Origin of the sequence: Pseudomonas fluorescens (assembly GCF_018614655.1) — a bacterium.
Lineage (GTDB): Bacteria > Pseudomonadota > Gammaproteobacteria > Pseudomonadales > Pseudomonadaceae > Aquipseudomonas > Aquipseudomonas fluorescens_BX.
On record NZ_JAGGOG010000030.1, the window covers coordinates 1 to 51,707 of the forward strand.

Here is a 51,707-nt window from a genome sequence, read left to right on the forward strand (position 1 = left end):
ATTTCCCTGCAACCCTGCACCCCACCCTTTTTTGCGATGGCCATCTGCACTACCTATTGTCTGCGCCCCAATCGGCTAATCACCTCGCCCCTTATTCAGTTGGTTCAGGGTAAGAACTATGCGGGCAAGCGCAAGCAGGCCCGCCGCGAACGGTTCCTCGCCGAGATGGATCAGGTGGTGCCCTGGAGTGGCTTGCTGGGGCTGATCGAGCCGTTCTACCCAAAGGCCGGCGGCGGCCGTAGACCTTACCCGCTGGAAACGATGCTGCGTATTCATCTGTTGCACAACTGGTTCTCTTTGAGCGATCCAGTCATGGAAGAGGCGCTGTATGAAATCGCGCCCATGCGTCAGTTCGCACGCCTGACGCTGAGCGCGCCGATCCCCAAAGACACCTCGATGATGAACTTCCGACACCTGCTGGAAAAGCACCAGATGGCCCCAGCAATCCTCGCGGTCATCAACGGTTATTTGCAGGAAAAGGGTCTCTCGCTACGCCAGGGCACCATCGTCGATGCCACCATTATTCATGCTCCCAGCTCGACCAAGAACCGAGACGGTAAGCGTGATCGCGAGATGCATCAGACCAAAAAGGGCAGCCAGTTTTACTTTGGAGTGAAGGCGCATATTGGCGCCGATAGCGAGTCGGGCCTGGCGCATCATGTCCATGGCACCGCAGCCAGCATGGCCGATGTCACGCAGGTCGCCGAACTGTTACATGGCGAAGAAAATGCGGCGTACGCAGACGCCGGCTACACCGGTGTTGAGAAGCGCGAGGAGCATGAAAATCGTGAGGTGATCTGGCAGATCGACGCCCGGCGCAGCATCTATTCCAAGCTCAGAAACGCAGCCTGATCGACCAGGCCAAGCGCAAAATCGAATATCTCAAAACGCAGATGCGGGCCAAGGTTGAGCATCCATTGTTTCGGGTGATCAAGCGGCAGTTTGGTTACGTTAAAGTACGGTTTCGCGGACTGATGAAAAACACCGTTCAGTTGATGACGCTGTTCGCCCTGTCAAACCTGTGGATGGCTCGAAAACAGCTGATGGCTATGGGCGAATTGCACGCTTAACGTGGAGAACTGGGCGTAGAAGCCCGCCAAAACAGGCGGTATGGGGTGTTGCTCGGAAAAGACCGTAAAACGCAGTGACTTTTTCAACTCGGAGCATCCCTAGGCACGCAGGTGGTAGATTTCAAGAGTTTGCAGCCGCGTCCGCCTCACCATGAGTCATTTTCATAATATGGCGGCTATGCCGCGGTGTGTCTATGGTGGCTGGTTTAAAGCGTACCCAGCAACTGCCCCTCTACCGTAACCATGCCCGGTACGGCTTCCAGAGCCAGCAAAATGCGCTGCCTGCATGGCCCGACATTTCAGGGTGGGTATTCCGAGAGATCTCGTCTTACCATTTTTCTTCCTTCGGAATTATGACGCTCCGAAGCGGTCGCGGTGGGTCACAGTTTACGCTGATCGTCACGATTGCTCTATCGATTGTCAGGGCTCAAGGAGGTCGTTTAACACGGACTACCTCCAAGCAACTATGCAGCCATGATCAGCCAGAGCAGACTCCGAAATGAATGCCGCACTAAGCTAAAGGAACCCCCCGCCGATATCTACCACCCATTTGAGACTTGTATGGCTGAACGTCACCAGCCAGGAGTCATTTATGATACCGCCGCGTCAGTTGCCGGCTAGTTCAAGCTTTGGGCCCTCGCTTGTCTATTTGCCGACAGTCCAGGTTCTGTCGCCCCTCGCTCGCGGTTACGAAAAATGTCGTGAATTGGGCGACGGTGCAAGGGCTATGGTGCGCCTCGTCAAAGCATTGGTTGGTCTGACCAGGCAGCCATCGCTCAACGCTCCCCCAGGCAGCACTGAGGGTGAGGCCGCTCAAGCAGAGATGTCTGTACCCTTGTTAGCTCTGGCCAGCGACGCTGAGCAGAGCGGTGAGCGACTGATAGAAGAGGTCGCGTATCTGTTAAAACGTCATGCCCTGGGAGGCCCCCCGATCACGGGGTTTGAGGAAAATTCCTACGCTGACAAATTGGACATCTGGTATCAATCTTCCTCCTCATCGTATAATGCCCTGCATAAATTTGCAGCTCTAAGAATTGATACCTTACGAAAGCAACCCGTAATGTCTGCCTCTGAGCTGACTGAGGCTCTTATCGCTAGTACACGAGGGACGGCCGAGCAGAGCACCAATACTGCGATTACAGCCGATGCGCAAAATGCGTTGCGGTCCATGATAGCTCAGGTGTGGCGTCAGTCCATTCTCGCCACAATCGACTCGCGCACTGAGAGCCGCCTGGATGCCAACCAATTCCATTCGCTGCTACAGACACCTGTGCACAAGCTGGCTGAGTCTCTGACGCTGTTAGTGCCAGCCTCAGACCAAACTGGTAGCCCCGATGTTCGCGAGCGCGGTGTCCGTCAAGCCCGGGCCATTAACGTCGACAGCGGCGCCGCAAACCGGGTGCCCGCTGGTGCGACCGTTACGCCGGGGATGGCGCCGGCGTCGCCGGAGACCGCGGTGTTGCTGGCAAAGCTGAGCGTATGGCAGAGCGACCGGGTGGCTTTCCGGAATAACATCCCCTCCGCCTGGGTGTCGATTCAGGCGGGCTCCAGCCAGTGGTTTGAGGACCGCTTTCCGGATCTGACCAGAAAATTCGGTGAGGGGTGGCCGCGGCGGCTCGTGGTGCGCAGATGGGAGGAAAATAAGGACGGGCAACGGGTGAACTTGGAAACGGCTCTTATAACGGAGCTGCCCTGGCGTGCGGCGACAGGAAAGGCGACGGCGATGCCGTTTTCCAACCGTGAAAACCGGTGCGAGATCCTGCTGCTGGACGCCAGGGGCGGGGAGGCTGTGGCGCCACCGGAGTTAAACGGCTTTCAGGCCAAGTGGAGCATTGCACTCAAGCTTGAGATGCAGGCGAAGCAGACGTTAGTGGGCTGGTACGCGTGGCGTCAGGACGCATTCTGGGAGGCGCCGGTGGAAGGCGGGGCTACCTTCGCGAGCGTGGTGCGCCTGATGGCGGGCGGGTCTCTGCAGGACGAGGCCCTTCTGCGAGCCCGCGACGGCACGCTGAGCGCCGCGGGGCTGAAAACAGTGCAAGAGGTGCTCGCCCCGCCCAAACCGGGTGCTCTCCCCGGTGTCTGGCGGTTAGTAGACGGGGGGCGCCCAGTGCCCGGAGCCTTCATGTTGACACAACGGAACGACTTGGCGGGCCCCGGGGCGGTGGTGCTGTGGCGATCCGGTGCCGGGCTGTCGGAGTTCAGCAGCCTGGAAGAGATGAAGAGCTGGCTAAAGGCGCAGGACGTCACCATGGGCGCAATTACAACGCCGAGGGTGGAAGGGGACGTGCTCGACTGCTGGCTTAAGGATCTGCGCGACCACATGAAGACACGGTTCGCCCAAGCGCTGGCACAGGGGCCTGCGGGCGAGACCGTGACGGAGCTTCAGAGCCGCCTGGACGCGGCTGCCGACGCTGGGCCGTATCTGACCCTGACGCCAGCATTTGAGGCCCGTGGCGACCTGCTGACGCAGAAGTTACTGGATGACTGGTTGAACACCACGGGGCGTGAGGAGGCGCCTGGGCTGCGCCGCGACTGGCTGACGTTGGCGGCGGAGAAAGCCACGGTGCTCGCCCAGGAAAAGAACCTGATACAACCTGGACGGGTGGGCGCGCAGGACGTTCATGCATTCGCACGGGAGCGGTTGATTACGCTGGCAAAGGATAAGTACGGAAAGAACATTGACCCGGACAGGATAACGCTTGATATACCGGAGCTGACCGTGCCGCTGAACACACCGGGCGCCATCCGGCCCAGTCCCTTTGTGGGCGATAAAACCCGGCTGACCCACGATAGGCGCACGATGACGCAGTGGTCGGTGGATAACCTGACGCTCTCCCGACGCTTCAACGCGCACGTCACCGCCACGACCAACGCAGAACTGTCGCCGACGGGCACACAGGAGGGGGGGAGCGGGGATACTCTGACGCCGGCGCAAATAATTGCTCTTGTGCGGGAGGCGGACGTGGCGAAAGCCTACCAGGCGCACCTGCAGGCGCGTTGGCTGACGTCAGAGCAGGGCCAGGCGGCCCGTGCGGGGTTTACCCGAGTGATGGATGTGTCGATGAAAGAGGGGGTTCACCGTGCCGTGCTGAACGGGAGGCTACTGACACCGTACCGGGAGGGGAATGCGCTGTGGCACCGGGGGTTGGAGATGGTGCTGGCCGCGTTGACCTCGCGCACCGCGGAGGAGCGGCTGAAGGTCCGCGGTCGGGAGGTGATGGTGAGCCAGGTTTATGTGCTGGATAAGGCCGTGCCTGGGGCGCTGATGTTCGGCACAAAGCCCCCGGGCAGCGTGGTGATATACACGCCGGGCGCGCCGGACGGCATTGAGTTCAGAGAGGGGAAAAACGAGCGGGATCTGTTCATTAGACTGATGAGCGTGAAGGGGATGGGCGAGTACCTGGCGGCACGGGTGCATGTCGGCGGTCAGCCAGCGGCGACGACTCATCTAGCGGGCAAAGGTCGGCTGGCATCGTCGCTGTCGGTGAAGGAAATAGCCGGGGACTTTATGGACGCCACGTACGAGGCGTCGGTGCGCACGGTGGTGATGGACGTCAGCGCACACGCTGTGACGAACGCGAAGGCCGATTGGCAATCAGTCGAGAGCATCCTGCGGACTGCGGGGACCCAGATTTTAAGCATGGCGACGCCGTTCCTCGGGCCTCTGTCGATACCGGTAGCGCTGAGCAGGGCAGGTCTGCACTTTGCCTTGGCAGGCGTCGCGTTTCAGCAAGGGAGCACGCACGATGGGGTAAACGAGTTGCTTGAGGGCTTCGGCGCGCTGACGGAAGGGGCGCCCACCGCTGCGATCGTGCCCGTGCGTAGACCGGTGGGCAGGCCGACAGGGCAGGCCGCGCGCCGGCCGGCGGGCGACGATGTGAGTGGGGGGGCGCAGGTAGCTGCGAGAAGGCCCTCTGCGCACGCGGTGCGAAGGCCCGGGGGGGACGATGCGATACGGCCAGCGGCCGAGTTGCCTGGGCTAGGGCTGAGGGATGTAGACAGGGGCGTTCACATGCCAGGGCCGGGCGTGCTGGCCGTGCGGGAGTGGAGAGCGCTGAACGTACGCTCTGCGGAAGGGTTGGAGCGGACGCAGCACCGCGGGCTGTGGAAGGTGCCGGGTAAACAGGAATACTACCAGGAGATCGGGGGGGACTTTTACCGGGCGAGGCTGACCGGCCAGGGACGGGAGATTTACAGGGAGGGTGACGCGTCGCATGGGCGGAGGGTGTTGGAGCGGGCTGACGGGCTGCTGGACGTAGAGCCGGAGGGCAACCGGGGAAGCGGCGGGGGAGGCACTATTGGAAGGCTCACTTCACTAAGCAGGAAAGTTGATGTTGATATGGGATCTCTATTGTTCAGTGGGATATCCCGGAATAAACGCAATGATGAGTCGCCATTTTTAACGAAGCTAAACGGCAGAACCATTCCTGTTCTTTTTGATTTAGATAAAAACTCATGGGTAAGAGAGGATGACGGAACATATTTGCGGTTTGACAAGATTAGTTGTCTCATGGCGGGTGTGCCTACACCGCCTGTAGCAGCAACAGCTGAGCAGCGCACTCAGGCATTGAGGGATTTCAAAATAGCTAAGGTTCCGTCGATAAATACTTTGAAAAGCGTCGGTCAAGCACCGGGGGCAGCTGAAGTGCCGAAGAACTTTGAACAGATATGGATAGGCAGTGCCGAGAAATTGTTGGAGCAGCAGGCGAATGTATTTAATAATTCACGGCTTGCTCAACGGAATGGCTACACATTTAACATTAATGTATTGCTTGATGGCGATGATCTCGAGGTTTTGAATAATCTGCGAAGCAAGTTTAAAGAGGCCAATATTATTAATATGCGGGAAAGCGCAGAGTTCAAGAGTTTCACTAAAACAAAATACTATGAGGTTTTTGAAACGATTAGCAGTGGGCCTGATGCCAATCGTGCGTCGGCATGTGATATGTACCGGTTATGGCTGCTTGATCAGAAAGGTGGCTATTACCTTGATGTTGATGATAGGGTTGTCGATGGTTTTTTTAAAGAGAAGCATTGTGTTGCGAAAGGTAATATTATCCCTTCTTTAGTGGTGAGTAAAAAAGAGTTATCGTTGAGTTATGATATAAATAACAATTTTTTTGGAACTAGGCCTGAAAATGAAATGTTGCGCGAGGTTCTTGCAGAAGGATATAGAAAATGGGCAAAAAATCCTAGCATGTATAAACGTAGGCCGGTGATCTCAAAAGGTCAAAATATCACGCAAGCTGATTTTAATAGCCTGAATAAATACATGTCGAATATTGCAAGTACTTGGGGTCCTAAAACGCTTAGCGCTAAATTTTTCGCTAAAAATCAAGAATACGAATCATACAGAGAGTCAATTTCTTCTATGGATTCGTTAAAAGAGAATAAAGGTGTTTTTTCCAATCAATGGCGGGACTGGGCAGTGCAAGCCAGAAATGATTTATTCTCTGCCAGTAGAAAGATTGAAATGGGAAATAATCATTCTTGGCTGCATTCAAGGTGAGCGAAGGCGGTGTACGCTCAAGTCGCCGAAATTTTCGTCCGGCCTAAGAATGTGTCTATTAATATGGGTAGCGCTGCGAAAACGCTCGTTTGCGCAGCAATTTTACTATGCCTCTCTCAGCTCGAAGTTCTTCGATTGCAAACATCGTATTGCATCATTGAGCCAATTAGCAATAGGTTAGTGAGAGGACACATGCTGACCACCCGTACATCCTGATCCAGAAGTATTAAAATGACCACGCCCCACGGCATTTCCAGAAAATGTATGCCGAAATGAGGTGCTGTTCTGATTGACAGTCGGACGTTGGAAATCATAAGAGGTGGTATGCCGCGACGTGCGCTGGCACTTGTACTCGGGGGCAGGGACACCGATATGAATTGATTGAGGACTGGCAGATGTGCGAACGCAACCAAATACCCAAGAAAATTCAGCCGGTTCCTTAGGGATGCTTATAGGGATGCCTCCCGGAAATCAATAGGTAACGGTGTTGGCTTTTAGTCTTATATCTGGCCTTTTCGCCAACGCCTGCTGGCCCTGATGGAATCCGCTGACGAGGCTTGAAAATCGAGCTGAAGTCTATGCCTGTGGCTCATATTCCCTACCAGGTTTACCTCGTCACGGTCTGACCTATTTGCTATCACCTGTTTGCCGCCTGCGCTCCTTGTGGAGTCTATTGATGACTGTTTTCAATGCCCGCAGGGCATACCGTAAAGAGTTCGGCTCGATGTGGTGAGCCCTTGGCCAGTACGGCCAAAGCGTTCTGGCGAGCTTGTTGGCCAGTGCCGCTGCCGTCACGGTATAAGGCCGCCTAGCTGGCAAGCGCTGTACCCATTCGGATCTCTGGCCTCTATTGATGATTGAGCGTGTTCCCTGCATTAGCAATGTTCGCATGTAGGTGTCGCCGCGCTTGCTCAGCCCTAGCGTCGAATCCGTCGACCGGATCCCGCTTGGCGAGGAGCCAGCCCTGGCCAAGCCACAAACCGTCGATCTGACTGAAAGGTTTTCGCGTCACCCATTGAGGCAACCTACTGCGGGGATCTCAGCAATTTTCTGGCAGTCGGCACTTTCACCCAGGCACTGCTTCAATCGAAGTTCTATACTATTAATTTCTTCATCCAACTAGATAACCCGCGTCCACTGCTCGCGAAGGCTTTCTAGCAACCAGCGTGGCACCTGAGATTCGGCATCCGCGAAGGTATCTGGAATGGCTTTACTCAGTTGCACATAGCCTTCGGGCAGCACAATGCCAAACTCATAACCCCTCTCCCGCGCAGGCTGTTGCTCTGCATGATGCGAAATTTCAGAGTTGTGCGCGTGTACGATGCAGCGAGACCCTCGCTTGCTGGTCGGCTTGATGGTAACTGGCCAAGCAGCCTGGCTGCTGCACCGCTGTCCATATCGCCTGGCATCAGCCGCGTCAGTCTGTGTTTCTCAGCACCAACGGACGAATCGAGGGCGGAGCCAATAAGCGCACCTCATGACCAAAGCCTTGAAGTTGTCGGGCCCATCAATGAACCCCGCCACAGGCCTCAATCGCTATCAGGCATGTCTGCTGGACTGCGAAAAACGGTCAAACTTCGTCACGTCTGAATTTGATACGCTCGATTTTCCGGTTAGCGGAACAACGGTATGCAACTGAAACACTTTCTTGGCGATGTCCATGGAGCCCTGATCAGGACCAGTTTGAGCAGATTAGTGAGAAGAGGGTGAGAATTGCACCAAATTCGGGTTTGTGAAGTCCTACCGTCCGCCCGGTGGGGGCGGAGAGCACGAAAGCTTCCGTGATGGTCTGGGAGCGCAGGCGTTTAACAAAATTTCTAACTAAGATCCAGGCGAGGGTTTGCTTTGCTTTAAATATTGAACCGAGCCATAAAATTGTGTTTCATCTAATGGTGCGCACCGGACTTCGCTCTTGCGAGGTACGGAGGTTTTCAGTGAAGTATGGATTCAATCCACGGTTGAAAAAGGTATCCGCCAAGGGCAGATGATGAGCGTGGCTATTGAGCCAAAGGATATGCACAGCAAATTTGGTCGCCCAAAAATTATAGAGATTCCTTGGTGGCTTATGGAAGGGATGTGGTCTTATTCGCTCCATCAGCGTGAGATGCGTAAAACATACAGAGATAGAAATGTAAGTGCGCTGCTGCTTACGAATGAAGGGAGGCGCTACTCAAAATATTCCGTGGTCGATGTTATGAAAGTATATGAAAGGAAGAACCGGTTTTACGTTTGAGCTCAAATGCGTTGTCACACCTATGGGATGTAATATATTTTTATTTTGCGGAAAAGCAAGAGCTTTGAGGGGCGTTGTTATATGTTCGAGGTGGAGTGGGGTATTCGGATGTGTAAGCAACAATGATTTACCTGCATTTAATATATCAGCTTGAGGTTCAGTCAGTTCTTGCTTGTGAAGATGAACTTTGCATGATGTTCTCTCTGAATAAATGATTGCGTAACAAGGTACATGTTGGCCCATAAAAAACTATAAGGCTGAGCTGCAGTCGGTTGCGGAAAGTTCTGTGAGTATTGAGGAAGAAATGGTCGTTTGGCTTCCAAGAAACTCCAGGCATTCTCGGCAATTGATCATGCTCGATATCTAGGTTTCGGTTTCGATTCTTGGGTTATTCAATCCGTAGCCCTCTGGGCAAATCAGTACGTGTACAGCGTGATTCAAAGCACCAAGCACTTGAGGTTGAAAAAGAAAAGAACAGGATCCTCCGTGCTAAAACCGAACGGTTTTTAGCTGAGGTTGCGCGTTCGGCCACTATCAACCAATGTCTGTTGCTTGAAGTTATTCAATCGAAGGGCATAGCCAAAGGGAAGGTAGTGGCTTTCCCTAAGCCAGGAGGCTCTGTGTGACCTCCAATAGGGTGATTTGTGGCTACGGTATGACGTCCTGGCTACGACTCCTCAGGGCAGGCTCGGCAGTTAGCGATATCTGATGATTACTGAATTGGGAGGGAGCACTGGCGGTCAGCTCGATCGGCGCTGGCGGGCAAGATTCATCATGATCGGGCCTTTATTGACTGGCGACCCTGTTCTAGGAGCGCGCGGAGGATCTGGAAAGCAAAACCGGTAGCAGATTTATATTTCCCGTGACGTGGCACTTCGTTTTGGCCGATGTCTGCTGTTCGTGACGGGCAGCACTCGCACAGAAGCAGTCATTCAAAATTGCCTTAAGGCCGCTTATTCTGTGTCAGTGGTTTCCACTGATTTACGTTCTGATGGACACGATGGTGGCTCTGCCACGACCCACACGAAACGAACGCGAAACACGATCTGCATTAGCATAGTGTGGACAGAGTTTTCATTATGCGGATAATTTCGTGACTGGCTATGCGGTAGTACATGTATTTTCCCTCCCTGCGTGCCTTCACCAGGCCTTCGCCGCGCAGTATACCCAGCTGTTGCGAGAGAGTCGGCTGGCAAACTCCTATCAAGGTTTCCAACTCACCGACGTTCCATTCTCCCTGACTCAGTTGGCAAAGGATTAAAAACCTGTCCTCATTGGCCAATGTCTTTAGCAAAGAGCATGAGTTTGACATGCCGGTACGAAGTCGGGTGACTTGTCTTTTACTCAAAGTAAAATCCATGTCTTACAGTCCCTTGTATGATTGACAGTCTATGGGGGGTATTCTTTATAAACGCGAAAGCTTGGCTTATACCTAGCGTGGCAGGTATCAATTAGTGAGTACGCTAACAACGCAGCGCGAGAGCTGCTGTAAGATTTGTCCCAAAATCAGCGGCGTTTTTAGTCGTTCAACAAGCTGAGCTTTGTACTGGACTCCGACCGAGACGCGATTGGTTGGGTTTCCATCCCGACTGTCTACAGTGCTGGCGACGCCCAGGGCTTGAAGTCGACATGAACTAGGCTTGCCAAACAAGGACGGTTCCCTGCCAAACAACTCAGGCTGCAACATCGCCACGGCAGCTTTTACTGAAGCAAGATCTTTTTTTCCGAGAGTCAATGGAATTGATTGAAGAGCTCATTACCCACTGAACGAGCCCCATGAAAGACAGGACACCGTTTCCCCCTTACGATAAGGGATAGGCAAACGGTTGTGTTTATGACTAACAGCAACGATAAGAGTGGGGAGCTTTTGGGTCAGGAGCGGCGGCGCCGCTGGAAGCATAGGAGTTTCAATAATTCCTATGCTTCAAGGGGGAGGCCGAAAAAGGGTCAGCGCTTTTCCAGCACAGAGTGAGTGTCAGTTAAAGTGGCTTTCATGCACCTACAACGGCGAAAATAGGCCAAATGAGCACTTTGACCACGATTTTCCAGATTTTAGACGCAACTTCCTCACATCAAGCCCGCACGTACCTCAATTGCGCGATGCTCGGGGCATTGCTGACCAGTCCCTTTACCGTCAGCCCACTAATCGCCGCCGCGTAGACCATCCGCGAGCCACACAACACGCAACTGAACGGATCGACATTCAAAAACGCTTTGGCCATCTGCGCGAAATACAGTTTTGGCATCGGTGCCGGTGTGGCCATTTTCAGCGCTGCATAAACCTTCGGTAAGTACTGGCCGCAGACCCGATTAGCCAGAAAACCAAAATAGCGAATCATCCGAAAGTGCTTCTCCGGGATGTGCTGCACCACTCGGCGCAGCATGTCGGCCTGACTCAGCGTCTCTTCCTGATAGGTTTTGGTGCGGTGATCCAAGTAGGTGAAGCTCAATGTCGCACTGGAGGTGTAATGCGCCAATCGACTGCCCGAGATCGGCGGCTTTTTCAGGTAACGACCCAGGTAATTCACCGTCTTACGTCCGTTGGCGGTCTTTTTCGACTGGTAGATATGCCAGTGCTTACCGCCGGCATTGAGGATCAGGTTTCGCCAGTCACTTTCACCGGTGATGTGTGCCCATTCCAGTGGCAACGTGAGCTGGCCCCATAGGCTCAACAGATACTTGCGCACATTCCACATCCACCGTTGGCGCATGGCGTTTTGATGAAACGCCATGTTTTTCCATCCGCCGTGCTCATCCAGCCGGCCCGCAGTGGCCGAAAGATGTACGTGAGGATGCCAGTTGAGCCGTCGGCCATAGGTATGAATAGCGCCAAACAGCCCAATGTATAAACCACGCCGCTGCGCGGCGTGCAGCAGGTTGTCGGCAGCCAACCTGCACAACGCATCGAGTAAACCGCGGTTGTAAAAAAACAACGGCCACAGCGTGTCGGGTAGCGTGAACACCAGGTGGTACCAGGCGCAGTCAGGCAAGCGGTTATTTTGGATGGCGATCCACTGATCGGTGGCCTTTTTTCCACAGGAGGGACAGGCCCTGCAATGGCAGGTGTTGCACAGGTATTTGACGTGGTGACAGAGGTCATTGGCGCAGGTGTAGTGCTTCACGCCCAGGATCGAGGTGCTGCAGGCCAGCATTTTACTGACCGACTCCATTTCGATGGGCCTTAGATCGCCGGCCTCCAGTAGGTCAGCCCAGCACTGGTTGGCAGTGAAGAGATTTTTAAGCGGTCGGGGTTTGAAGGTTGACGGCATCTGACGCTACCGGAAGCTCTGCTGTATCAGCTGATGCTACCCGATTTTGGGCGCGACGATTTGCAGCCGCAGGCTGCCTCCTTGGACTTCAAATGCCCCATCGAAATGATGGGCCAAGTGATGCAAGAAGCCATCGCTATCCGGCATGATGCCCCGACCTCAATTCAATAACCGTGTTGCACTCAGCTCCAGCATCCGCCATGGTGTCCAACATGAATATATCAATATTTACTATGACTCCAACGATCACGGTCATCGACAACCGTGGCTTGACCGTGCGCGACATTGCGTATTACCGCTATCCCGGTGCTTCGGACATCACGGACGTGCGTATTACCCGTCACCGGTACAACGCTCGCGGCGTTTTGGCGCAAAGCGCGGACCCGCGCCTGCACGATGCCGAACTGGCAAACTTCAACTACCTCACCGACCTGACCGGAAACGTCCTGTGCACACAGGGAGCCGATAACGGCACCACCGTGGCACTGAACGACGCCGCAGGCCGGCCGTTTATGACCGTCAGTAACATCCTCGCTGTTGACGACGGTACGGAAGACCGGAGTCAGACGGTAGTCCGCACCTGACAGTATGAGGACGCCGGATTGCCTGGTCGCCCGGTGAGCGTGACTGAACAGCCCACCGGCGAAGCCGCCCGCATTACGGAGCGTTTTATGTATGCGGGCAATACTGATGCGGAGAAAACCCTGAATCTGGCCGGAGCGTGCGTCAGCCATTACGATACGGTGGGCCTGATGCAGACCAACAGCGTGGCGCTGACTGGCGTGCCGCTCTCCGTCACCCGCCGCCTGCTGAAGAATGCGGATAGTCCCGATGTCGTGGCTGACTGGCAGGGAGAAGATGTATCGGCCTGGAACGACCTGCTCGCCGGAGAGAGCGAGGGAGATACCACTCTGACTACCGCCGACGCCACCGGTGCGGGGCTGACCACCACTGATGCAAAGGGCAACCTGCAGCGGGTGGCATACGATGTGGCGGGCTTGCTGTCGGCCAGCTGGCTGACGCTGAAGGACGGTATGGAGCAGGTCATTGTCGCCTCCCTGACGTACTCCGCTGCCGGGCAGAAGCTGCGTGAAGAGCACGGCAACGGCGTGGTGACCACGTACACGTACGAGCCGGAAACGCAGCGCCTGACGGGGATTAAAACGAAGCGTCCGGCGGGACACGCATCAGATGCGAAGGTACTGCAGGACCTGCGATATGAGTACGACCCGGTGGGTAATGTGCTGAAAGTGAGCAACGATGCGGAAGAGACGCGCTTCTGGCGTAATCAGAAAGTGGTGCCGGAGAACACGTATGCCTACGACAGCCTGTACCAACTGATCAGCTCCACCGGACGTGAGATGGCAAACGCCGGTCAGCAAGGCAGTAGTTTACCGTCCGCCTCCGTTCCCCTTCCCACCGACAACTCCGCGTACACAAACTATACCCGCACTTACACCTACGACAGCGCTGGCAACCTGACACAAATCAGGCATAGCGCACCGGCGACAAACAACAGTTACACAACGGCCATCACCGTTAGCGACCGCAGCAACCGGGGCGTGCTGAGCACGCTGGCCGATAACGCTGCAGAGGTGGACGCGCTGTTCACGGCGGGCGGGCAGCAGCGACAGCTCCAGCCGGGGCAGAACCTGGTCTGGACCCCACGTAATGAACTGCTGAAGGTGACGCCGGTGGTACGTGAGGGAGATACGGATGACCGGGAGAGCTACCGGTATGACGGTGGCAGCCAGCGACTCCTGAAGGTGAGCGTGCAGAAAACACGCAGCAGTACGCAGACGCAGAGGGTGCTGTACCTGCCAGGACTGGAGCTGAGGAGCGCAAAGGCCGGAGATACAGAAACGGAAAGCCTGGAGGTCATTACCGTGGGCGAGGCGGGACGTGCGCAGGTGCGGGCGCTGCACTGGGTGAAGGGGAAGCCCGACGGCATCAGCAATGACCAGGTACGTTACAGTTATGACAACCTGACGGGCAACTGCGGGCTGGAGCTGGACGGTGACGGGAAGGCCATCAGCATGGAGGAGTATTATCCGTACGGCGGCACGGCGGCACGGCGGCACGGCGGTATGGACGGCGCGTAGCGCGGTGGAAGCGGGCTACAAAACGGTGCGTTACTCAGGCAAGGAGCGAGACGCGTCGGGGCTGTATTACTACGGGTACCGGTACTACCAGCCGTGGGCGGGCCGGTGGCTGAGTGCAGACCCGGCGGGCACAGTGGACGGGATGAACCTGTTCAGGATGGTCAGAAATAATCCGATTGCTTACCATGACGATCAGGGGCCGGCCCCGGTGAGAACACACTTTGATGAAAAAGATATTGAAGGATTTACTTCGATTTTTAATAGTATAAAGCAGGGGCTTTCTGCTGGTGGAATGTCTCCTGATGATACAGTATTTGTTATGGTCGGCCGCTCACCTCAAATATTAGGTGAGTATATTAGTGAGTCTGGCTTCAGTACCGCTTTATTACAGGTATCAGGGTTGGGCAATAATGCAAAAATGACCAATTTCAGTAGACTTAGTGATAAGGAGAAAAATAATCGAAATAATTATTTGAAAAGCAGTCTTAGCAAATCCTTTGCCAACAAAAAAATGCAGTATTACTCGATTACTCGATTACTCGATTACTCGATTACTCGATAACAGGGAGTAGCATTTTAGAAACGTTCAAAATGGTAAAGGAGCATTATAATGATAATGATATAAATATAAAAATGGCCATAATTACCAGATTCCTTGACGAATCAAATCTTAGCTTGAATGAGAAGGAAAGCTTTCATCATGAAGACAATCTTCTTTATGATGGAGAGAATGGTAAAGGTCTTCTTAATTATAAAAATAGAGGTGTTATGCGGACTCTGAAAATGCTTCATCATGAGATAGATAAATCTTTAAGCTATACGGAAAAGTTCCCGCATACAAAAATTGACACTGGAGAAAAGCCAAGCATCATAGATGCTAAAAAAGCCAACCTTAATGGCATGATGAAAATCTCAATGAGTCAGTATGGAAGTGTTAACTATACTGACGTCAAAAATCGCAATAAAAATCGATTTATGGTTATGGTGAATAAATTTCATCCAAAGTACTCCAGCTCTGCTGGTTATGTAAATTCATACAATTTTAAAAGAAGCCATGTCGGAGCATTTTTATATGGTATTAAAAAGCAGTAACTGGCTACCGTTCCTAAATAGCTGTTGCGACTCACAATCAACTTGTGGATGCTTAGGGTCTGCCATGGCCTCTTGACAATCCCCATAGCCCGGTGCCCCACCTACGTCTTCCGGTGGGCAAGCATTGGCGCCTTCAATGCAATACGGCAGTTGAGGGGCTGTTATCGCGGGTAGCCTTTTCTCGACTTTGATTCGGTGATCCCAGCGGTCACCAAAGTCGTAGAGGTAGTCAAACGTCTTTTTACCGAACAGCGCTTTGACCAATGTCTTGCGAGCTTCTGGATTCACCGGCGGCCCCCAGCCATCAGAATCGGGAATCCCGTATTTCTCACCTGCTATTTCAAACTCATGAAGATGACTGTCGCTCCAGCCCATCACGACCTGAATCACGTGATGCAGCTTGCCTAAGGTAATGTTTCAGGGACTACGAAACGACGTCAGATCGTCGGTGTGATCCACTTCAGCTCGATGTGCAACAGCAAGAGATCAGGTGCAGGTTTGGGTAGGCTGACAGTTTTAACCATGGATCAGGCGGCCTCGCAGTGGTCAGTGTGGTTCAAGGGAATATTCCAGGGCAGCAGTTCGCCCACCCGGTTAACTGGATGTTCGGCGATGTGCTCAAGCACGTAGGTCAGATAGGCCTGCGGATTTAACCCGTTTAGCTTGGCAGAACCCACCAGGCTGTAAATCGCAGCCGCTCGTTCTCCGCCGGCATCGGAACCGGCAAACAGATAATTTCTGCGACCCAAGGCAACGGCGCGCAGCGCCCGTTCGGCGGCATTGTTGTCGATTTCGATCCGGCCATCATCGCAGTAGCGCGTCAGCGCCTGCCACCGATTGAGGGCGTAGAGGATCGCACCGCCCAATGCCGATTTTTTCGATACTTGAGTCAGCGTCTGGTTAAGCCATGCGTGTAGTTGTTCCAGCAGCGGACTGGCCCGGCTTTGTCGAACCGCTTTTCGTTGGTCGGGCGGCTGCCCTCGAATCTCGCTCTCGATGGCATACAGGGCCGCAATCCGTTGTACTGCCTCGCCGGCAAGTGGCGAAGCCTGGTCTTTGTAGACATCGTAAAACTTGCGGCGGGTGTGAGCCCAGCACGCGGCTTCCTTAATAGTGCCCGTCGTATACAGCTGAGCAAAACCGGCATAGCCGTCAGCCTGCAAGATCCCACTGAAACTTTTGAGATGAGTGCGAGGATGTTGCCCTTGCGATCCGGCGAGTAGGCAAACCACACGGCGGCCGGTGTCGAGTCACCCGCAGGCCAGTCATCGCGCACGTACGTCCACAGGCGAGCCGTTTTGGTCTTACCGTTGCCTGGTGCGAGCACGCCAATCGGCGTGTCGTCGGCATGGACTTTGTGACCGCTCATGACGTGGTGCTCTAGGGCGTTGATCAGTGGTCGCAGCAACTGGCTGCTCTGGCCGACCCCGTCGGCTAGGGTTGAGCGCTCCAGATCCACGCCCTCACGGGCGTAGATCTCGGACTGCCGATACAACGGCAAATGATCGACAAACTTTGAGACCAGCACATGGGCCAATAGTCCCGGGCCGGCAAGGCCTCGGGCTATTGGGCGACTCGGTGCCGGCACCTGAGCGATGTGCTCGCAGCAGTTGCAAACCCACTTCGGACGGACATGGCGAATGACTTTGAAACGAGCCGGAACGTACTCCAGCACTTCGGACACATCCTCACCTAAATGGCGAAGTTTCCCACCGCAGCCAGTGCATTGTGACTCGGGCTGATGAACGTGGGTTTCGCGAGGCAGGTGTTCGGGCAATGGTTTACGGCGCGAAACTGCGCGAGGTGCCGGCTCGACTGGAGGTGTTATTTCGGCTTGGCTGACTTGCAGCTCTTCAAGGTTCAACTGGAGCTGATCGATCATCGCTTCCAGTTGCTCGGAGCTGCGACCGAACTGCGTACGACGCAGCTTGGCAATCATCATCTTCAAGCGCTCAATCTCTGCCCGCTGGGCAGAGACCAGGGCCTTCAAGGCTTGAAGATCATTCGGCAGGGAATCGGTCACGAGAGTCATGACCGCATATTACTCAGGTTTTTCAGCCCGGCAAGTCACACCGCGAGGACGGGTGCTGTACGAATTGGCCTGCGCCAATCAATGCCCTCCAACAGCATCGATAGCTGCGCAGCGGTCAGAGACACGCTGCCGCTGGTTGCTTGTGGCCAGACGAACCGTCCTTGTTCCAGCCGTTTGCAAAACAGACACAAGCCGTCGCCATCCCACCACAACAATTTGATCCGGTCACCGCGTCGTCCGCGAAAGGCGAAGATCTGACCGGAGAAGGGATCGGCTTCCAGCTGTGTCTGCACCAGTGCCGCTAAACCGTCGAAGCCACGACGCATGTCGGTGACGCCGGCGGCGATCCGGATACGGGTTCCAGCGGGAGGGCAATCATCGCAGCAACTGCTGCAAGATAAGTTGCACGGTTTGCGGGTCGGGCGTACCGGTGATGCGCAGCTTGGCTTTTCCCACCTCAACAACGATCTCGGCATGACTTTCTGGCTGTGCTTGAATGTGCAGCAGATCCGGGGGCGTCTCGATCACCTGGACAGGCAAAAACGTTGCACTCTGACTGACCGGGCCGAATAGCCCTTCTTGGTATTGCTGCCGCCAGCGAAACACCAGGTTGGCGTTGACGTCATGTTCGCGAGCGATCAACGACACGGAGGCACCAGGCTGGAGGGTGGCCTCGACGACTTGGCGGTTAAAGTCCAGCGGAAAGTTGGGACGGCGACCGGCTCGACGGGCTGGGGCAACTGTATCCAAGATAGTGTCCACTAAAAAATGGTGTCCACTATCTTGGCCAACTTGGAGGGCTATCAGGAGAGGGTGCTGGCCGGACGGTTACGAGGTAGTCAGCATCCTCTATTGCTATTGGATCTGTCGGCGAAAAGCTCTGACGCGATTCTGTACTGACTACCTTGGATACTGTTGGTGATGCCGGAGCGTTAGTCGAATGGTCATCGACTACAACGCTGGCTGTTCAGCGAATGTCTCGGTGTGGCGCGTTCGCAATTAAAGGTTCGAATCAAGCAATCGGTATCGCCCAAGACATGGCGAAGCAGGCCTGTGAACGGCGCTGAGTGGGTGGTCAAATCCAGCAACAGGTCAGCGAGCTGCCCAGCTATGGCTACCGTCGGGTCTGGGGATTGCTGCGTCGCGCCCGTGAAACCCGGTTGCTAGCCGCGATCAACGTGAAGCGGGTTTACCGGGCCATGCGTGATCACAATTTGCTGCTTGAACGCCGGATCAACCAGCCCGGCGTGCCGCGTCGGCACGAAGGCCGTATTGCCGTGGAAACCAGCGATACGCGTTGGTGCTCGGACGGTTTTGAGTTCCGCTGCGAGGACGGCGCCAAACTGAGCGTGACCTTCGCCCTGGACTGCTGTGATCGCGAAGCGATCGGCTGGGTCGCGAGCCCGACCGGGTACAACGGCGATGACATCCGCGACTTGAGGCTGGAAAGTGTGGAAAGCGCTTCGGTGATCAACGGCCTGCAACGCCGGTGCAGTGGCTCAGCGATAAACGGTTCGGCCTACACCGCCGAACAGACGCGCCTGTTTGCTCGACAGATCGGCTTGCAGCCGGTGACCACCCCGGTCGTAGCCCACAGAGTAATGGCATGGCCGAGAGCTTCGTGAAGACGATCAAGCGTGATGACGTGGCGCACATGCCCAAGCCGGGCGCGATATGCCTGAGCGTTTTAACAACGTGCTGACGCTGAGGGCAACTGAACACGTCAGGCCGATGCCAAGATCACTGATCGGGCCTGCTAGCGTGAAGTCGAAGCCCTGGACAACCAGGAACACTACCCGAGCAGCAGTATCAGCAGCGACGACCACAGCACGGAAACGGTTGGAGGTGCCAAAACCCTCGAAGCCCTGAGGGCGTTGAAGTGGTTGTCGGGTGGGTCCGCCAGTCTGGCAGCGGTGGATGATCTGCACCTGGCCACCGGCCGCGATCTGAATCTGATGCTGGGGCAAAAGCTGAACGCGGCCCGTCAGTGGCGACCTGCAGGAGAAAATTCAGGGTGTGCGTGAAAGCCTAACAGCCGTCCGCCAGCGGCTGACCCCACCCAAGACTTGGATCGGAAACCGTCAATGTACTGCTGGTACTCACCGATCTGATCGACTTGGCGGAGCCGATGAATACGGCGATCGCCGCTCATAAGCATGGACCCACCAGCACCAGATAATGCCGGAGAGTTCGTCGCCAGCGCCGTTACGGCCGTAACTCTAGCGACGACCCTTTAAGCGTTGTCTGAAAACTATTCGTAGGTCGAACGGTTCCTACCAAGCACTTCCATTCAATGAGGTGGCGAATCGACGACGGTTTTGCAACCAGGTTCGATTTCCGGAGGGCGATTTTGCGGGTAGGTATCCGGTAGGACATTAACCTGAGTGGAAGCGACAACGCCATCAGCGAATGTGGCCTCAACAAAGCTGGCGGACCATCCCTGTAATGGCACACTAAGTGGGACTTGTATGTGGCGGTTGTAATTATGAATTTCCGTACCCACATATCGAGTTCCACACGGGAAACGAAAATCACGAGCTAAAGGGTTGACCGCGACCCACTGAACCAGTTTAACCGGCTCTTCTGAAAAGTGAACGGAGAGCATTTTATTAGGCCCATCCGACTTCATTTCTGACGAAATTTTAGGCAGCGTCCGACCTGCTTGCAAACGATTAACTAGGTCAATCAGTACAGGTACACTAAATTTTTTAATATCATGGCCAGTATTGGGGATAACGCGCAGTGTTTTTTCGCCTGGCAATCTGTCAAAATAAAACCGTGTGTTATCCGGAATGAAAAACTCATCATTACCAGAGTTAACGATATACTTGGGGATTTCCAACCTCTCGGCGTAGGCGCTGTTCAGATAGCGCAGAGGGTCTTCCACTCTCTCCAACTTATCGAAATTTTCAGTGTTGCGTTGTTGAGTGATGCCTTCTTGCTGGTAATCCTTGAAAGCCAGCGGCCAACTTTTACCGTAGACCCGGTAGGTGTGATTGAGTACATTATTCATGTCGAGAATATCTATTACTAATGGTGCTAAAGCAATGATGCGTTTGTCCGCGATGGCTGCCAACCATGCAGCCCAGGCACGCTTGGAAGCACCGGAAGCAAGAAACTGATCGATTTCCCATTGTTTGAGTTCTTTCTCAGCCAAATCCATGGTTTTAATAAAAACTTCCATCATTGGCACATGCAGTGATGTGAAAGTATTTTCTTCAGGATTTTTGAGGAAGAACGCCCAGCTATGAGCAACCGCACTGTCTTCGCGCCGGGGAAGATTGTCATCGGTGAAGGTTAGATACTGATTAGGAGTATCACTGACGGTAATGGCGATGGTGCGAGTTTTGCGTACAATATCGAGTAGCATTTCTTGAGTGAAATTTGTGGGAGGAGAGGTCCTCCCATTTGGCCCAGGTATATTAGTGCCGTTATTGCCAATCAATAATGCTTTTCCAGTTAAGGCATTATCTGGAATGTAAATTTCAACATCATGATACCAATTATCATTTTTAACTATCCCCGCAGGCGACCACGCCTGAGAGTTTAGTTTAAAACGACGAAGCTGAACACCCTCGAACTGCTTAGTACCCTGTGCGGTATAACTTAATGGTTTTGCGGCCTGCTCCTGCTTATAACAATTCAAAGCTTCGCTGAAATTTTGGCTGACAGCTTCAAAGCACGCTTGAGCGGAGCCGGGCGCTGACGCATTTGCATTTTCACTAAAGATAACCGGCAGCACCAAGGCGGCTTGTAAAAGTAAGACAAATTGTGACGGCATAGTTTGGTTCTCCTCTTGGAAAGATGATTTGGTATTTTGGCAGTCTAATACTCTAAGATGCAACACTCAGCACTAGGAATTGACAATACAACTAATGCACCTGTCGGTAATACTAAGTAATCCGGTTGTCGAGCGTATTCAGGTATGTGGTCGCAGTATAAATTTATCGGGGCGTTGGAGTCCTGTCTTTCATGGGCCTCGTTCAAATAACGTCTACGTGCATGCGAAGGTAGGCGCGAATGACTCAAGCAGATAGCCGTAGGATTTTATGAGGATGAGGTACTGGCGAGAAATCAGCCCATGTGGGCAAAAAAAACCGCCATACACCGAGGAGTTTTATGGAGGGTTAACCATGGCACCGAACACCTACCTTAGCCCAACGAGCTATATTTGCTAGCATCAAATGTGTCTCGACATTTCTCATTCTAGTTGTTAGTGTCATTCAGATATGCTGACAGATCTGCCACTAATGAATGTGTCAGCCTCCAAAACTATTAGAAGAGGAGGGGTAACGATAACTCACAGGCGCCCCCCCCCATTCCGTCCCTTACCAGCTCATCCGTTTGAGGATCGGGTTACCGGCCAAATGATGTTTCACCACCGCCGCCAAATGCAAAATCAACAAAGCAGCGAGGGCGATGCAGGCATAACTATGGGCGACATGGAAAAACTCAATCAATTGCGGATCTTTGAGTGGCTGAGGGATCAGAAAAATATTGAAGATATTAATATCCCTGTCCATCATCAGCACGCCGGATACGAGTACGGCGAAGGTAGTCAAATAAATAAGACTGTGCGCGATCAAAGCGATCCAGGCTGTATTGGATTTTTTCTTAATTACATTGCGCGTGAGCGCAAGATAAATACGAATAATAAAAAAAGGAATTAATACGGTAGTAATCGAGACGTTAAAAAACTCAACCAGCTCGCGAAGAGAATCGGGGAGACCGACGAATGCGGTGAAAAAGCCACTGGCTGTAGCCCACAAAATTATCGCCGCTGAAAACCAATGGAGGAATATTTGCAACTTCGAGTAGGGTGTCATTTCAGACTCCAAATTAAATTATGAGTTAAGATACGGCGCGCACTTGTGCATCCGCCGCCTAGGTAAATGAATAAAATTAGCAGGTGGCTAGTTTTTGCTTCGAATATAGGCAAGCCGATTTGCTCACAGAAAATAAGGCAAACAATGTAGGCGGAAAGGTGCCACTCCGCGGCCAGCCACCTGCGCTCAATAAGCGCTGCCTAAGATTGAAAGCACTCAACACTAAATCAAAAAAGATATCAGCGAGCCAATAAGCTTGGCAGTCATTAATCAATAAGTATCTAGGAATTGTCTTAATACAAATTGGTTGTGTGTCAAGTCAGGTGTTCGCGAACACTTTCAGCTGCTGGAGCGAGGCCATAAAAAAAGCGGAGCTGGTAATGAGTCGTATTCTTATATAGTTGAATCCAATTTCATGCGCTCAGTCTATTAAGCGATAAGAAAATTGATGATATCAGGGTCGGAAAAACACTGAAGGTGCCCGCTCATGCTGGCCCGGCACCACACAAGCAACGTGCATGGCGTACTCGGGCTGGGGGGGGGGGGGGGGGGGGGCTGCGATTCCATGTCAAATTGACAAAGCATGGGACAAAGCGATTGACTGGTCAGCGAGGCCTGAAAGGCTTTTACGGTTGCTCAGTAATTGCGTAATATCCAGTGCTGCATCTAATGCTTGAGGCTTGTCTTAAAAAAAAGCTATTTGTTGCATATTCCGAGAGTGTAGTAAAATACTTACTAACTCATATCATCTGCTGGCAAGCTCATGGATAACCGCGTAATAATCGTCGACGATCATCCGGTAGTGCGCATGGCGGTTCGCTACCTAGTGGAACGCGAGGGTTACAAAGTCGTCGGAGAAGCCGAGGATGGCGCTCAGGCATTGAATCTCATACATGAGCTACAGCCGGGAACGGTGATACTCGATATTGGTCTTCCAAAAGTCGATGGCATAGCGGTGCTCAATGGTATAGGGGTGTTACGCTTGCCTGTGAAATTCATTGTGCTAACTGCTCAAGTTTCCAATTATATCGCAAAGCGCTGCATGGAAGCAGGGGGGCATGGTTTTGTGAGCAAGCACGATGATTTGCGTGAGTTGGTCAACGCTCTCCAGTCTGTGAAAAATGGTGACCATTATTACTCAGAGAGCACTCTGCTTCTCACTCGGCACGAAGTTAGCGTGCATCGGGGCGAAGAGCTTTTAAAGACCCTTTCTATCCGCGAGCTTGGTGTGCTTCAGCTGCTGGTCCAGGGTCTGAGCAATCAGCAAATCTCAGAGCGTATGCTGCTGAGCAGCACCAATATCAATGCATATAAAACCAGGCTCCTGATCAAACTGAACGCAAGCTCCCTTGTTGATCTCTATGATTTGGCCAGGCGCAATGGGTTGGCCGAATCGTAGTCAAAAATCCTTGAGGTCCAAATGTAGCTTGAACAGCTCAGTATCTGTGCGAACGTTTAGTTTGCGTAGTGCTGCCTGTTTTTGACCACTAATAGTCTTTCGGCTACGAAGAAATTTGCCGGCGATTTGAGATACTGACATTCCTTCCAAGCAGCAGCGCAGCACTTCGCGCTCTTTGGGGGATAATGCAGGGTAATCTGTTAGCGCCCCAATGTTGTTTGAGGGGGCGCCGTCTTCAGCGGGTGCGACTGAGGTGATTGGTGTGGAATCAAGCTCTGCAGCCATGGATGGTGAAAGATACAAGTGCTCCTGGGCCACGATTCGGATCGCTCGCATCAACTCTTCAGTTTCTTGAGACTTTCCAAAAAAGCCATTAGCCCCAGCACGAATAGCCATGTTAACCGTAGCGGGACGCTCCACGGATGAAAAAATCAGGATTCGCATTTCTGGGTAATGGCTACGCAGTAGCTGAATCAGCCGCAGACCATCTAGCTCCCCCTCGCTCAGCTGATAGTCAAGAACCAATAGGTCTGCCCTTTCTCGGCGTAAGCCCTCAAGCAGTTCTGCACTACCTGCGTATACACCTGTTACGCGGAAATCAGACTCGGTGGAGAGTCTGATTTTCAGCGCTTCTCGAATCAGAGCGTGATCATCGAGCAGAGCAATCTGCAGAGGGGAAACGATCGACCACTTCATTTTCAGTACTCCAAAACGTAGATATCTGATTGCCGCTAAATCATGGCTCCACATTAACTCAAGTGAATAATCAAAGAAATATGAAAGTAAAGCGATACCCGAAAAAGGTTACTGAGGTGCCAGGTTCAAAATTTGTCCGTCACGATTACGGTTACTTTGGCGGAAATGACACCCAAAAATTCCGGTCCAGAAGGGATTTGCACAGAGCTTCGGTAACATGATGTTGGATCTTTCGTCACCCGACGTGCAGCGAAAGCAAGTCGCCCAAGATTGTTCGTGATGCCCGTGGTCGCCAACGTCCAACCCCAACCCCAACCCCAACCCCAACCCCAACCCCAACCCCAGACTCTGGGATGCTCCGATCAACTTGCCGGGTCGTCGCGGCGAGTTGGGGGGGGGGGCGATATGCATCGCTCATGCGGAAAAGCGTCGTTTACCCACCTGATTGGCGAGCTTGGTGCACGGTTCCCGGGGGGGGGGCAGGCGCGCAACTCGCCCATACCCATCAGCTGTTTTCAAGCGGTCTACAGGTTTGACAATGCGAACAGCGTGGTCAGTTCAGCCGTGTTTTTCATCAGTCTGCGGATCCCACGGCCATCCGGCCATCGACTCCACCGCCATCCGCCCCCCCCATCCACGTACATCCGGCCATCCCCAAGGCAGGCAGCAACGCAGGATTAATTCACGGCCATCGACCTCTTTTATCGAAGCAGAGAGGTCGTCGGGGAGCGGTTATCCATGCGTAAGATTCGAGAAGTATTGTCTCTCAAATTTGAGCTCGGCCTATTTACCCACCAGGTCGCTGTCAGCTTGCAAGTGGGTCGAGCCAGCGTCGGTGACTACCTCAATCGTTTGGCTGTCAGCGGCCTGACTTGGTCCTCTGCACTGACCGACGCCGAGCTACAACGATGTCTGTTTCCGCCGGCGTCGACGGTTCCCCACAACCAGCGTCCGATGCCCGACTGGTCATGGGCTCATGCCGAGTTACGTCGCCCCGGCGTCACCCTGGCCCTGCTTTGGCAAGAGTACCGGCTCAGCCAACCGCAAGGCTTCCAATACACCTGGTACTGCGAGCACTGCCGCCTCAGGGCCGCGAAGATCGATGTGGTCATGCGCCAGGAACACCGTGCCGGTGAAAAGCTGTTCGTCGATGATGCTGGCCAAACTGTGGTGGTTGTCGACCGGCGTACCGGCGAAATCCGTCAGGCGCAGATCTTTCGTCGCCGTGCTGGGCGCCTCCAGCTACACCTTTGCTGAGGCCACTTGGTTGCAACAACTGCCGACTGGCTGGGCTCGCATGCGCGCTGCTTCGCTTTCCTCACTGGGACGTCGGAGATACCGGTGCCGGACAATCTGCGCAGCGGCGTCACCCAAGCGCATCGCCACGAGCCGGACATCAACCCCTGCTACCGGATCTGGCCGAGCACTACGGCGTTGCGGTGCTGCCTGCTCGCTCGCGTAAACCCAAGGATAAAGCCAGGGTCGAAGTCGGCGTGCAAGTGGTCGAGCGCTGGATCCTCGCAGCGCTGCGCAACCGCCAGTTGTTCTCCTTGGGCGAACTCAGCACGGTCATCGGCGTACTACTTGAACGCCTCAACCATCGGCCCTTCAAAAAGCTGCCCGGCTTGCGCCGCTCAGCCTTCGAGGCCATCGACCAACCGGCGCTGCAACCGCTGCCGGAGCATCCTTGCGTCTACGCCGAGTGGAAAAAAGTACGGGTGCACATCGACTATCACGTCGAGGTCGACGGTCACTACTACTCGGTGCCGCACCAAGTTGGTGAAGCACCAACTCGAAGTACGTCTGACCGCGCAGACCGTTGAGTGCTTCCATACCAACCAGCGCGTGGCCAGCCATCTGCGCTCGCCGCACAAAGGCCGCCACACCACCCAGACCGAGCACATGCCCAAGAGCCACCGGGAACATGCCGAGTGGACACCGCAACGGCTGATCCGCTGAGCAGAGCAGGCGGGGCCCAACACTGCTGGCGTCATTGATGGCGGGTTATGCCAAGACCGATTTTGATCCTCGACGACTGGGGCCAGGCGCCGTTTACCGCTGCGCAACGGCGCGACATGCTGGCGCTGTCGGATGACCGCTATGGCCAGCGCTCGACACTGGTGACCAGCCAAATGCCGGTAGACAGATGGCATGCGCTGATCGGCGATCCGACCTTGGGTGACGCGATCCTCGACCGACTGGTGCACAACGTTTATCGGATCGAACTGAAGGGCGAATCGATGCGCAGACGCGCAACGAAATTGACGACGACGGGCACTTCAATCTAACAATGCGAACCTGCGTCGCTGCGCTCCGACTGCCTGGCCGGATGAGCGTGGAGCGGTGGCCGGATGTTGGTGGGCTGAGTGGCCGGATGGCGTGGAATGCGCAATCAGTCCACCAAAGCGCGCTTTCACATAACCCAAATGCCGCTTGATCGTAAGCAATGGCGTGGGCGCCCGCCCATAATCGCCTCGCTGTGCCAGGGTGAGTGGCGTCACCATCCACTTGCTCGAAGGGGTAATCAGCCATGGAAATCAGAACTGTTGGTATCGACTTTGCAAAAAAACGTAATTCCAGATTCATGGCATGAACGGGCGAGGCAACCCCCTGTTGCGCAAGCAACTGAAGCGCGATCAGGTGGCAGTGTTTTTTGCCAACCTGCCGCCTTGCCTGATCGGCATAGAAGCTTGTAGCAGTGCTCACTACTGGGCCCGTAAGCTTGAAACGCTTGGCCATACCGTGCGACTCATGGCCCCGCAATTCGTCAAACCCCTATGTCAAGAGCAACAAGAATGATGCAGCAGTCTGTATTGGCCTTGCATCGTGCGAGTCAGGGAATCGTGAGGGCGCGTACAGCCCAGGCCAATCAGATCCAAGGGCTGCTGGCTGAGTTTGGTCTGGTTGTGCCGCACGGAATCGCTCACATTGCTACAAGGCTCCCGAGCGTAATCGAAGGCGCGGCCAATGAGCTGCCGGTCTCGTTCCGTCAACTTATTGAGCGACTGATCGAGCACTTCAAAGTGCTGGATACAGAGGTTGAGGAGCTTGAAGCGCAAATCAAGGCGTGGCACCGGGCCGACGAAATCAGCCGCCAATTAGAAAGGATACCGGGCATTGGCCCGCAAACTGCCAATGCGTTAGTCGCCTCGATCGGCGATGCAAAGAACTTTAAAAACGGACGGCAATTGGCTGCCTGGTTAGGCCTCGTGCCTCGGCAGCACTCCAGCTGTGGACGCCGACGTTGCTAGGCATGAGCAAACGCGGAGATGCGTACCTACGAACCTTGATGATTCACGGCTCCCGCTCAGTGATCTATCGGGCCGGCCAGAAAAACGATCCCAATAGCTGGCTGGTCAAGCTAATCAACCGGCGCAATATCAATATCGCTGCCGTGGCCTTGGCCCACAAGACAGCCATGATCGTTTGGGCCTTACTAACCCACAAAAGCGAGTACCAACCGGATTATCGGCATCCACTCCTAACTGCTTAGACGAGCCGTCGAAGCTTCACCGAACTAGATCACACCACCGATTGCACAGGCAGTCACTTAGTGATGGCAAGACAGGTAAGACCGCGGTCGGCACAACCCGCGTCGGACGAGGCGCTTCGAGTGCGTGTAAGCGACTGAGGCACTGACCAGCAGAACCCATCGGGGACAGCGAGCACGTCTCGTAGTGAAAGTCCGGATGTACGGGTGCAATCTTTACCTTCAAACCGTTTCGAAATGAAAGCTTGGCAAACAGGAGGGCGTCCATGTACGTCCGCCCAACACCCTCTTGCTGATCAGACCTTCGCCTGCTTCATCCATTGATTGACCCGCTCACAGTCAAATGCCGCCGGCTCAAATACTTCGCCGTACCAGTCTGCGATGTCGTCGTGTTCTGAATGCTTGGGGTCTGCCATGGCTTCTCGAGAACCCTCGGAACCCGGCGCCCCACCTACGTCTTACGGTGGCCTGGCATTGGCGCCCTCATGCAATACGGAAGTTGAGGGGTAGTGATCGCGGGTGACCTTTTCTCGACTTTGATTCGGTGATCCTAGCTGTCACCAAAGTCGTAAAGATAGTCAAACCTCTTTTTACCGACCAGCGCTTTGACCAATGTCTTGCGAGCTTCTGGATTCACCGGCGGCCTCCAGTCATCAGGATCGGGAGTCCCGTATTTCTCACCGGCTATTTCAAACTCATGAAAATGACTGTCGCTCTAGCCCATCACGACTTGAATCACGTGATGCAGCTTGCCCAGGGAAGTGTTTTCAGGGATTACGAAACGAGATCGTCGGTGTAATGGGGATGCGGATAAAAACTTGGACTGGTTATAATGCGATGCCCAGGCTATCGCGATACTCAATGGGGCTGAGAGCGCCGAGGGAAATCTTGTTTCGTTTCTCGTTGTACCCGCGAATGTATGATTCCAGGGCCTGAATGAACTGCTTGATGCTCGCTGGCTGCCAATTGCGAGGATAGAACAGTTCCGTTTCAACCTGCCGAAGAAGTCTTCACAAACTGCGTTGTCAGGCGAGCAGCTCTTGCGCGATATCAAACGAATCAGCTTCGCATCAGCGATACGCGATAATCAGCCGGGCCAGCGGCGGTGAGCGCCACGATCGAAGTGAACAACAGGCCGTTTATCGTGGCAAGCCAGCGTTTCAACGGCGGCTTCCAGCAGCGTGTTCACAAGCTCGGCGTCCGGACGCGTGCCGATCGAGCAACTGATGATCTTCCCATGCAGTCGATCATGGGGACAGGTAGACCTTGCCGGCCGGGATCTGGAACTCCGAGATGTCGGTCAGCCATTTCTCATTCGGAGCAGTAGCCGTGAAGTCCCGGTTAACGAGGTTTTCCGCCGCGGGACCAATCGCCCCGAGGTAGGAGTCGTAGCGACGGCGTTTCGGCGTGGCGACGACCAGGCGCTCCTGCTTTACAAGCGCTGCACCACCTTCTCTGACAGACGCCTGCGCGGTCTGCTCAGCGAAGCCTGCATCCGTCGGTACCGTAACAACGATGATTGCGCTCGAAAATGTCCGCCATGGCACGACGCACGTCGGTGCCTTTGGTGTATTTTTCCGCGACCGGCATTCGGGTTCGATGATAGCAATAGGCGCTTCGGGCCAAGCCCGGCGCTTCAAGCAGCTCTGACAAGGAATACGTCTGCCTCAGGGCATCAGCCAGCAATGTCTTCTCCCGATTGGTCAGGAGTTGCCGATCGATGCCCGTCTCTTTTTTTTATGAGTTCATTCGCCTTCATCAACAGTTCGTGTTCAAGCTACAGACGACGCACGTCGAGCCGAAGAGATTCAAGTTGCGGCTGCAACTCTTCTCGTTCCGGTGACGATGGAGTTTCCTGTCGGCGCTTCAGGGATGCGGATGCCTCTGGGCCGAGTAACTGATTTTTCCAGTTGTACAAGGCCGGCCTGCACACGCCCAGCTTTGAGCCACGGCTTTCGCACTTTCTTGTCGCGTGCACAGCGCGATGTCGCGGCCTGCTTCATCGCGCGCGGGCGAGCCGGCCCGTCAGATCGACCGACGACACGCGTGCGCAGTTGGGGGGCAATTTGTGAATCCAGGCACGCAACGCTTCCCGTGCGGGGTAGCCCAGCGCCTTGAGGGTGGAAGATGCAGCGCTCGTGGTCGAGAGAGTAGCCGACAGCCTTTTCCCTTTGGATCAGTGAGTACTTCGACTCGGAGGACACATCGTCACGTGACAGGTCGAGGCATCGCTCGTACTCTTCATACCAGCGCTTCAGAAAACTCTTCGTCGGGCAGCCCAACTGATGAATCGTTGCCCCGGTGCGCTTCCCTAGTTTGATGCAGCGCTTGACTGCTCGGATACGGTCTTCGTATGAATACATGAACGACCTCCAGGCAGTCCAAGATTTCCGCCGCATCCCCTTATGCAGGTGCTGATGTTTTTGCATTATGGTGTTTTTCTGAAATTCGCCGAGATTAAAATCTCGCCATCATCGTAACCATGCTGTTTACCGCGTAGAAGCTTTCGTAATCGATGAATGAACGGGGGCTCGGCCTGGCACCGACGTCGTCCCCTCGCTTCCCAGCCGAAGCTAGACGCAGCATGACGACCGTGAACACAAAATAGCTGGGCTTTCACAGTTGCGTCCGGACCCCCAAAGAGTATTTCTTTTCGAGACAAGTCTGCCCATGATTGCTAGATTCAACTGAAAGTTGTCATTTTTTCTACTTTTTTGGTCATCCTAGGCTCCAGCCACAATACTTTCAATGGAACAAATACTCTTGCGTACTCTTAACGTTTCTTTTCGCTGGGTTGGTGGCTTGCTGATTCTGCTGTGCACTGCGATCGTGGCAGCCGAACCAGCGGCAATACCTGTGAATTTGGTCGTCAATGCACCGATCACTGCGCCGAGCGTTAAATTCGATACGCAGACTGAGACTTGGCTTGCCTCCAATCCCGAAATTAATGTGGCTATCTGGAGCCGAGCGTTACCTCCATTGGATATCGGATTTGACCAAAGCAGTTTCGAGGGCGTTACGGCGGACTACCTGGGAGTCATACGCGAAGCAACTGGTTTACGTCTGAAAATTTGGCGTTTCCAGACTCATGCTCAGGCGCTAGAGGCGCTTGAGAAAGGCGAGATCGACATGCTTGCGCTGAACGAGCTGAGTGAGCACTCTGGTGGCTCGATTACTCAGACCCATCCCTATTTGCTGAATACAAAGGTGATAGTGCGCCCAATTGAGGAAACCCTCCCTCCGTCTAAAGATCTAAAGGGACAAAGACTGGCATACGCCGGCGACAAAGAAGTTGGGAAGCTGCTTCAACAACAATATCCCCAAGCAACGCTTATTCAGTACTCCAACCACTTGAATGGTCTGGCTTCTTTGGTGTACAACCAGGCCGATGCGTTCTGGACCGACGCAATCACAGCAGAATTTTTGATCAGAATGCTTTATAGCAACGACGTCTATGTCTCCGGTAATGCCCTCTCTGCCGTGGCAGATATTAATTTTGCTATCAGTGATCGCAAGCCGCAGTTACTAGCAGCAATTAACCAAAGCTTAGATGCAATTTCGATCATTGACAGGATGCGAATCACCACGCGCTGGGGGTTAAGCAACGACTTTTTGTTCAATCCACCTCCGTTGGCTCTTGATTCAGATGAGGTGGCTTGGCTTTCAACTCATAGGAAAATCAGGGTTCTGGTGGCGGGGTCGTACGCCCCCATGACTTTTTTTGATGATCAAGGCCGGCTCCAGGGCCTCAGTGCTGATATTTTAAAAATCATCGAACGACGCACTGGCTTGGAACTTGAAATCGTTCACAGCAATAGTGTCCCTGCGATGCTCAAAGAGCTCCAAAGCGGCCGCGCTGACCTTGTCGCAGCGTTAACCATTAGCGATTTGCGTCTACCCCTCGAACAATACACTCGTCCATATTTAATAAGCCCTTTCGTGGTTGTAACACGCCGTGCAGGAGCGGACATACAAAGCATTGAAGAGTTGAGGGGTAAACGTTTGGCAATTACGGCTAATAATCCACTCTCCAATTGGCTTTCCGAGCACTATCCTGAAATCATACAAATTCCGGTAACTACCGCCGTGAGGGGGATCGAATTACTTTCCGAACATGAGGTGGATGCCAGCCTGCACACCCAGTTTGGTGCCGATTACTTCATCAAGCACCACTTTCAGAAGGATCTGCAAATAGCGGCAGTCATAGGCCCTTTCCCCGCTCGTGTTGCAATGGTTGTCAGTCCCGTAGATCTACCTCTGAAGTCTATTGTTGATAAAGTTTTGTTGGAGATTGCGCCTGAGGAACTAAAAACACTGAGTGATCGCTGGCGCAGGCATGCTGCTCCCGCCGTGTCGAGTTCTTGGAATACCTATAAGGAAAAAGTCTATAAAGTAGTAGGCGTCGCCATTGTCTTCCTTTTGGTGTTCTTGATTTGGAATTATTATCTACAGGTTCAGATCAAGAAGCGTCGTAGTGCCGAACTTGCCCTTAATGACCAGCTGTCCTTTAGTAAAGCTCTCATAGATGGATCACCTATTGCGCTATACGTGCGTGACAGAGCTGGTCGTTTGGTGCACTGCAATCGAGCTTACTCAGAATTTCTACAAACACGACAGGAGGACGTTATTGGAAAAACGCTGGTGGAGTCGGGCGTGATCTCACCAGATTTGAGCCGCCATTATGAGCAGGTTTATCGTGATGCTGAAAGCCATCTTGAACCAGTGTTTGCAGATCTAGAAATCGACATTAACGGTAAGAAGCATCGCATCTATCATTGGACGTTCCCTTTCCGAAGTAGTATCGGTGTGTTCTCCGGCATAATCGGCGGATGGCTTGACATTAGTGAGCGTGAACACTTGATGGAGCAACTTCGCTTGGCGAAGGAGGCTGCTGTTGAGGCAAACAATTCAAAGTCAATTTTTTTGGCCAGCATGAGCCACGAGATTCGGACCCCGATAAGCGCCTTGATAGGGCTTATCGAAATGGTCCGCGTGCGCGGGGGAAGTGCGCATCAGATTGATGAAAATTTAAAAGTGGCTCACCAATCGGCGCAATCGCTGCTAACGCTAATTGGCGATATTTTAGATCTTTCGAAAATTGAAGCCGGGGCTATGGTCCCCTCTCCGCGGCCGACCCATCTTGGGGAGCTTCTCAGATCAGTACACAAACTTTTCGAGATGAATGCCCGAAATAAGAACCTGAAATTTGATCTTTTGATTGATGCTGTCGATGAAAAAGTCATCATCGATTCGTTAATGCTTAATCAAATTGTCGCCAACTTGATCAGTAATGCAATCAAATTCACTCAGCATGGACTTGTGCAGCTTTCGTTGAAGCAGTTGCCCGACGTTGAATCTGGTTTTGGGAGCTATTTGATTGAAGTGCGCGATTCTGGCATTGGTTTAGACGACCAGCAAAAAACGGCTATATTCGAACCTTTTGTTCAGGTTACACCAGATGTTAATTATGGGCGCAGTACAGGTTTGGGGTTGAGCATTTGCACTCGCTTGGCTGCACTTCTAGAGGCTAGATTGACTGTCGACAGCCATCCTGGTATTGGCTCGCGGTTTCAAATGCATTTCATCGCTAAGCGTAGTCAGCACGTCGCCGCCCCCGAAACCAATTCAATTACGACGCAAATGGGTCCGCGCCTGAATATTTTGGTCGTCGAAGACCATGCGCCCAACCGGCTGCTGCTCTGTCAGCAGATCGAATATCTTGGTCACCGAGCGGTGGCGTGCCACGACGGAGAAAGTGCATTGGTCGAATGGCAGCAGGCCGAGCCACCGTTCGATCTGACCATCACCGATTGTAATATGCCGCATATGGACGGTTTTGAACTATCCCGACGGATGCGAACCATCGAACAGTCTAAAGCGCTGAGGGCTCACCCGATATTCGGACTCACCGCTCATGCTCAACCCCATATTGTTCAAAATTGCCTGGATGCTGGTATGACTCAATGTTTGTTCAAACCCATAGGTATCGAGGCCTTGAGACAGCAAATCGGTGCCGTCTCAGCCCAAGTCGAACGTCGGAGTAAAGCAGCTCGGGCGGAGGGCGGGGAGCTGCAGAAGCTCAAGATTTTGGTTCCTGATGCCTACCTCGATTTAGTCAACGAGCTTATCAGTACCAATCGTACAGACGGAACAACGCTTGAGGAGCTAATGCGCAAGAACGATTTTGAGAAAATTGTAAAGCTTGCTCATAAAATCAAGGGTGGGGCACAAATAGCTGATGCCCAAGAGCTGATTGATACCTGTATAGAGCTTGAAGCAGGGGCCTTTCGAAGAGATGCGGCTTTCTGCCACAAACAGATAAAAGCGTTGCTGACGGCTCTGCAGTCATTAGAGCGAAAGCTGCTGAACGACCAGGATCTTTAAATTAATAATCGCATACGCTGAGAAGGTTTTGAGATCAAAATATTAAATTAATATGATCTTCGGTGGTGGGCATGTGCGACGCGATTGGCTTGGGTCTCAATTAGATAAGCTCCGGTAATTACCGATGAAGTTCGCCTTAAATGAAGCTGATCTCAAGGTGAATCATTAAAATTATTCGCTCACCGTAGCCAGAAATGCTGTGAAATGGGCCGAAAGTATACTTAATGAGTTTTCAAAAAAATGGTTTTTCTTTAATAAGAGACTAGGCATTCCATGGCGGCGTGCGAAGTTAAGCGCGTCATCAACCGGGCATATATCATCGTCATACCCATGAACCAATAGACTGGGGACTGGTTTTGGTGCAAGCGTGTTATTGTCACCTGGAATTCGTGTAGGCAGGGCCAGCAGAAATAGGCCTGCTACAGGCAGTTGAGACGCCGCGAGGGCGCTGACATAGGCACCAATACTGGTGCCCATCAATATCGGTGGTGAAGGTGAAGCGGTAATTGCGGCCTTCAGGCGCCTCAGTCTAGGTTCTATACATAAAGCATAATTGTACGGATCGATATCATCCGAGCGGAAGTCGGGGCGGTGTGTTGACCATCCCAGCGACTCGGCAACGGAGGATAATGTAGTCACCTTAGTGCCGTCGGGACCGGTCGTCAGCCCCTTGGACAAGGGGCCGCTGGTGAATCCGTGCGATAAAATGATGTGTCCTTTCAATGAATTGTTCGCCTCTGTTCCGGTGGATAACAGCGTTCGCCACACCGTTGATTTTTTGACCATTTCATCCGCGATGCGGTGATATTTTCAATCGGCATGAGATTCTATAGCCAGTTTTTTCGATTATCTGTAGCTGGGATCGGTTCTGCATAGACTGCTGTCGCCAGTAGTGAAAAACGATCCACTTCCTAAATTTGGATTTTTTGGCGACTGGGTTGATACAGGTGTATGACCCTATTGCACAAAAAACGGTATACCATGACTTTTTCTATCACACCGAGATCGCATATGTCAAAGCTCGTCGAATTCCGCCAACTTGAAAGAAGCCTCGCTGAGCAGCTTCAGGCTCTTGAGGCGCTGAAGGAAAGCGCTGGCCTCAAGAGAGAGATTGAGTTTGAAGCCAAGCTGCGTGCCTTGCTCGCAGAATATGGCTTTAGTTTGTTGGGCGTGATCAATTTGCTAGACCCTCAAGCTGGGCGCAGTGCAACAATGGTTGAGCCGAAGGCTGTTATTCGTAGATCTCGCCAGATCAAGACGTACAAGAATCCGCACACTGGAGGGGTCGTCGAGACCAAAGGTGGAAACCATAAGATTCTAAAAGAATGGAAATCTGAATACGGTACAGCGACAGTTGAGTCATGGTTAACCTGATAACTGAAGTCAAGGGCCTTCGAAGGCCCTTTTTTGAGTTGGCTGACTAACTTGGCGGCAGTTTTGAGGCTGTTTTTCACAAGGGTTTAACGCTGTTCGCGACAAAGTTCAGTGCGTCGCAGAAGTGGCAGCGCCAAGTGTAGTTTGATGACGATTGCGTTGATGATGTCAATAAAGAATGCGCCGACCATCGGTACAACCCAAAAAGCCATTTATGAGGGGCCATATCGCTGCGTAACGGTTTGGATGTCGACGATTAAGTCTTTTTGGCAATAAGACAGATTTTAAAAAGCTGTTTTTTTCTACTTTCCAAGCTCAAAAGGTGATTAAAAAAGGACCAGAAATGAGTGAGTCGACTCACTTTGATACCCGATGGGCTCATTTTGAGCAGGGAGATAGGGGGCGCGATTGGGCGTGTTTCCCGGGATTCCATGAAGAACTTCAAAAAAAAAGAGGGTATTTGTTCGATCTCTCGCATGCTTCAGTTGCTGCGTCACCAGGAACGCAACTGACTGCTCTACCACTCATTGCAAATGTTGAGTGATAGAGACATCTGTCAGGAGCCCATCTATGATCCCACCACGTCAGAATTCTATTGGCGCCGCGCTCTTTCCCGCGCTGCATGCTTTATCCTCAGCGCAAAAGCTGTCCCCATTGGCCCAAGTCTACGAAATATGCTGTAAGTTGAATGAGGGGACGCGAGCTATGGCGCGCCTTGGCACCGTATTGATGGGGCTGGCCAAGCAGCACGCCCCCAACGCCTCCCGAAGCAGCGCTCAGCACATGGCACTGAGCGCTCAAGCTGATGCGTTTACACCTCTGGCGGCGTTGGTCAAAGACACTGAACAGCACGGCACGCAATTGACCCGAGAGGTGGCTTCGCTACTCAATCGGCAGAATCAAGGTGGCCCCCCGCTTTCAGCGTACGAGGCAACGACTTATACCGAACAATTGGATACTTGGTATAAGTCAGCCTCGAGCAGCTACGAAGCGTTGTATAAGCACGCCTTCACTAGCCTCGAGGCCTTGCATAGAAAAGCGAGCCTTTCCGCACCCGCGCTTGCGAAATCCCTAATGGCGTACGTTATCGATGAGGCCAAACAGGCCTCTCTGCCGGCACTCAATTCGTCTGCACAAAATACCTTGCGCGCCACCGTGGCTCAGCTATGTGACCAACACGTTGCAGGCGCTGGCGCCCTGCAGACCAGTGGTGCCCTAAATATTCAACAGGCCCATGTGCTGATGCAAACACCGATGCACAAACTGGCTGAGACGTTGATGCCCTTAGCGCCGCCCTCGGCCCCTTGCGATAGCCTTGACAGCCCCCAATCCAGCAGCCGGCAGCCCCGCTCTATTGCCTCCGCCGGTACTCGGATTGTCGTCAATCAGCTGAATAATAAGTCCAGTGACGTGACGCCGAATACGCCCGCGGGATCACCCGAGCCTGTGCCACTGGGGCCTGTACCGCAGGCGGAAACCCCGCAAAGCAGAGCATTGCTTGAGCAGTTGCACACCTCACAGCGCAGTATGATTGAGTTTCGAGATACCCTACCCAAGGCGTCAGACGCAATAAAGGAAGGTATTGGTACGTGGTTTACCGGCATGTTTCCTGATCTGCACGAGAAGATGGGCGACGACTGGCCGTCGCAGCTTTTCGTACTCCACTGGGAACTGGATAAAGATGGGCACCCGATAAATGAAAAAACGGTCCCCATGACTGAACTACCTTGGTCCGCCGTATTGGGCGCCAGAACGGTGCGGCCTGAACAGTATGTGGATCAGTTTGAAGTCCTGTTCAAAGACGCCGATGGCAAGGAATTGGCGCTGAACACTGCCCAGGCGAAGCGAGCCATGATTGACCAACTCGAGACAAAGGTCACAGATACGTACAGGAGCAATCAGGATAACTACTGGCGGTCCAGGGTGGGCGCCTTGTCTCGATCCCAGGCGCTGAAATTTGAATTGGGTGCACAGTTGCGCACCGAGGCAGAGCTGCGAGCGGATGATGGCACGCTGAGCCAGAAGGGGCTCGAAACGGTGAAGGCTATACTTGCCTCACCGGCGCTCCGCGCCGAAAACGCAGGCAGGAGACCGGGTATCTACCAACTGATGGGAGAAGGCAAGCCACTCTCCGGCACCTTTGTGCTGACGGAGCATCACAACGAGACGGCCCCAGGAACGGTACTGCTGTGGCGACCGGGTGAAGCGCTACAAGAGTTTACCGATCTGTTGGAAATGAAGGCATGGCTGAAAAGTAAAGAGATCACTACATCGGGTGATATAGCCCCTATACAGTCAACCAGCAATCTGTTCGATAGCCGTGTGGCTGATCTGCGCAACACCCTGATAGCCCAGTTTAGCCAGGCGATAAGGGTGAAACCAGCAGAAGGGAATACGCTGTCGGAGCACGTGAATGCGGCCACCGACGCGGGACCGTACCTTGACTTGGCGTCCGCGGCTCAAGGGCGGCAAGAGTTGAAAGACACCGCGCGCTATCTGCACTGGCTGGCCAGCGAGCCGCACCCGGAGGCCAAGCAAGCCTGGCATGAGGCAAGCAAGGCACATGCCCATTTATCAACGCTGTTGACCGCGCTGGCCAAGAAAGCTCTGCAGGTGCGGCCCACACTTGAGCCGGAAAAGCTCGGCAGTCCTGAAGCCGTTCGTGCATTTGCCCACGAAGAATTGAAGAAGGCGTTGGGAGGGCGAGATCCGGACAAGATGTATCTGTCGTATACCGTTCGAACTCCAGCAGCTCCCAGTTTAATCACCAGCTACAATAAGACTGCGATGGGTATGCCAATACCGAACCTTGCGCCAGTATTCACATCAAAGACAGAACGCCTGTCACTGACGGATTGGGCAATGCGAAATGCAGATTACACACAAAAGTTCGGATTTGTTCGCTATTTTTCGTACCCGGATGACAAGCTAGTTGACGATGCAGGTCGCCCTATTTCTGAACTGACCGTCGATGAGGTTATTGAAAAAATCCGCACGGTGGATGTGGGTGGTCGCTATGGTCTGCATCTGGCGAAGACTTGGCTGGACTCAGAGACAGGGGCCAAAGACTATTACGTTGAACTGCGTCAGTCCGCGATGAAGGTGGAGCTACAGAGCACCATCATCAATGGCGGTGGGATCAAAGGCCCACCGCAGCAAGGCTGGGTGGAGGCGGTCATCAGCAACCCCGACGCGACGAAACGGCAGGCCGTGAAGGGCGAAAAGATCGTGGTGCGCCCGCTGGGGATTAATCCGGGCATGGGCTTTCCTTACGGCACCGAGTATGTGCGAGGCGCGTGGGTGATCCAGCCGGTCGGTGCAACGCCATCAGATAAGTTGGTGGTCATGACCCCGAATGCACCCGATGGGCTCTCTTTTAGGGTTTTCCGCAATGCGACGGTAATGCGCAACGCGTTCGCGAATACGCCAGGCATGCAAGCTTATCTGGCCGAGCGGGTGAGCAGCCCGGCGGTAGGAAAGACGATTCTTGACGGACGCGCCACATGGACCGTCTCCACCCCGGAAGAGAAGGGCCATTTTCTGCAGAAAGAGTTTGCCAACAGCATTCAGTTCGCCACTGAGCAGAGCCGGAGGCATGCGACGAGCTTGAAGAGCGTGGACATGAATGCTACCACCGGGATTGTGTACGGCGTGTTGGATATGGTTGCCAGTAGCCTCCCTGTGGTGGCCATACCTTACAACCTGGCGCAGATGGGGCTAAGCATATTCAGGGGGTTCAACAGCCTGAATAACGATGATCCACAAGCGGCGCAGCAGTATTTTATGGACGCAGTCGGGCGTCTGTCTGACTTGATGCCTCCTAGAAAATTGAAAGGCGCAAACGCTCAGGTAAAGCCGCCGACCCATCTGTCCGAGCGGTTGACCCCGGGCACAACCCTTACGCCGAGCTCGCCAGCGCCACTGATGCCAGCGGACATGCCGGCGTGGCCGCGCATGCCGGACAGCGCGGGAAAAACCAAGATGGTCAACCCGCTGGATGAAATCGCTGTGTACCGGGGGCCAGAGATTCCAGCCGGGTCGGCTGTGGTACCGGACGAGGTAATAGCCTGGCGGGCCGATGATGAGATCGTAAAACGGCTCAAGGAAAATGCAGGAGACATGGGGCCTGGCGGGCGTAAGAAGTCACGGGATCCGCAAACGGGTAACGATTACTTGAAGCTCAATGGCGACTACTACCTGAGTGATTACGTGCTAGGTACCCATGTGATCTATCGGCAGGGAGATATCATGCATCCGCGTGTGGTAGAAGTGATGGATGACCAGCTGATCGTCAGGCCAGAGGGGAACCTGGGGATCGGCGGTGGTAAAAATGCGAGCAAGATTAAATCTGAACCTATGCGCGAAACCAAATACGAAGCCAAACCCATAAGCACTGGTGACAAGCCTGTAACTCTTAACTTAGACCTCCCAATATTTGATGGAGTTCTAAGGCGCGACAATAATAGACTCTCTCCATTTTTCGCGAACATAAACGGTCGAGAGATTCCAGTGCGGTTTCAACTGGATAATAACACTTGGATAAGAATGGGCAATGAAAAAACCTTAGAGTTTGATGCGCGCACGAACATGATGGCTGAAGTATCCAGGCCGGTAATGCCAGCAACAGCTGAACAGCGTATTCGGGCGTTCAAGGATTTCGCTATAGATAAAGAACCTTCGTTCAATGCATTGAAAAGCGTTAGCGATATGCCGGGTGCGGTAGAGGTGCCACGCAACATTGAACAAATTTGGATAGGCTCAGCGGAAAAACTACTGGAGCATAAAGGTGGGGTCAAGGAAAACTTAGCACTTGCAAAAAAGCACGGGCACACTATGAACTTAAATGTATTGCTCGACAGCAGCGATGCGCGAGTATTAAATAAGTTGCGCGAAGAGTTCGCAGGCATCAATGTCATCAATATGAAGGAAACGGCGGCGTATAAATTATTCACCAACACCAAATACAACGAGCCCTTTAGAGCATTTAGCAGCGGACCGGACGCTAATCGTGCGGCAGCCTGCGATATTTATAGGATGTGGTTGCTCGACCAAAAGGGCGGATTTTATCTTGATGTTGATGATAAACTTAAGCCCACCTTTTTTGAAGGCGCACACACGGTAGGAAAAGACAATATAATTCCTTCATCAATGGTGAGCAGTGAAACCTTGGGGATGAACTTTCAAATCAACAACAATTTCTTTGGAACCCTTCCCAATAACGAAATGTTAAAGGCCGTTCTTGAAAAAGGATATGATAACTGGCGCGGCTCTCGGAACACCTTTCAGAATAGACCTATTATCTTCAATCATGATCGCCCTTCACCGGAAACAAATGCTGCAATGAAAGAATACATGACCGCCATTGCAGGTACATTTGGCCCAAACACGCTCAGTGAAAAATTCTTCGACAAGAACCCAGATTACTTTAAGTATAGAGACTCCAATATCACACTGACAAATCTTAAAAATAGAGGCATCGTTAGCACTGAATGGGAAAGCCAGGGCGAGTCCGCTAAAGGCAGGCTTTTTTCGGCCGGAGACAAAGTTAGCATGGGGAGCAATAGCTCGTGGAATTATTCAAGGTGAAAATCTTTGTCGGCTCGGCAAATATAAATACACCCTAAATTCAGGTCCTTCACGGAATCCCGGGAAACACAGAAACAAGAACGCCGATTTGATTGATGATGTTCGTGCGAGCAAACACATCTAACAAACCGGCGTTCTTATGCGCGATATTAAGACTTTCCTACCTTTTTTTTGGGGGGGGGCTTTCTGTCGTCAACATCAAGCCAGATGGTGGCGCCCTCCAGATCGATCTGATTCCCCACGCCACCCGATTCCGTGTTGAGCGAGCTGCCGAAGGCGCAACCGCGACGCCTGGTAATGGACGAGTTCGCCTTGTTCAAAGGTCATCGCTACGCCAGCGTGGTGCTGGACGCCGATGCACGACGGGTGCTGTGGATCGGTGAAGGCCGAAGCCGTGCGGCGGTCAGGCCGTTCTTCAAAGAGCAGGGGCCAGAAGGTTGCGCTCGAATCGAAGCCGTGGCGATGGACATGAACACCGCGTTTGACCTGGAGGTTCGTCAGCACTACCCGAAAACACAAGTGGTGTACGACCTCTTTCATATGGTGGCCAAATATGGCTGAGAGGTGATTGATCGGGTCCGCGTCGACGAAGCCAATCGGCTACGCCATGGCAAGCCCGTTCGAAAGGTCATCAAGCAAGCGCGATGGCTGTTTCTGCGCAATCCGCAGAACCTGAAAAAACCGGAACAGCAGGTCCACTTACGGGATTTGCTGGCGGCGAACTAATCGTTGATGATGGTCTATTTGATGAAGGCTGAACTCAAAACACTCTGGACACCGAGTGCTGCTTGGGCCTGTAGATCGGCCTGGAAGCAATGGTTGCGGCATGCTCATCAAAGCGAAATACCGGCTCTGGTCCAGTTTGCCAAACGGCTAAAGGGGTACTGGCGGGGCATCGTCAGCCGGGTTCGCTGGCCGATGCACACGGGTCAGTTGGAAGGAATAAACAATCGAATAAAGGTCATCAAGCAGATGGCGTACGGTTACCCGGATAGCGAATTTTTTTCATGAAGATCAAGAGCGTCTTTTCCCGATAATCCGTGAAGAACCATATTGGGACGTGGTGTCGGTAGGCTCGTCTACAAAACTTCTTCATTCAAACGCCATGCCGTTCATAGAAACTACCAGCCGAGATCATAAATGCTCAAACATGTTGTAAGGCTCTAATAAAGATTGCAGCCATATGTCAATTTAATCGGAATTACACCCGAATCTGACACAAGGGCCGTTAGTAACCTGACATCAAGTTAGAGTCTGGCCCAGACTGACACCAGTACTTGATGCCGAATTGTTATTCACTATGATTAACGTTAAATCATGTCGCCTCATTACGGCGCATGGTAAATCGCCAAGGATTGACCAATGAACCACTCCAGCCCTTGACGCTCCAAGATGCCATCCATCGCGATTCGGCATGGGAGCGCGGCGCCGAATATGAGAAGGAAGAGAGACCCATCAGTTCGGTGCGCAAGATTGTGGTCAAGGGTGCGATGGATGTTGTGTTCTTTCGCTCGCCATCGGCGCACCTGGTCGTGGCCGGGGAGAACCAGGAAGCCGCGGCGTCACCATGCAGTTCAAGGGCCGCAGCATGGTTGGGATCGCGCTGCCTGAAACACCCAGTATCCGCTCAAGGGCAGTGGCGATATGACCTTGTACGACCTTGAGCAGGCCATACTCGATCTCGGCGTCCAAGGCTCGGGGGACACACCGCCTTTGGTCGCGTGGATCTTTTGGATGCCGCAGTGGCGTGTTCGGGCGATGTGGACGCCAGTGAGCTGGTGGTGGCGTCCGCCAAATTGACGGTGGCAGGCTCCGGCGACATCGAGGCCTTGTGATCAATTCGGTGAAGGCCCGAGTAATGGGTTCTGGCGACATCGTGATCCGGGGTAACCCTCCGATCAGCGATCATGCCGTTGCCGGTTCTGGCGACATCAAATTCAAGAAGAAGTAACGGTCAGGAGTAACCCGATCATGGCAACTAAATCGAAAACCCGATCTGTCACGGCTCACGTTCCGGTGCAACTGGCCGAAAAGGTCGATCTGATGGCTGAGCGCTTGGAGCGCTCCAAGAACTGGATCGTCAAGCAAGCACTGTCCGCGTGGATCGACCAGGAAGAAGAGCGAAGTCGTCTGACCCGCGAGGCCTTGGCGGACGTTGACGCTGGTCGCCTAATTGACCACCAAGCTGTTCAGGCCTGGGCCGACAGCCTCAGTACTGACACGCCGTTGTCGGTACCGCGCTGATGGATTTGAAGTGGACAAGCATGGCGCTTCCGACATTGCCCGGTTGTACGAGTTTCTGGCGACGGTGAATCAGCCCGTCGGCGCACACACGGTACAGCAACTCACGACTGCGCCGACCACGTTGCTGGAAAATCCGCGCATCGGCGAACGCCTGGAGGAGTTTGAACCACGAGATGTGCGCCGAATCCAGTCGGCCATTACGAGATGCGCTACGAGATCGTGGATTCGACTATCTACCTGCTGCGCCTGTGGCACACCCGCGAAGATAGGTGAATGGATGGCCTACCAAGGCTCGGAAAACCTTAGCGCACGATTTTTTCCGAATTCTGTAGGCCCCCCATTGGAGATCCAGCCCGGCAGGTGTGCTGTGGTCAATCTGTCGGAGAAAAATCCAGGAACTCCTTGGCCCGGTGCCGCTGGATGATCCGGCCCATTACCTCTCCGGTCATGATGTCGAACGCTGCGTACAGGCTTGCCGTGCCATGGCGCTTGTAATCATGGGTTCGCCGCTCAATCTGACCAGGGCGCAGTTGCAGCATTGGCTGAGTACGATCCAGCGTCTGGATCTGGGTTTTCTCGTCAACCGACAGCACCATGGCGTTGTCCGGAGGGCTCACATAGAGCCCGACCACAGCAATGACCTTCTCGGCGAAGTGTGGATCGCTGCTGATCTTGAATGTCTTCAATCGGTGCGGCTTGAGATCGGACGCGGCCCAGATCTGTCGAACTTGCCAAGTGGTAACGCGCGCGTACTTGGCCATCAACCGGACGCTCCAATGCGTCGCTTCCTTGGGAACCCGGTGAGTTGTCAGGGTCAGGATTTCCTTGATTTTCTCAGCACCCAGTTTCAATGGCTGACCGCTACGCGGCAGGTCGCTCAGGCCCTCAATGCCTGACTCCAAGTAGCGTTTTCGCCACTTGAACACCGTCGGTGATGTGATCCGTAACTGCTCACAGATAGCATTGGGCGTCACCCCTTCAGCAAGCAAAAGTAGTATCCGCGCCCGCTGGCAGAGGCTTTGCTCCAGCGTACTCATGCGCAACCAGCCTTGAAGCGTAATGAAGTCGGCGGGTTGCAGTGTAAAAGGAGCAATTGGTCAAGGCATGCGCGTAACCAACTCGCGGCGAGGGGCGCACAGTATATCGTCACACGTTAGAAAACGAACTTGCCGCTCACGGCACTAGGATAAAAAAGACTTTGATTTTATTACTAAATCTGCGGGGATATCGCGAAGAATATAAAACACTTCGTTTTCCCCCAAAGGGATTTTGTCTATTGCGCCTAAAATAGTGGCCGGATTTATTTTCCCAGCCTGCACTAAACGCTGACCATTTTTCAGTATAATTTCGGACAACGTTTGAAATGCCGAAGGGTTTGTTGTAGTGTTTATTGAGTAGACTGTATTTTTCATTCCGTCCCCATTGTAGCTTTTTGAAAAACCTTCAGCTTTCAACGCTTTTGTGGTCAACGACAAAACCTCACCACCACTGCCACTGGTCCGGGTGGAATGTTTAATAATGGCCGACAAATAGTCATCTCCAGCCTCCGCTGCGCCTGCAGCTCTTAATAATCCTGTGGAGACATCTCCCGGTCCTACATGCGCTCGGTAGACAGTGGCTGGCAATGGAAAATTCATTGTTTTTAATTGAGCAATCGACTTAATGCTTGGGTACATCTCCTGGACGCTATTTCGCATGTTAAGTAGCTTTTCTATATACGCTTCAGAAGCCGTTAATGGTGGCGCCTGAAAGACGCTTGTATTGTGTGACGTTGGTGGTACCACCGGAGCACGGTGGGCATTGATAGTATTCGCGCTTATGACTGCTGTACGTTTGGCGGGAGGCAAGACATCGACATTCGTTGGTTTGAAGGGCTGGAGTGTTACATTTTGAGCCGAGAGGTGATTGGGATTAAGGTTCAGAAGGATGTCCTCTCCTGACTTGGTGAGCGCCGTGAATACAGATGTTTCGTTTTTTAATTGCGAGAGTGCGTACAGTAATCTCGCCGTCCGACCATTACCATCTCCATAGGGATGAAATTTAATTGTACCTGCAAAGAGGTGTTCCCCCCAATCTTCCGGCTTGACTTTTGAAACTTTAAGTTGTTGCAAAAATCCTTTATAACCCTCGCGAGCGATATCTGACCCCATAAACGTAGGGGAGCTGCTCAGGCGAAAATTGCGTATAGGCTGGCCAGCGGGCGGCAAATACGCTGCCTTGCGGATTTCGTCGATCACGTCAAGATCCAGCAAATCTGCGTGCTTAAATTTATGTAAGATTTCAAGCACTTGTTTGGAAGGAGTACTTCCAGAAGTGCTATTGGACAACACCCATGCAGCGGCAGCCTCCTCCGGCTTTCCAGGCATGACGGTTAACTCAAGAGGAACAGACTGCTTTTGCAGTCGCAGCATGTTTGCATTCGCGTCTTTCAATATAGTGAGATCCGATGCAATACGCTGATTTGCTTTCGCCACTTCGAGATTGAAAGGGCCGAGATGAGGACTTCTACGGACACCTTCAAAATCAAGCAATAGATTGTTGCGGATGGAGCGTTCGACGGAGCTTTGCGTAGTCATAGTGGCTAACTCCTTAGCATTCTTTGTGTTTTTTATTGTATTGACCAGCATATTAATTTTATCGGGCGTGCGCATGCTTTTCCAAAGATGCCCTATCAAAAAAGAAGGCATTGCTCTGCGAGTCAATTCACTCGCATTACGATAGACGGATATGGCTCGCATGAGATTGTTGGGTGTAAACAGCCCATTCACAGCAGCTTTATAAGCAACCCCACCCATTAGCAATGCGGGAATACTCATAAGCGCCGCCAAAATTATATCCTTGAATGCCGCGGCTGCTTGATCAGACCGATCAGTAGTGTATGCCTGTATGACATCGGTTGCAGCCATTAATCCAGTAGTGCCTAGCAAGCCTGAAAAACTGGCGGTTTTAACAAAAAACGACCCTCCCCCTACAGGGGTCATCGCAAGCGGTATAGTGGCTAAAGCAAGAATTTTTTTTACGTGCAGTAACGCTTCGCTGGTAAATTGCTCTTTGCGTGTAAACACCAAGGTGTCTATGTCTGAGGACAGCCTATGCATAAGACCTTGATACAACTGATCAATTAGCTCGTACTGAGTGGTGGACGATTTGAAGCTGAACGGCTCTTTGTATATCTTACCGATGTTGTACCAACCTGTAATAGACGAAGGCGGTGTCTCTTTTGACAAAAAGCTTGAGTGCTCATTGGCTTGTGCGTCATAAACAGGTAACTTACTAAGCACCCATCGTCTAAAGGCCACGCCTTCAGGAAAAACAGGTACCGTAATCATAGAATCTTTCCATTTATCGTTGTAATGATGACTCTTTTCACCCACATGAAAGTGCGTCGAGTCGCTTATACTAAACAACACACCGCGCTTGCCGCCGGCGGGAATAAAAAACACCCCATTAAGTAATAAACCATTGAAATATACCGTCTTGGCCTGCACCTTGCCCATCATGAAATCTTTTACCGCTTGTGCATGCGGAGCATGAGGGGTGCTCAGATACTCCAAACATCGCAAGCCAATAATTTCTTTATAGGAGGCTTTGAGCTTTTCTACTTTTTGTGGGGACTTCTGGTATTTTTCTAACGCTTCGGACATTAAAGGGCTAATGTCTATTTTTTTTATCTCTTCAATAATTTTCTCATATTCAATGTTAACGATCCTGTAATCGCCGCCGTGCTGAATAGTGTGATACAAGTGCTGATTTGTGACGACCTCATTGAGTTTGAAGTTAATGATTCTATTTATATTATTTAGCCTGTGAGTTATTGGTTTTGCTGACAAGGGAACACTATAAGTAACTGCAATGGTACTTCCTGGGTGGAGGTGGGTGGGGCGGCCAGTATTTTTCTCATACCGAGCTATTCCTTTTTCAATGAAGTCGTTAATGAAGGTTGGCACATACAAAATCGGTTCGTAAATATCGTTAAACGTTTTAAGGGGTTCTTCTGCAAGATCATCGAACTTCGTTTGTTGTTGCAAGCTTAACCTTTCAGTTTTGGCAAGCGACATTCCGGTGAGAAGGGTTGGCTTTTCCGTCAGCCGGGAGGACCTGTCTGCACTTTGTAAGTCGCTTAGCTCCCCTGTCGTCACGGCGCTTGAGTCCGCCACTGCCTTGGGCTGGCTCAAATTTATTGTATTACGCTTTTTAGCGGGCACATTAACGTTAGCTACCGGATCCAGCTGTGGAGATAGCGCCGATAAATCGTCTATTTTTCTTATCAATGCAGACAATTGAATAGGCGATATGGTGTGAGACTTGAATCCATAGGCGATGTCCAGCGACAGCTTGGTTAGCTGTGATTGAACGCCTTCGTCGGCTACATTCTCGGAGATGCTCGGAAAGGAACGCCAGATCTTCTGAAACCAGTTTTGGTCGCGGATAGCTTCCGGCTGCTCACTTTTTGGCAAGTATCGGGCCAGTGATTCATGCGTTTTACTGTTTTTCATACGCCTGGCCAAATGATCGTGCAGACTCCAAATGTCTTCGAATTCTTCAAAGCCTCTGTCGGGCGTATAAAGGATCGCTGTCCCGAGGTTTTGGGTGCGAGGAACCGGATCCGTTCCTTTGGGCGTCACGTGATCAGAGCCATCTGTACGCGTAATGATGAAAGTACCGGCAAACCTTGGGCCGGGCTTATCGTCGGTATTATCTTTCATGTGGATGGCGTAGACACCCGGCCGGTCTCCGGCCGAAAAAAATTTTTCTCGGTCTGCCTGTGTTGGGTTACTCAGCACCTTGTCGACTAACGCTTTGCCCAGTGGTGAGAGGGCCCCGTCAAGTACGCCCAGTTCGGCCTGAATAGCTAACGTCTGTGAGCGAATCCTCTGCAGCTGCTGCTTTGGCGTTAAGTCATTATCGACATCATGCCGCTCTTCCCAGTAGGCCATGATTTCACGGTTTATCTCATGGGGGAGCGCACGTACCTCGGCAGAGACAAGATGTCTGCGACCATCCTTACTGACCAATCGGGTATTATTTCTCTCGAGATAAACATCGTCAGGACCGCCCTCCTGAAACGAGCCCGCGACTTTTTTCAGTAGACGTTTCACAGCGAAACCGGCCCGTGGCTGCTGATCGATCAAAGACTGAATATCCCTTTTTTTATCCGCTAAGGCGTTAATCAATACTTGTTGTCGCGTATTTATCGCGTCTGAGAACGGAGGTTGGTTGCCGGGGGCTTTCGAAAACTGCTCCGCGGAGCGCGGGTTACGAGTGCGATCAATATGAGGATCGACTAATTGTTGGGGGGCACTTTGCTCCTGTGGGGGAATCGTTAGCGCAACGAGTGCCTCAGCCAGTTTTTGTATGGATGACTATGGGAGTGCATGGATCAGATTGTCGGCCAGAGCACCAGGGCGTGGATCGTACTGGCTAGGTTCAGGACCGTTCCACACTTCTGAAGCGGCCGCTCGCAGGGTCGTTTGAGCGTAGCCATTGATCGGTATGTGACCGTTTTTCCCAGCTGTATTCCTAATGCCTGCACAGAGGGCCTCGGCAAGTTCTGCGACGGAACTCAATTTTCCTTTTTGCAAAGTGTTGATAACGGTAGAAGATAATTTGTGCAGGTCTTTATAGATGTTGGATGCGGTGTGACACCAGTAGCCCAACTTATCGAAATAGAGCGTCTCCTCATACGGCGTCAACGCAGGTCCGCCCTGGATCTGACGGCTTAGAAGCGCTGCGACCTCACGGAACAGGTTTATGCCGTCCTGCTTCGTGGCTTTAGCCATAGCCGACAAGTCACCGAGTTTGACTGCGTGAGCATTCAGCGCTTTAGTATTGGCCTCGCCTTGGGTGGCGTTGATCACTCGTTGATGGGCAAAAACCAATAGTTCTTCGGCAAGCTGCGCCATAGCGCACGTGCTGTCACTGAGATCACGACACTGTTGGTAACCTCGAGCAAGTGGAGACAAGGTTTGGGCCGCTCGCAGTCGAACAGTCAACGGCACCGTGGTTGTCGTGGCTGGGCGCAGATGCAGCGGTGTCATATCAATGCCTCCAGGTCAGTCCTACCTGAGTAGCAGAAAGTTGTCAGTTAGTTCCAAGGCTCAAGAGGGGGGCGGTTCATCTAACGTCGCGCCCGGAGCCAGGACGTGAGCGTTCCTGCACTGGCGTACTGGCGGATGACAGATTGGTAGCCATTAAAGCGGTTGTTTATTTCACTGGCCTGATTACCGTAATGGGGTCGGTTCCGGCTGGGGGCGAAATGACACGCTAAGCAGTTTTGCGTTGCCTACGGACAATTTCAGTGACGGTGTTCTTGCTAATACCCAGATCTCGGGCAATCCATCTGTAGCTGCGACCTGCTTTTGGGTAAAGCTTGTCTGATTTCGGCGCACGCCTACTTGCCGTCCGAGCTTACGTCCTCGGGCGCGAGCAGCGGCTAGACGGCTTGACTCGTCCACTGATCAGACCACGTTCGAACTCCGCGATGCCGGAGAGAAACGTCGCCAGCATCCGACCATGTGGGGTTTTACGCCCAAACCGCAGAAAATTCCGTCCGGCCTATAAATGCGTGTTTTGACACGGCATAGTATTGCGCAAACGTTCGTTATTGCAGCGCTACCTGAGGAGATCGACGAATCAACGGCTTATCGGTTGCAAAAACCTGTTGCCAATTCAGATAGAAAGCGACTGGTTACCGCAATTCGCCCTCGCGGAAATTTCGGCGGTTTGGGCGTACAACCCCTTTTACGGCTGCGGATTCCACGGCCATCCGGCCACCTATTCCATGAACATCCGGCCGCTGATTCCATGAGCATCGACCACCCCTAAAGGCAGGCAGCAACGCAGGATTAATTCACTACCATCGACCTCTTTAATCGAAGCAGAGAGGTCGGAGCGGTTATCGATGCGTAAGATTCGTGAAGTACTGCATCTCAAATTTGAGGTCAGTCTGTCCGCTCGTCAGATATCCACCAGCGTGCAAGTCGGGCTAGTCAGCGTGGGTGGTACCTCAATCGTTTTGCGGCCAGTGGCCTGACTTGGTCCTCTGCACTAACCGACGCCGAGTTGCAACGGCGGCTTTTTCCTCCGCCGCCCGCCATTCTCAGCGATCAGCGATCAGCGATCAGCGTCCGATGCCCGACTGGTCATGGGCTCATGCCGAGTTACGTCGCCCCGGCGTCACCCTGGCCCTGCTTTGGCAAGAGTACCGGCTCAGCCAACCGCAAGGCTTCCAATACACCTGGTACTGCGAGCACTGCCGCCTCAGGGCCGCGAAGATCGATGTGGTCATGCGTCAGGAACATCGCGCCGGCGAAAAAACTGTTCGTCAACTACGCAGGCCAGACTGTACCGGTCATCGACCGGCAGGCCGGGGAAATCCGTCAGGTCCAGATATTCGTCGCCGTCCTGGGCGCCTCCAGCTACACCTTTGCTGAGGCCACTTGGTCGCAACAACTGCCGACTCGCTTTCCTCGGTGGGACGTCGGAGATACCGGTGCCGGACAATCTGCGCAGCGGCGTCACCCAAGCGCATCTCCACGAGCCGGGGACATCAACCCCTGCTACCGCGATCTGGCCGAGCACTACGGCGTTGCCGTGCTGCCGTGTTGCCCGCTAGAGCCCGAAAAACCAAGGACAAAGCCAAGGTCGAAGTCGGTGTGCAGGTCGTAGAGCGCTGGATCCTTGCGGCGTTGCGCAATCGCCAGTTCTTCTCGCTGGGTGAACTCAATACGGCCATCGGCGTGCTGTCGAACGCCTCAATCAACGGCCCTTCAAAAAACTGCCCGGCTTGCGCCGCTCCGCTTTCAAAGCCTTCAAGCAACCCGCGCTGCAACCGCTACCGGAACATCCGTACGTTTACGCCGAATGGAAAAAAGTACGGGCGCACATCGACTACCACGTCGAAGCCGACGGCCGCTACTGCTCGGCGCCGTACCCGTTAGTGAAACAGCAACTGGAGGTGCGTCTGACGGCCAAGACAGTTGAGTGTTTCCACGCCAACCGCCATCTGCGCTCGTTGCATGAAGGCCGCCATACCACCGAAACCGAGCACATGCCCAAAAGCCACCGCGAGCATGCCGAGTGGACGCCGCAACGGTTGATGCGCTGGTCGGAACTGACGGGGGGGCAGAACCACAGGCCTCTCGTCTACATCCTCGAACGACGAATCCGCAGCATGGCTTCCGCGCCTGCCTGGGCATCCTGCGCCTGGGTAAGCATGCATTCTACGGATCACGGTCTACCTAGTTGGCGTGATTCAGTAAACGAATTCAAAAAACGATCCGTTTCAAGGCCCAAAAACTGTTTTGATCCACTGTCCTCTCCGGCCCAAATTCAGAGCTAAGAAAGAGCGAGTCCCGCGTTTTGGTGCTTTTGAGACACGTCTTGTAGTTGTGCTGGCTGC

Annotated in this window: 24 protein-coding genes and 13 pseudogenes; 20 read left to right on the plus strand and 17 right to left on the minus strand. The window is 53.1% G+C overall.

The genetic code is table 11. The features are described 5' to 3' along the window. Positions 1–93: 93 nt before the first annotated feature. Both J7E41_RS25510 and J7E41_RS25515 read left to right on the plus strand, forming a co-directional pair. Positions 94–1,070, plus strand: a pseudogene (locus tag J7E41_RS25510) (IS5 family transposase). A 727-nt stretch (positions 1,071–1,797) separates the two neighbouring features. Further along, positions 1,798–6,579 (plus strand): dermonecrotic toxin domain-containing protein, encoded by a 4,782-nt coding sequence (locus J7E41_RS25515; RefSeq protein WP_214997049.1) that lies wholly within the window; start codon positions 1,798–1,800, stop codon positions 6,577–6,579. Positions 6,580–7,249: 670 nt separating this feature from the next. Here J7E41_RS25515 and J7E41_RS25520 read toward each other — a convergent pair. Next, positions 7,250–8,241 (minus strand): annotated as a pseudogene (locus tag J7E41_RS25520) (IS110 family transposase). Positions 8,242–8,491: 250 nt separating this feature from the next. Here J7E41_RS25520 and J7E41_RS25525 point away from each other — a divergent pair. Beyond that, on the plus strand, positions 8,492–8,812 hold the full coding sequence (locus J7E41_RS25525; protein WP_214997050.1) for a hypothetical protein: 321 nt from the start codon (positions 8,492–8,494) through the stop codon (positions 8,810–8,812). Between the two features lie 1,051 nt (positions 8,813–9,863). On the opposite strand, the gene J7E41_RS25530 is transcribed toward J7E41_RS25525, so the two are convergent. After that, on the minus strand, positions 9,864–10,172 hold the full coding sequence (locus tag J7E41_RS25530; RefSeq protein WP_214997051.1) for an ArsR/SmtB family transcription factor: 309 nt from the start codon (positions 10,170–10,172) through the stop codon (positions 9,864–9,866). Positions 10,173–10,884: 712 nt separating this feature from the next. Further along, complete coding sequence (locus J7E41_RS25535; RefSeq protein WP_214997052.1) at positions 10,885–12,081, minus strand: IS91 family transposase; 1,197 nt, start codon at positions 12,079–12,081, stop codon at positions 10,885–10,887. A gap of 212 nt (positions 12,082–12,293) precedes the next feature. Between J7E41_RS25535 and J7E41_RS25540 the strand changes: the two genes are divergently transcribed. The 4 genes from J7E41_RS25540 to J7E41_RS25555 are packed head-to-tail and all read left to right on the plus strand — an operon-like array spanning position 12,294 to position 15,275. Then, on the plus strand, positions 12,294–12,665 hold the full coding sequence (locus J7E41_RS25540; RefSeq protein ID WP_214997053.1) for a hypothetical protein: 372 nt from the start codon (positions 12,294–12,296) through the stop codon (positions 12,663–12,665). A 33-nt stretch (positions 12,666–12,698) separates the two neighbouring features. Continuing rightward, positions 12,699–14,183 carry a hypothetical protein gene (locus J7E41_RS28465; protein ID WP_214997054.1) on the plus strand — a complete coding sequence of 495 codons (1,485 nt, stop codon included), beginning with the start codon at positions 12,699–12,701 and terminating at the stop codon, positions 14,181–14,183. Positions 14,184–14,187: 4 nt separating this feature from the next. Continuing rightward, positions 14,188–14,745: an RHS repeat-associated core domain-containing protein gene (locus J7E41_RS25550; RefSeq protein WP_214997055.1), complete on the plus strand. Its 558-nt coding sequence runs from the start codon at positions 14,188–14,190 to the stop codon at positions 14,743–14,745. A gap of 29 nt (positions 14,746–14,774) precedes the next feature. Then, positions 14,775–15,275 carry a hypothetical protein gene (locus J7E41_RS25555; RefSeq protein WP_214997056.1) on the plus strand — a complete coding sequence of 167 codons (501 nt, stop codon included), beginning with the start codon at positions 14,775–14,777 and terminating at the stop codon, positions 15,273–15,275. Positions 15,276–15,311: 36 nt separating this feature from the next. Here the strand turns inward: J7E41_RS25555 and J7E41_RS25560 are convergent. The 4 genes and pseudogenes from J7E41_RS25560 to tnpA all read right to left on the minus strand — a co-directional run. Then, a pseudogene (locus J7E41_RS25560) lies at positions 15,312–15,799 on the minus strand (plasmid pRiA4b ORF-3 family protein); the annotation flags it as partial. A gap of 3 nt (positions 15,800–15,802) precedes the next feature. Further along, positions 15,803–17,307, minus strand: a pseudogene (gene tnpC, locus J7E41_RS25565) (IS66 family transposase). A gap of 35 nt (positions 17,308–17,342) precedes the next feature. Then, positions 17,343–17,783: an IS66 family insertion sequence element accessory protein TnpB gene (tnpB, locus tag J7E41_RS25570; RefSeq protein WP_214997057.1), complete on the minus strand. Its 441-nt coding sequence runs from the start codon at positions 17,781–17,783 to the stop codon at positions 17,343–17,345. Then, on the minus strand, positions 17,683–18,057 hold the full coding sequence (tnpA, locus tag J7E41_RS28610) for an IS66-like element accessory protein TnpA (RefSeq protein WP_214997058.1): 375 nt from the start codon (positions 18,055–18,057) through the stop codon (positions 17,683–17,685). Before tnpA ends, tnpB begins: the two co-directional genes overlap by 101 nt. Positions 18,058–18,279: 222 nt before the next feature. Between tnpA and J7E41_RS25580 the strand changes: the two are divergent. Next, positions 18,280–18,979, plus strand: a pseudogene (locus J7E41_RS25580) (DDE-type integrase/transposase/recombinase); the annotation flags it as partial. 618 nt (positions 18,980–19,597) lie between these two features. Here the strand turns inward: J7E41_RS25580 and J7E41_RS25585 are convergent. Both J7E41_RS25585 and J7E41_RS25590 read right to left on the minus strand, forming a co-directional pair. Next, positions 19,598–21,088 (minus strand): PhoPQ-activated protein PqaA family protein, encoded by a 1,491-nt coding sequence (locus J7E41_RS25585; RefSeq protein ID WP_214997060.1) that lies wholly within the window; start codon positions 21,086–21,088, stop codon positions 19,598–19,600. Positions 21,089–21,635: 547 nt separating this feature from the next. Then, the gene (locus tag J7E41_RS25590; RefSeq protein ID WP_214997061.1) at positions 21,636–22,133 is read right to left on the minus strand and encodes a cytochrome b; all 498 of its coding nucleotides are present in this window, start codon (positions 22,131–22,133) and stop codon (positions 21,636–21,638) included. Between the two features lie 763 nt (positions 22,134–22,896). Here J7E41_RS25590 and J7E41_RS25595 point away from each other — a divergent pair. Continuing rightward, positions 22,897–23,532: a response regulator transcription factor gene (locus tag J7E41_RS25595; RefSeq protein WP_214997062.1), complete on the plus strand. Its 636-nt coding sequence runs from the start codon at positions 22,897–22,899 to the stop codon at positions 23,530–23,532. Here J7E41_RS25595 and J7E41_RS25600 read toward each other — a convergent pair whose 3' ends face one another. Further along, positions 23,533–24,228 carry a response regulator transcription factor gene (locus J7E41_RS25600; RefSeq protein WP_214997063.1) on the minus strand — a complete coding sequence of 232 codons (696 nt, stop codon included), beginning with the start codon at positions 24,226–24,228 and terminating at the stop codon, positions 23,533–23,535. Between the two features lie 738 nt (positions 24,229–24,966). Here J7E41_RS25600 and istA (J7E41_RS25605) point away from each other — a divergent pair. From istA (J7E41_RS25605) to J7E41_RS25615, 3 pseudogenes are all read left to right on the plus strand, one after another. Continuing rightward, a pseudogene (gene istA / locus J7E41_RS25605) lies at positions 24,967–26,184 on the plus strand (IS21 family transposase); the annotation flags it as partial. A gap of 31 nt (positions 26,185–26,215) precedes the next feature. Next, positions 26,216–26,516: pseudogene (locus tag J7E41_RS25610) on the plus strand (ATP-binding protein); the annotation flags it as partial. Positions 26,517–26,758: 242 nt separating this feature from the next. Then, a pseudogene (locus tag J7E41_RS25615) lies at positions 26,759–27,721 on the plus strand (IS110 family transposase). Positions 27,722–28,014: 293 nt separating this feature from the next. On the opposite strand, the gene J7E41_RS28220 reads toward J7E41_RS25615, so the two are convergent. The 3 genes and pseudogenes from J7E41_RS28220 to J7E41_RS25625 all read right to left on the minus strand — a co-directional run bounded on the left by J7E41_RS28220 (position 28,015) and on the right by J7E41_RS25625 (position 30,081). Next, positions 28,015–28,134, minus strand: a complete 120-nt coding sequence (locus J7E41_RS28220) for a plasmid pRiA4b ORF-3 family protein (protein ID WP_251029684.1) — start codon at positions 28,132–28,134, stop codon at positions 28,015–28,017. Positions 28,135–28,268: 134 nt separating this feature from the next. Next, entirely contained in the window at positions 28,269–28,406 is a 138-nt protein-coding gene (locus J7E41_RS28225) for a hypothetical protein (protein ID WP_353049431.1), read from the minus strand. Between the two features lie 139 nt (positions 28,407–28,545). Next, positions 28,546–30,081: pseudogene (locus J7E41_RS25625) on the minus strand (IS3 family transposase). A 400-nt stretch (positions 30,082–30,481) separates the two neighbouring features. Here J7E41_RS25625 and J7E41_RS25630 point away from each other — a divergent pair. Continuing rightward, positions 30,482–34,102: a transporter substrate-binding domain-containing protein gene (locus J7E41_RS25630; RefSeq protein WP_214997064.1), complete on the plus strand. Its 3,621-nt coding sequence runs from the start codon at positions 30,482–30,484 to the stop codon at positions 34,100–34,102. A 171-nt stretch (positions 34,103–34,273) separates the two neighbouring features. Here the strand turns inward: J7E41_RS25630 and J7E41_RS25635 are convergent, their stop codons facing one another. Beyond that, the gene (locus J7E41_RS25635) at positions 34,274–34,888 is read right to left on the minus strand and encodes an alpha/beta fold hydrolase (protein ID WP_214997065.1); all 615 of its coding nucleotides are present in this window, start codon (positions 34,886–34,888) and stop codon (positions 34,274–34,276) included. 225 nt (positions 34,889–35,113) lie between these two features. Between J7E41_RS25635 and J7E41_RS25640 the strand changes: the two genes are divergently transcribed. From J7E41_RS25640 to J7E41_RS25665, 6 genes and pseudogenes are all read left to right on the plus strand, one after another. Next, positions 35,114–35,476 carry a histone-like nucleoid-structuring protein, MvaT/MvaU family gene (locus tag J7E41_RS25640; protein ID WP_214997066.1) on the plus strand — a complete coding sequence of 121 codons (363 nt, stop codon included), beginning with the start codon at positions 35,114–35,116 and terminating at the stop codon, positions 35,474–35,476. A gap of 654 nt (positions 35,477–36,130) precedes the next feature. Further along, the gene (locus tag J7E41_RS25645) at positions 36,131–41,062 is read left to right on the plus strand and encodes a hypothetical protein (protein WP_214997067.1); all 4,932 of its coding nucleotides are present in this window, start codon (positions 36,131–36,133) and stop codon (positions 41,060–41,062) included. Positions 41,063–41,347: 285 nt separating this feature from the next. Next, positions 41,348–42,073, plus strand: a pseudogene (locus J7E41_RS25650) (ISL3 family transposase); the annotation flags it as partial. Positions 42,074–42,783: 710 nt separating this feature from the next. After that, positions 42,784–42,897: a hypothetical protein gene (locus J7E41_RS28230; RefSeq protein ID WP_353049429.1), complete on the plus strand. Its 114-nt coding sequence runs from the start codon at positions 42,784–42,786 to the stop codon at positions 42,895–42,897. Positions 42,898–43,033: 136 nt separating this feature from the next. Then, complete coding sequence (locus J7E41_RS25660) at positions 43,034–43,306, plus strand: CopG family ribbon-helix-helix protein (RefSeq protein ID WP_214997068.1); 273 nt, start codon at positions 43,034–43,036, stop codon at positions 43,304–43,306. Continuing rightward, positions 43,306–43,579 (plus strand): annotated as a pseudogene (locus J7E41_RS25665) (type II toxin-antitoxin system RelE/ParE family toxin). Before J7E41_RS25660 ends, J7E41_RS25665 begins: the two are co-directional and overlap by 1 nt. A gap of 66 nt (positions 43,580–43,645) precedes the next feature. On the opposite strand, the pseudogene J7E41_RS25670 reads toward J7E41_RS25665, so the two are convergent. From J7E41_RS25670 to J7E41_RS25680, 3 genes and pseudogenes are all read right to left on the minus strand, one after another. Next, positions 43,646–44,400: pseudogene (locus J7E41_RS25670) on the minus strand (IS630 family transposase); the annotation flags it as partial. Positions 44,401–44,487: 87 nt separating this feature from the next. Beyond that, positions 44,488–48,480 (minus strand): hypothetical protein, encoded by a 3,993-nt coding sequence (locus J7E41_RS25675; RefSeq protein ID WP_214997069.1) that lies wholly within the window; start codon positions 48,478–48,480, stop codon positions 44,488–44,490. 189 nt (positions 48,481–48,669) lie between these two features. Beyond that, complete coding sequence (locus J7E41_RS25680) at positions 48,670–49,344, minus strand: hypothetical protein (RefSeq protein WP_214997070.1); 675 nt, start codon at positions 49,342–49,344, stop codon at positions 48,670–48,672. Positions 49,345–50,207: 863 nt separating this feature from the next. Here J7E41_RS25680 and istA (J7E41_RS25685) point away from each other — a divergent pair. After that, positions 50,208–51,520 (plus strand): annotated as a pseudogene (gene istA, locus J7E41_RS25685) (IS21 family transposase); the annotation flags it as partial. Positions 51,521–51,707 lie beyond the last annotated feature (187 nt).

Excerpts from the sequence above, each read along its gene's own strand:
- J7E41_RS25540 (WP_214997053.1), top strand. The coding sequence starts at position 12,294 with ATGAATATATCAATATTTACTATGACTCCAACGATCACGGTCATCGAC.
- J7E41_RS25585 (WP_214997060.1), bottom strand. The coding sequence starts at position 21,088 with ATGCCGTCACAATTTGTCTTACTTTTACAAGCCGCCTTGGTGCTGCCG.
- J7E41_RS25600 (WP_214997063.1), bottom strand. The coding sequence starts at position 24,228 with ATGAAGTGGTCGATCGTTTCCCCTCTGCAGATTGCTCTGCTCGATGAT.
- J7E41_RS25535 (WP_214997052.1), bottom strand. The coding sequence starts at position 12,081 with ATGCCGTCAACCTTCAAACCCCGACCGCTTAAAAATCTCTTCACTGCC.
- J7E41_RS25530 (WP_214997051.1), bottom strand. The coding sequence starts at position 10,172 with ATGGATTTTACTTTGAGTAAAAGACAAGTCACCCGACTTCGTACCGGC.
- J7E41_RS25660 (WP_214997068.1), top strand. The coding sequence starts at position 43,034 with ATGGCAACTAAATCGAAAACCCGATCTGTCACGGCTCACGTTCCGGTG.
- J7E41_RS25555 (WP_214997056.1), top strand. The coding sequence starts at position 14,775 with ATGGTAAAGGAGCATTATAATGATAATGATATAAATATAAAAATGGCC.
- J7E41_RS25515 (WP_214997049.1), top strand. The coding sequence starts at position 1,798 with ATGGTGCGCCTCGTCAAAGCATTGGTTGGTCTGACCAGGCAGCCATCG.
- J7E41_RS25590 (WP_214997061.1), bottom strand. The coding sequence starts at position 22,133 with ATGACACCCTACTCGAAGTTGCAAATATTCCTCCATTGGTTTTCAGCG.
- J7E41_RS28220 (WP_251029684.1), bottom strand. The coding sequence starts at position 28,134 with ATGGCAGACCCCAAGCATTCAGAACACGACGACATCGCAGACTGGTAC.
- tnpB (WP_214997057.1), bottom strand. The coding sequence starts at position 17,783 with ATGCCGAGATCGTTGTTGAGGTGGGAAAAGCCAAGCTGCGCATCACCG.
- J7E41_RS25680 (WP_214997070.1), bottom strand. The coding sequence starts at position 49,344 with ATGACACCGCTGCATCTGCGCCCAGCCACGACAACCACGGTGCCGTTG.
- J7E41_RS25595 (WP_214997062.1), top strand. The coding sequence starts at position 22,897 with ATGGATAACCGCGTAATAATCGTCGACGATCATCCGGTAGTGCGCATG.
- J7E41_RS25635 (WP_214997065.1), bottom strand. The coding sequence starts at position 34,888 with ATGGTCAAAAAATCAACGGTGTGGCGAACGCTGTTATCCACCGGAACA.
- J7E41_RS25640 (WP_214997066.1), top strand. The coding sequence starts at position 35,114 with ATGTCAAAGCTCGTCGAATTCCGCCAACTTGAAAGAAGCCTCGCTGAG.